The organism is Citrobacter sp. XY323 (assembly GCF_025106035.1).
GTDB lineage: Bacteria > Pseudomonadota > Gammaproteobacteria > Enterobacterales > Enterobacteriaceae > Citrobacter > Citrobacter braakii.
This window is the reverse complement of sequence record NZ_JANYUK010000004.1, coordinates 56,890-114,560: the sequence shown is the minus strand read 5'-3', so window position 1 is coordinate 114,560 and position 57,671 is coordinate 56,890. Positions and strand designations below refer to the sequence as shown.

Genomic DNA, 57,671 nt, shown 5'->3' with positions numbered 1-57,671 from the left:
GCACACCGTTTTCATCGACAATACCGGTTTGAGTTTGCCCATCGACACTAGCAAACGCGCCAAAGGGGACGGGACTGCCGCTTTCACGCCGCAAGGTGACCAGTACACGATAACCAACCCAGGTGCTGAAATGGGCGGTGACGGCTGCGTTGCGGGTGGGAACCACGGTGACGACGGTGGCATTGGTATCGACATCATCCGGCAATGTGGTGGTGTCCAGCACAATGCGATTTTCCTGATAGGCGGAAAGGGATGGAATGATCGCGTTGCCAAAGCTATCGCTCTGCACGCCACGCTGATTCTGAAAGCGCAAGCCGGAAGCCTCATCGGTATCGACGATGGCAAATTCGCTACTTAACGGCTGTGCCAGGGTGACGCCGTGAGGATGCGCCACTACGGCGCCGCTGACGCTGTAGCTGATTTGTCGGGAATCGTCAGACGCATAATAATAGCCGCCGCTTAAGTTGGCGTACTGCGAGCGGTAGGTGCTGTAAATGCTGCTGTTATCCGTGCCGTCATGGTTGGTGTGGCTCTGCTGTAGTGAATAACTCAAGCGCTGGTCGTCAAGTAATGTGCCACCCAGCCCAACATTCTGGTTGGTATCGCCGCGTTGGCTGTTGCTGATGTTATAGCTCGCCCAGCTATTCGGCAGCCAGCGGCTCAGCGGCACACTAAGGCTGAAGGAGACGATTCGATCGCTGTCGCGATCGTCATTTTTGCTGTAGGTATAGGCCAGATGGTAGCTGATGCCGTTGACGGTGGTGCTAAAGCCTGCGGATAAATTACGTTCTTTGCGTGAGGTTCCCCAGTAATCCTGTTGGTAGCCGTTAAGATACAGGCTGCTGGAGAAAATGCTTTGGCTGATGCTGGCCTGAATGCGGTTACGTTTATTGTACTGATAGCGCCAGTCATCATCGCCATTATCATCATCTATTCTCTGATTGGCATCAGCAAAGCTGTAATAGCCGCTGGTGGAATAACGATAACTGGCCAGTGTGATGTTGGTGTCGGTAGTTTCAATATTTTTGCTGTACAGCAAGCGGTAAGACTGCCCATCGTGCTGTTCACCGTTATCCAGCGTGGTTTTTGCCCAGGTGACATCTGCGGAAACAGATCCAATAGTGCCCAGCGCGACGCCGACGCCGCCAACGCCAGCCTGATAATCCTCCGCAGCCGTTAGCCCACCAAACAACGTGAAAATATTGTTCAGACCATAAATGGCGCTGCCCTGCACAAACATCGGCTCTTTGTCGCCGCTGTTGTTATTGGCACGATAACGGGCGGCAGTGACTTCATATTTTACCCGACCAGGGCGTAGCATGACCGCCACGCTGGAGTAGGGTTGGGTAAAGTGGCGCTCGCTGCCATCGGCTTCTTTAATCGTTACTTCCATGTCACCGCTGTTAGAGGTGGACGAGATATCGTTAATTTCAAACGCCCCTGGCGCGACGTTAGCCTGATAAATCAGGTAGCCATTTTGCCGCACGGAGACTTCAGCATTGCTGTTGGCAATACCGCGAATGGTTGGCGCGAAGCCTCGCTGGCTAAAGGGCAGCATATTCTCGTCGGAAGCGAGGTTAACGCCCTGATATTGCACGCTGTCGAACACCTCACCACGGGTGCTGTTTTCACCAGCGGTGAACTGAGACTTGAGAAATTGTACGTCATGCTGAATATAAGTTTGCAGCGACTGCCAGGACTGCTCATCGTCGTTTTTGTCCCAGGTGGCATAATTACGCAACCGCCAGCCGCCGAGATTTAGCCCACTTTGTAGGTTCAGGTATTGGTTTTTGTCAGTGCCGCCATTGCCGCTGTCATTTTGCGAGCCAGAAAATGCATAGTTGGCAAACAGAACCGGCACGCCGTTGTCCCAGCGCGAAGGATCTACCGAGCCGCGGCTGTGTTCATCCAGCGCCGCCTGCGGCATACTGATACGCAGCATCATGGCGTTAAAATCGAAGATCGCCGTGGCTGCCGTAATGTACTCCCCCAGTGCTTTGGGCAGTGGTTTATCAGTGGGCAGTGCGGCCAGTTCGCTAAAGGCCTCCACGCGTACGCCCCAGTCGCGCAGCATCGCGGGGGTAATCTGCGGCTGTAATTCGCCGCTGGCGTCGTTGAGGTAGTTGATATCCTGCTGTTTTGAACGCTGCTTGTTAATCACAATCGTTGATGAGTAAGTCCCGGGGAGCTGCGCTTTATTGTTGGAAAACAATGATAGATCAACATCCTCGTGCAGCGCCGCATCGCCTTCCAGCCCGGTGGGTGGAAAGTAGTATTCGCGGGCGTACGGCTGAGTTGAGAACAAAAGCAGAACCGCACCTAGCGCTTGTAATAGCGGGTTGAGCCGCCAGTGTGGCTGGGGCTGTGTCAACGTTTTTACCATTCGAATTATCCCTTTGACAGCGAGGTAGTAAAGGGAGGGGTCGCGTTGCCGTAATCGCTAATACAGCGCCAGGTGACCGATTGCCCGTTGGCATTGGCCGGTAGCGGGATCTCCGCGCTGCTTTTTGGTGTCACCATGTCGGCTTTTTTAAGCAGTGTGCCACCCAGCTTCACAGAGTCGAAGATGCTGTGGAAAGCTCCCTCGTTGACCACGCGCAGGACGTTGCCGTTACGGCTAAAACGCAGGTTTTTGCAGTTTTCGCCCGGCGAACCCGCCAGACCTTTGGGGCGAAAGAACAGTTTGAGTCGGGTTTTATAAATCAGCCGGAGGACGTTTTTGTCGATACTGCCATCTTCTTTGGCGACGGCGGGTATCGTACGGACGTTAATGTAAAATAGTGACTCTTTGTCCTGGGCGACGGCTGCGCCTGACCAGGCGATACGCAGGTTTTGCTCTTTTTGCGGGTCAAGGCGAAACAGCGGCGGGGTAATAATAAAGGGGCCACGGGTTTTCCCGTCGCCGGTGTCGGTCCATGACTGAACCAGCCACGGTAATTCGATATCCTCGTTAGCGAGCGATAATGCGACCTCTTTTTTATTGGCATCGTAAACGACACGGGTGCGACCAATACGAATACCTGCTGCATCGCAGGGAGCCACGGTGCTGATGATAAGAGGCAGCAGCAAAAAAGCAGATGAAATTATTTTACGCATCGCAAATCCCTGCGAAATAGCGAAAGAACCCGTTAAACAGAGCCAGTGGCGACTGGCTCTGTTTAATATTAAACAACGGTCTGTATTGCGGTGTGATTAACGATAGACAATATTCACGGTCATATCGGCGTCTGCCGCACCCGCGGTAGTGACCGCTGCGAAGGATTTATAGCGGGCATTAAACTCAGCAATAATGGCATCACCCGCTGTATCGGGCAGGTCGATATAGACCTGGCCTTCGGTGGCGTCCATCGTTAACAATGTCGTATCTGCACCCGCAGGTGAAACGGCAATACCCACACCGGTGGCAACTGGGTTACTACCGCCAGGGTTTTCAGCCGCGGCGGTAATCGCGCTGACATCCAGTAAGCTGGTGCTGCCTGTTAACGCGTGGGTGCCTTGAAAGGTGAGTTGCACTTGTGGCAGACCTGTGGTGGCAACCGGGCAGTTTTTCAGCACAATAGTAAACGGTTTCAACGGCGACTCGGTACCCTCGCCGCTGGCGTTAAACAACGACGTTGGATAAGTCCCTAAAGGAACGGTGCTATCGGTACCTGTATCGCCCTCAATGACACAACTTGGCTCTATCAGTTCACCGGTGAAATGAATCTCTCCGGCATTGGCTTCATCAGCGAATGCACTACTGGTGGTCGCCATCGTGAGAATGACTGCGGATATTAATTTATAACGTAACTTCATGTTAACAAACTCCATCTGTTAATAATATTATTAATCCATTCACTGTAATTCTACTTAAGAGATTGATAATCTTTTAGTGAATAGTGTAACCGGTGTATCAATCCCTGCTATTAGATATAAGCCTTGCTGATTTTTGCGGATTATAATTTGATTTCTTTTTTTATCAATAGCGCATAAGATCTATTTTTAATTGTTTGGTGATATTTATGTGTTAATGTTTATTAATTTGTTTTTAATATGATGTGGGGTGTGCGTTTATTATAAAATAATAAATGTAAATCCTATGGTGCGTAAACAGTTCGCGTAGAATGATTCACCTATATATATTCCCTTCACTAATAGCCTACGAGAACCGGTTGAATGCCTGGATGAAGTGGGTTCATCTGCGCGGCGTATATCCTCTTTTTTATGCCATAACTTGGCGGTTATTTGCCGAAATGATGCTGAGGTCACAGCAGGTTACGCCTGAGTGACAGTGCGATATATAGACTTGTCATAATAATTGCAGTTAAATGGTTATCGGTGCAAGGCAATATATTACGTCAGTAGGTTATTTATCGATATCCCGAGTGTTTTTACTCGAATAGCGGCGGGGGAGATATGCGAATTTTACGTGAGAATGATTTTTTTCATTCAGAGCAACATGCGTTTTGTCTTTTTTCGATGAATAACCAATTAATGGAAGGTGTGCACGGGCATGATTTTGATGAACTGGTGATTGTCCGTAGCGGTAGCGGGTTTCATATTATTAATGACTTGGTTCGTTTTATCTGTCAGGGTGACTTTTTTTTAGTGACTGCTAACGATACCCATAGTTATGTTTCAACTAATAATCTGTCGGTTATTAATATATTGATTCGTCGCCCGCGCAGTTTTCATTTTTTACAGCACATTGATAATTTGCTCGATTGTATAAAAGAAAAACTTCTACAGCCTACCGCGCTGGCGTTAACTCAGGGAGCGCTGGCGCGTATTGAGGTATTGAGCCAGGAGATAATCTCACGTAACGAGAGTAACTATGACGTGCTCTATTTTTCATTGTGTGAAGTCGCTTTGCTGAACATCATCAACACGCTTTGCCAGTGCGACCGCCAAACTGAGGCGCTTAGCCCTGATGAGCGAGGGCGAGCCAACCTGATCCGTATGCTCAAGACCAGTAGCTTGCGTCATTTGGACTGGAATATGTTGAGTGATGATAACGGTGTTGCCAGGCGCACGATGTATCGCTTAATTAAGCGAGTGACCGGTTATACTCCGGTTAAATTCCAGATGTTGTATCGTGTATTAAAAGCTCAAGAATTACTGCGCACTACGGATAAAACCATCAGTGAAATTGCGGCACGTTGTGGTTTTATGAATGCGATCAGGTTGACTGAATCGTACCGACGGTATTTTCATTATCCTCCAAGCCATGAACGTGAACTTCATTCACGAGTTTTAATAGCGATTTAATTGTTAGGTTAATAACAATAAAAAATTATTACTACCATCCATCGTGACGGGGGTAGGCCATACGCTTATTTCTCGCCTTACTGTCTGTAAATTTAAGGGAATCGTTATGTCAAAAAATAAAACACCTAACCCCTGGTATATTGGAGTGGTGTCTGGAATGGCATCATATATTGATTCGGCGGCTATTGTTTCCAGTGGTACAGCCTTAGTCATTTATCAAAAAACAATGGGTATTACTGCACTACAAATTGGCATTTTATCTGGATTATTAACGCTGAGTATTGCCGCTGGGGCTTTTGGTGGCGGTCGTCTTGGAGACCGTATTGGTCGTCGTAATGTTTTTATTATTACGATGGCGATGATTTTTATCGGCACGCTGGCGCTGGCCTTTGGTTTGAACTTCCCGTTCCTGGTGCTGGGCACACTCTTGGTGGGGCTGGCGACAGGGGCTGATTTACCCGTCTCTCTGGCGACTATCTCCGAAGCGGCGAACGATGAAAACCGCGGCAAGATTATAGGCTTGTCCAATTTACTCTGGCTGGTGGGAATTGGCGCCACGATGGGGATCTCCGCTATCGTCGGCGACTGGGGGGTGATTGGCGCGCAAATCATGTATATGCACGTTGGGCTGGTGGCGGTTGTGCTGATGATCCTGCGTTGGTCTATCCCTGAGTCGCCGCTGTGGTTGGCGGCAAAGGATGAACTGCGTCGTGGCATCGCCACCGTGCGGGCGCAGAAAACCGGCTGGCGCGATCTGCTCGAAGGCAAATACCTGTGGCCGTTTATCTCGCTGTGTATCTTTTATACCTTCACCAATCTGGCGGCCAATACCGGCGGGCAGTTTGGGGCTTATGTAGCGGTAAATGTGGTGGGCATTTCGGTCAGCACGCACTCGCTGTGGGGGCTGTTGATTCTGCCAGTGAGCGTGGCGTCTGGGTTGATGTTTATGCGCGTCGTTGATACCTCAAAACGGGTTCCATTCTTTATTTTTGGCGCGGTGATGATGTCCGGTGGTTATTTCGTGCCGGTGCTGTTTAATTTCTCGCCACTCTCCTGGTTCTGCTGCCTGCTGTTTACCAATATCGGCACAGGATTTGCCTTCGAAGGCATCATGAAAGTGTGGGCGCAAGAGTCATTCCCCACCATGCTACGCGCCACCGCGCAAGGAGTGATTGTCGGTGTCGCCCGTCTGACCTGCGGCTTGTTGGCGTTCGTCACTCCTGTGCTGTTGAGCGCGGGGCCGGTGGTTCTTTATTGCCTGCTGACGGCGATTGTGGCGATAGGCATGGTTATCGGCTGGCTGTGCTTCCACGGCAAGCAACGTAATGAATTTAATGCAGAAACAGAAATGGTGGCGACGCCTGATAACGGACAGGCGTCGCACGATACTTTGCGGGCCAAAGCCTGAATATGAGCCACTGAGGGAAAAATTATGTTGGCAGTAGAAAAGATTACGCTCAACTATGAAACCACGCTGACGGGCTGCGAAACGTTGCCGGTTTTCGGCTGGATAATCACCAGTACCTTGCGCGATGTACAGCAGCGTAGCTGGCGTTTGCAGCTGTCGGCGCAAGAAGATTTTGCCCAATGCCTGTTTGACAGCGGCGAAATGCACGATGACCGCTCCAGTAATATCGAATTGCCCGACGTCGCCTGCCAGCACTCGACGCGCTATTTTGTGCGGGTGCATATTACCGACAACCACGGTGAAGAGAGCGGCTGGAGCCCGGCGGCAACGTTTATTACCGGCCTGCCAGCGCAAGCGTGGCAAGGGGTGTTTATCTCGGCTGAAACGCCACAGGATAAAGACAACTCAAAAGGCACGTTGTTGCGCCATGCGTTCAGTTTGCCCGGCGGTGATGACATTGTTTCGGCGGTGGTACATGCCAGCGCGCTGGGGCTGTACCAACTGTGGATCAACGGCGAAAAAGTCGGGCGTGATGAGTTATCGCCCGGCTGGACGAGCTACCACCACCATCTGTTGTATCAAACCTGGGATGTGACCGAGCACCTGCGAGAAGGCGAAAACGCGATTGGCGCGATGGTGGGGGCGGGTTGGTATAAAGGGGATATGAGCTTCAACCGCTATCGCAACTATTACGGCCAGCAGACGGGGTTTATTTGCCATATGGTGGTGACGCTCCGCGATGGTAGCCAGCGGATAATCGCCACGGATGCACACTGGCAGGGCAGCGATGACGCGATTTTGTTTGCTGAAATTTATGATGGCGAAGTGTATGACGCACGTCGGGAGCAGCGCGGCTGGAGCGAGCCTGCGTTTAGCGCCGGGCATTGGCGTGCGGTGACGACGCTGGCGGCAGAGACTTCGGTGCTGCAACCGCAAACGGCCTGCCCGGTACAAGAAATAGAACGGCTTGCGCCGTGCTCAATCATCACGACGCCAAAAGGTGAGACGGTGCTTGATTTTGGCCAGAACCTCAGCGGCTGGGTGGAGTTTCGGGTGCGCGGTGCGGCAGGTGAGCGCGTGGTGCTGCGCCATTTTGAAGTGCTGGATGCCGAAGGCAATGTTTATCTGGCGAACCTGCGCACCGCCAAACAGTGCATTGATTACACCTTACGCGGCGATGGCGAAGAATGTTATCACCCGCATTTTACCTTTCAGGGTTTCCGTTATGTGCTGATTGAACGTTGGCCTGGCACGCCGACGCGGGATGATTTTGTCGCGGTCGTGCTGCATTCCGCGATGACGCCGACGGGTCACATTGAAACCTCAAACGCGGATCTCAACCAACTGCATCACAACATCATGTGGGGGCTTAAGGGCAATTTCGTCGATATCCCAACCGACTGCCCGCAGCGCGATGAACGTCTGGGATGGACGGGCGATGCGCAAATTTTCTGCCGCACCGCCAGTTATCTGATGCAGACGCGCACTTTTTTTGCCAAATGGCTGACCGATCTTCAGCATGACCAAACGCCGGAGGGCGGTGTGCCGCACGTCATCCCCGATATCCTCACCGGCAAATGCGACAACGACCGCTTTTTATCCCACGGGCGCACCCATTCCGCCGCCGCCTGGGCCGATGCGGCGGTGATTAACCCGTGGACGCTGTACCTGATGTACGGCGATAAACAGACGCTGGCCCGCCAGTACGACAGCATGAAAGCCTGGGTGGAGTTTATGCATGACAACGCTGTTGAGAACCAGTGGTCGTGGAAACTGCAGTTTGGCGATTGGGTTGCGCTGGATGCCAAAGAGGGTAGCTATTTTGGCGCAACGCCGAATGAACTGACCTGCATGGCCTACTATGCGTTGTCCACGCTGCTGCTGGCGAAATCAGCCAAAGCACTGGGAAATGACGTTGATCACACCCATTATCAGGCGCTGCATACCGCGATTGTCGAAAGCTTCCGCAATGAGTTTTTTACCGCCACCGGGCGGCTGGCGGCGCGCACGCAAACGGCGCATATTCTGGCGCTTTACTTCCAGTTAGTGCCGGACGCGCACCGCGAGCGCACCGTGCAAACGCTGCTGGAACTGCTGGCGGAAAATGACGGTCATCTGGTGACGGGGTTTGTCGGCACCCCCTATTTCTGTCACGCATTGAGCGAAAACGGACAGGCCGACGCGGCGTGGCAATTACTGATGAAAGAGGACTTCCCAAGCTGGTTGTATCAGGTAAAAGCCGGGGCGACGACGATTTGGGAACACTGGGATGGCGTGAAACCGGACGGCACAATGTGGAGCCCGGACATGAACTCCTTCAACCATTATGCCTACGGGGCGATCGGTGAATGGCTGTATCGCGTGGCGGCGGGAATAAATACCGAAGAACACGCGCCGGGCTTTAAATCTTCGGTACTGCGGCCTATTCCGGGCGGTGGCCTGACATGGCTGAAAGCGCGATACGGCTCGGTATATGGTGATATTGCCGTCCACTGGTCGCAGGAACCGGCGCGCGATGGCTTGCAGACCATCACTCTTGAGGTAGATATTCCGCCGAATACTCACTCAATGGTGATCCTCGATGGCGCACAAACGCTGCTCGATACCGATGGCCTCGGCTTCGCGCCAGTAGACGGTGGCTATGGCGCGCAGGTGGGATCGGGCCATTATCGCGTTATCTGGCAGCGCTAACCGCGTGATTGTCACGGCAGCGTTCGCGCTGTCGTGGCAAACGAACGCTCGAATTCCTCTGTTTTCGTTTCGCTATTCGACGCATTGGCAATGGTTGCGGTCGCGATAATACTCGTGACCGTGATGACGAGAGTAATGCCGTGGCAGAAGAAAGCGACGACGACAAAACAGAAGCCCCCACACCCCACCGACTTGAAAAAGCACGGGAAGAAGGGCAAGTCCCCCGATCCAAAGAACTGACCTCACTGCTTATTTTGCTGGTGGGCGTGTGCATTATCTGGATTGGCGGGGAGTCGCTTGCCCGCAGACTGGCCGGTATGCTGTCGGCCGGATTACGTTTTGACCACAGTATGGTCAATGACCCTAACCTGATCCTCAGCCAAATCATCCTGCTGATTAAAGACGCGATGATTGCGCTGTTACCGTTGATTACCGGCGTCGTTCTGGTGGCATTAATCTCCCCGGTGATGCTTGGCGGCTTGATTTTCAGCGGTAAATCTCTGCAGCCCAAGTTTTCTAAGCTGAATCCGTTGCCGGGCATTAAACGCATGTTTTCAGCGCAAACCGGGGCGGAACTGCTCAAAGCGATACTGAAGTCCACGCTGGTGGGGAGCGTGGCCGGATTTTATCTCTGGCATAACTGGCCGGCGATGATGCGTCTGATGGCGGAATCGCCGATTACGGCGATGGGCAACGCCCTGGATTTAGTTGGTATGTGCGCGCTGTTGGTGGTGCTTGGCGTTATTCCGATGGTGGGGTTCGACGTTTTTTTCCAGATTTACAGCCATCTGAAAAAGCTGCGCATGTCGCGTCAGGATATCCGTGACGAATTTAAGCAAAGCGAAGGCGACCCGCACGTTAAGGGCAAAATACGCCAAATGCAGCGCGCGGCCGCGCAGCGTCGCATGATGGCGGATGTGCCGAAAGCGGACGTGATTGTTACCAACCCCACGCACTATTCGGTGGCGTTGAAGTATGACGAGAACAAAATGAGCGCGCCGAAAGTTGTTGCCAAAGGCGCGGGGCTGGTGGCGCTGCGCATTCGTGAGATTGGCGCTGAACATCGAGTCCCTACGTTAGAAGCGCCACCGCTGGCGCGTGCGCTATACCGTCATGCTGAGATTGGTCAACAAATACCGGGTCAATTATATGCCGCCGTTGCCGAAGTGCTGGCATGGGTATGGCAGCTAAAACGCTGGCGTCTCGCCGGCGGCAAGCGTCCACCACAACCTGAAAACCTTCCGGTGCCTGAAGCACTGGATTTCATGAACGAGAAGAATACTGATGGCTAATCTGGTCGCGATGTTGCGTTTGCCCAGCAACCTGAAATCCACGCAACTGCAAATCCTTGCCGGACCGATCCTTATCCTGCTGATCCTGTCGATGATGGTGTTGCCGTTGCCGGCTTTCGTCCTCGATTTGCTGTTCACGTTTAACATTGCGCTGTCGATCATGGTGCTGCTGGTGGCGATGTTCACCCAGCGTACGCTGGAGTTTGCCGCATTCCCGACGATTTTGCTGTTTACCACATTATTACGCCTCGCCCTGAACGTTGCGTCGACGCGTATCATTTTAATGGAAGGGCATACCGGCGCGGCGGCGGCGGGAAAGGTGGTTGAAGCTTTTGGTCACTTCCTGGTGGGCGGTAACTTTGCGATCGGTATCGTGGTCTTCGTTATTCTCGTCATTATCAACTTTATGGTTATCACCAAAGGTGCCGGGCGTATCGCCGAGGTTGGCGCGCGCTTCGTGCTGGATGGTATGCCCGGCAAGCAGATGGCGATTGATGCGGATTTGAATGCGGGTCTGATTGGCGAAGATGAAGCCAAAAAACGACGCTCGGAGGTGACGCAGGAAGCGGATTTCTACGGCTCTATGGACGGTGCGAGTAAATTCGTACGTGGAGATGCCATCGCCGGTATTTTGATCATGGTGATCAACGTGGTCGGCGGTCTGTTAGTCGGGGTGTTGCAGCATGGTATGAGCATGGGTAGCGCAGCGGAAAGTTATACCCTGCTGACCATCGGTGACGGGCTGGTGGCGCAAATTCCTGCGCTGGTAATCTCCACCGCGGCGGGGGTTATCGTGACCCGCGTGAGTACCGACCAGGACGTAGGCGAACAGATGGTGACCCAACTGTTCAGTAATCCTAGTGTCATGCTGCTTAGTGCGGCGGTGCTTGGTCTTTTGGGTCTGGTTCCGGGCATGCCGAACCTGGTGTTTTTGATGTTTACCGCCGCGTTACTGGGTCTGGCCTGGTGGATGCGTGGTCGTGAGCAAAAAGCTCCCGATGAGCCGCAGCCGGTGAAAATGCCGGAAAACAACTCCGTGGTGGAAGCAACATGGAATGATGTACAGCTGGAGGATTCACTGGGGATGGAGGTAGGCTACCGCCTGATCCCAATGGTGGACTTTCAGCAAGATGGCGAGTTGCTGGGGCGAATTCGCAGTATTCGTAAGAAATTTGCCCAGGATATGGGTTTTCTGCCGCCGGTGGTACATATCCGCGACAATATGGATCTGCAGCCAGCCCGCTATCGTATTTTGATGAAAGGGGTGGAAATTGGCAGCGGTGACGCCTATCCGGGACGCTGGCTGGCCATTAACCCTGGTACCGCCGCCGGGTCGCTGCCGGGCGAGAAAACGGTCGATCCGGCTTTCGGTCTGGACGCTATCTGGATTGAAAGCGCATTGAAGGAACAGGCGCAGATTCAGGGCTTTACGGTTGTTGAAGCCAGTACCGTTGTCGCAACGCACCTTAATCATCTGATTGGGCAGTTCGCTGCTGAGCTGTTTGGCCGTCAGGAGGCGCAACAGCTACTGGACCGCGTCTCGCAGGAGATGCCAAAACTGACAGAAGACCTGGTCCCGGGCGTCGTGACGCTCACTACGCTGCATAAAGTACTGCAGAACTTACTGGATGAGAAAGTACCGATTCGCGATATGCGCACCATTCTCGAAACGCTGGCTGAACATGCACCGCTGCAAAACGATCCGCATGAGCTTACCGCGGTGGTACGTGTTGCGTTGGGACGCGCCATCACTCAGCAGTGGTTCCCGGGTAATGAAGAGGTTCAGGTTATCGGCCTTGATACTCCGCTCGAACGTTTGCTTCTGCAGGCGCTGCAGGGCGGCGGCGGTCTGGAGCCGGGTCTTGCAGACCGATTGCTGGCCCAGACTCAGGAAGCGCTGTCCCGTCAGGAAATGTTGGGTGCGCCGCCGGTCTTGCTGGTTAACCACGCGTTGCGTCCGTTACTGGCACGTTTTTTACGTCGCAGCATTCCGCAACTGGTGGTGTTATCGAACATGGAGCTGTCTGACAACCGCCATATCCGTATGACGGCGACTATTGGAGGTAAGTAATGTGTAAATTACTGTGGTTGTTGTTTTTTCCTCTGGTAGCGCAGGCTGCCGGAGAAGGCGCCTGGCAGGCCAGCGGCATGGGGATTACTTTAAATCACCGCGGCCAGTCAGCCTCGTCTGCACCTCTGACGCCCAGCCAGCCGGTCTCGGGGTTGATGACGCTGGTGGCCTGGCGCTATGAGCTCAATGGCCCAACGCCCGCGGGTTTACGGGTGCGTTTATGTTCTCAGTCCCGCTGTGTTGAGCTGGACGGGCAAAGCGGGACCACCAACGGATTCAATAATGTTCCCGCCATCGAACCGATGCATTTTGTCTGGGAAGTACCCGGTGGCGGTCGCCTGATCCCCGCCTTACAGGTTCAGAGCAATCAGGTGATTGTGAACTATCGTTAACGCCTCCCTTCATTCCGGCCAGCAGCAGAAACTGCTGGCTACTTCGCAATTCTAGTCCGCCTCTTTGATTAAATAGAAACGCTGTTTTATAAAATAGGTGACATACGTTGCCGGACTCTTTGTGCTGTTGCCATTTCACGAATACCCCTGGCAAAAATAGAAAGGTTTCACTTGCTGTTAGCTTTTACTGTGGCCCTGTAAGGAGGCCCAATGTCAAAGCGAGGATTGCGGGGCCTCCCAATAATGTGCAGGGGTAACGGCAATGAATACACGTAAAATTGGGTTGGTTAACTATTTCGCCTACGGTTCGGGGGATTTTTTAGGCGCAGGCACCACGGCGTTAACCGCGGCCTGGCTACTCTATTTTTACACGACGTTCTGTGGCCTGACGCCAATCGAAGCAACCTTTATCTTCGCTACCGCCAGGGTGTTGGATGCTGTTGTTAGCCCATTAATGGGTTTTTTAACCGATAACTTTGGCTCCACCTGGCTCGGCAAACGCTTTGGGCGACGTAAGTTTTTTATTTTGTTGGGGATCCCCTGTGTCTTTAGCTACTCACTAATGTGGGTGGGTGATATGGGGTTCTGGTACTACCTGCTTACCTATCTGATTTTTGACGTGGTCTACACCATGATTCTGGTGCCTTACGAAACGCTGGTACCCGAAATGACCGATGACTTTAAACAGAAAACCAAATTCTCCGGCGCGCGCATTTCGATGGCGCAAATGTCTGCCATTCTGGCCTCATTCTTACCTGGCGTTCTGCTGACGCTGTTTGGCAAGGATAACCCCGTCTCTTTTTTCTACGCCAGCCTGGTGTTTTCTGTGCTGTGTGCACTGATGCTGACCTTCGTCTGGTTCTTTACCTGGGAACGCCCACGGGAAGAGTGGACTGAGGCGGCGCTGCGAGCCGAAGAAGAGAAGAAAAGCCTGACCTTGAGTCAGAGTATGAACCGTTTATTTGTGGAACTGAGTTCAACACTGCGCATCAGTATCTTTCGCCAGCATTTAGGAATGTATCTTGGCGGCTATATTGCCCAGGACGTCTTTAACGCCGTCTTTACTTACTATGTGGTGTTTGTGCTGATGCAGGAAGCATCAATGGCGTCAAACCTGCTGGGTACGATGGCTATCTTCCAGTTTATTGCTGTTATCGCCATGATCCCATTGTGCATCCGTTTCGGACCTGCGCCGTCTTATCGCATGGTGGTCGTCCTGTTTGGCCTCAGTTCACTCTCCTATGCGGGGCTGTATTACGCCGGATTAAGCGATGTTTATTCTCTGTTGCTATTGGTTTCCGCCGTTGCGGGTTTAGGACGCGGTGGTATCAACTACGTTCCCTGGAATATCTACACCTATATTGCCGACGTTGACGAAGTGATCACCGGTCAGCGTCGGGAAGGGATCTTCGCCGGCATTATGACGTTAACGCGTAAAGCGTCGCAGGCGGGAGCGGTGATGCTGGTGGGGATTGTGATGCAGTTGTCTGGTTTTGTCTCCGGTCAGAGCGCACAGCCCGTGGCGGTCAGCCATACCATCCTGTTAATTCTGAGCTGCGGAACGCTGATTGTTCTGGCGCTGGGTTTCCTGGTTTCCTTGCGCTTCAAACTGAACCTGCAAACGCACAGCACCCTGCGTGAAGAGACCGCAAAAATGCGTGAGTCCGGGCAACCCGTGCTGGAAGGACTATCCGCTAAAGGACGCGCGACCGTAGAGATGCTATCGGGCATGCCTTATGAATCACTTTGGGGTAACAACAATATTGGTTACCTGAATCGTAATAAACCAGCGGCACCGAAACTGGAAAAGGGTGCTGTATTGAATTCGACATTGACAGAGGTTAAGTAAATGATTGTTTATCCGGTTAAACACAGTCCATTGTTGCGCCAGTCAGAACATTTTATTGCCAGGGATGAATTAAAAGCGTTGATCAAAAAGGTGACGCATAACCTGGTCAATATTCATGACGACACCGGTGAGTTCTTGCTACGTCTGGATGACGGACGCGTTATTGATACCAAAGGCTGGGCGGGATGGGAGTGGACGCACGGCATCGGCTTGTACGGGATGTATCAGTATTATCAGCAAACCGGCGATGCCACGATGCGCGATATTATCGACAACTGGTTTGCCGATCGCTTTGCGGAAGGTGCAACGACTAAAAACGTTAACACCATGGCGCCGTTTTTAACGCTGGCATATCGCTATGAAGAGACGCGTAATCCCGCGTATCTGCCGTGGCTCGACAGCTGGGCTGAGTGGGCAATGCATGATATGCCGCGTACCCAATTCGGCGGTATGCAGCACATTACGCTGGCGGAAGAAAATCACCAGCAGATGTGGGATGACACGTTGATGATGACGGTCTTACCGCTGGCGAAGATTGGCAAGTTGCTCAACCGTCCCGAGTATATTGAAGAGGCAACCTATCAGTTCCTGCTGCACGTGCAAAACCTGATGGATAAAGAAACGGGGCTGTGGTTCCACGGCTGGAGCTATGAAGGACAGCATAACTTCGCCAACGCTCGCTGGGCGCGTGGCAACAGCTGGTTAACTATAGTCATCCCGGATTTCCTCGAATTAGTTGATTTGCCGGAAAACAATGCAGTGCACCGCTATCTGGTGCAAGTTTTGAACGCGCAAATCGCGGCGCTGGCGAAGTGCCAGGATGAAAGCGGACTGTGGCACACCTTGCTGGACGACCCGCAGTCGTATCTTGAAGCCTCGGCAACCGCCGGATTTGCCTATGGGATCCTCAAAGCGGTACGTAAACGCTATGTCGGACAAGACTATGCGGCTGTAGCCGAAAAAGCGATCAGAGGCATTGTGCAACATATTTCGCCGGAAGGTGAATTGCTGCATACCTCGTTTGGTACCGGGATGGGCCACAATCTCGATTTCTACCGCAACATCCCCCGGACCTCCATGCCTTACGGTCAGGCGATGGCGATGCTGTGCCTTACCGAATACTTGCGTAAGTATTTTTGATACCGGTGTCCGATGGCGTTGCGGCTATCGGACCCGCTTGTGCGTCGTCGTCCTGCGCAGCAAACAGATGATCCATGATTTGACGCATGACTGGTGCGGCGGTGACGCCATCGCTGCCGCCGTTTTCCAGAATTAACGCTATGGCGACTTTTGGGTTCTTATATGGCGCAAATGCGGTATAGAACACGTGGTCGCGCAGACGTACGGGGATCATTTTCGCATCGTAGGTCTGGTTTTCTTTCAGGCTAAAGACCTGTGATGTGCCACTTTTAGCTGCAATGCCGTAAGGCGCGGTGTGAAAGAACTTATAACCGGTACCGTTTGGCTCATTCGCCATGCCGAACATCGCTTGACGCACCAGCCCCCAGTAGGGGGACGAAGCAGAGGCAATTTGTGACGGTGTTTCGGGAGCCTGATACGGCGTGATGACTTTTCCGCTCTCTTCATCACGTAGAAGGTGAGGGGCGATAACCTTGCCATTGTTAATCAGCGCGACCATGGCTTTAACCATCTGGATCGGCGTGGCAATCCAGTAGCCCTGGCCGATGCCAACCGAAATGGTATCTCCCTGATACCAGGCTTTTTTATGCACTTTCTGCTTCCATTCGCGGCTCGGGAGCAGGCCGTTATACTCCTCACCAAGATCGATGCCGGTCGGCTTGCCATAGCCAAACTGGCTGAGCATGCTGTTAATACGGTCGATCCCCATCATATATGCCACCTGATAAAAGAACGTGTCGGCGGATTCTTCAATTGCTTTGGTGACATCCAGCATACCGTGGCCCGTTTTTTTCCAGTCACGGTAATGTCGCTCCGTGCCGGGGAGCGTCCAGGTGGGGGCGCCGAAGAAACGGGTCTGCGGCGTGATCACGCCGTCCAGTAATGCTGACATCGCCATATACGGTTTGACCGTGGAGGCGGGAGGATACAACCCTTGCGTGACGCGGTTGATTAACGGCAGATCCTTATCCTGAAGCAGCTTGTTATAGTCCTGATAGCTAATACCTTTGACAAACGGGTTGGGGTCATAGCTGGGGTTCGAAACCATTGCCAGCACGGAACCGTCATGCGGATCCTCAACCAAAACGGCGGCCCGCTGGCCCACCAACAGACTCTCAATATATTGCTGTAAATGGAGGTCCAGCGTCAGATGGATATCTTTTCCGGCAACGGGCGGCACATCTTTGATCAGGCGTACGATGCGTCCGTGGTTATCAACTTCGACCTCCTGATAACCGGTTTTCCCATGCAGTTCATTTTCATAGTAGTGCTCAATACCCTGCTTACCGATGTTGTGATCGGCGGCGTAGTTCTCTGTCAGGCCTTTTTGATCCAGCGCTTTCAGGTCGTTGTCATTGATTTTTGACACATAGCCAAGGACATGCGCCAGCGCTGCGCCATAAGGGTACTGGCGGTCTTCATAGCTATTGATATTGACGCCGCTGAAATGAAACTGGTTAACCGAGAAGCGGGCGATTTCCACATCGGTCAGCGCATTTTTTAGCACGACCGGGCGATAGCGGCTGCTGGCTTTCAGCGCATGGCGAAACTGGTCAATGTCATCAGGAGTGAGGTCAATGATAGGCGTGAGCTGCCTGATCAGGGCATTCATATCACTGATTTTATAAGGCGTAACGGAAATGTCGTACCAGGTTACGTTGCGCACCAGCGGGATGCCGTTGCGATCGTAAATCATGCCACGCGTCGGGGCCACGGGAAGCATTTTGATGTCGTTTGCATTCGAGCGGGTGGTGTAATACTGGTGCTGACAGATTTGTAAGTTGTAGAGATTGTAAATCAGGATGCCAAAGCAGATGACCACCAGGCCAAAGGCCACCAATACACGCCGCTGGAAGAGTTTTTCCTCCGCCTCAAAATCTCTGAATGTCATTGACCCGTACCCGTTTAATTCGCCGCCTCATGATACGGAGGCTTAAACGGGATGACAGGCAAAAAATGTTCCATATCTCTACGGAAATGTGTCATTCCTTGTGAGTTGTTACAGATGGCCTGTTACAGAAATAAAAAAGGCCTGAGTCCGAATTTCGGAGTCAGGCCTGATAGGTGAGCTGATTTACATACGTTCTACGGTTTCGATACCCAGCGTATCCAGACCCAGCTTCAGGGTTTTCGCCGTCAACTGTGCCAGTTTCAGGCGGCTGTTACGAATCTCTTCGTTTTCAGCGCTAAGGATTGGGCAGTGCTCGTAGAAACCGGAGAACAGACCGGCAACGTCGTACAGGTACGCACACATCACGTGCGGCGTACCTTCACGTGCAACAACGGTCAACGTTTCTTCAAACTGCAGCAGACGCGCTGCCAGCTGAGCCTCGCGATCTTCACTCATAATCACCTGCGCATTTGCCAGCGCGCTTTCGTCGATATCCGCTTTACGGAACACGGACAGTACGCGGGTGTAAGCGTACTGCATATACGGCGCAGTATTCCCTTCGAACGCCAGCATATTGTCCCAGTCGAAGATGTAGTCGGTGGTACGGTTTTTGGACAGATCGGCATATTTCACCGCGCCGATACCGACCGCATTCGCCAGTTTTTCCAGCTCGTCGGCAGGCATGTCCGGGTTCTTTTCCGCTACCAGACGGCGTGCGCGTTCCAGCGCTTCATCCAGCAGATCGGCCAGTTTAACCGTGCCACCCGCACGGGTTTTGAACGGCTTGCCGTCTTTACCCAGCATCATACCGAACATGTGATGTTCCAGCGGCACAGAGTCCGGCACATAACCGGCTTTACGCACGATGGTCCAGGCCTGCATTAAGTGCTGATGCTGACGGGAGTCGATGTAATAAAGTACGCGGTCGGCATGCAGCGTTTCATAACGGTACTTGGCGCAGGCGATATCGGTCGTGGTGTAGAGATAGCCGCCATCTTTCTTCTGAATGATTACGCCCATCGGTTCACCTTCCTTGTTCTTATACTCATCAAGGAATACGACGGTAGCGCCTTCGCTTTCAACAGCCAGGCCTTTAGCTTTGAGATCGGCCACGATGCCAGGCAGCATCGGGTTGTACAGGCTTTCACCCATGACGTCTTCACGGGTCAGGGTGACGTTCAGGCGATCGTAGGTTAACTGGTTTTGCGACATGGTGATGTCGACCAGTTTGCGCCACATCTCACGGAAGTACTCGTCGCCGCCTTGCAGTTTCACGACATAACTCCGGGCACGTTCCGCGAAGGCTTCATCTTCGTCGTAATGTTTTTTCGCATCACGGTAGAAACCTTCAAGGTCAGCCAGCGCCATCTCGCCAGCATTTTCCTGCTGCTGTTTTTCCAGCCATGCGATGAGCATACCGAACTGAGTACCCCAGTCGCCGACGTGGTTGGCGCGGATAACATTGTGGCCGAGGAACTCCAGCGTACGCACCGCAGCGTCACCGATGATGGTGGAACGCAGGTGACCAACGTGCATCTCTTTCGCTACGTTAGGTGCGGAGTAATCAACCACAACGGTTTGTTTAGCCGGTTGGGTGACGCCCAGACGATCGGAAGCCAGCGCCTGCTGAACGTGCTGCGCCAGAAATGCCGGATCGAGAAAAATATTGATAAAGCCCGGGCCTGCAATTTCAACTTTGCTGGCGATCCCGTTGAGATCCAAATGAGTCAGCACCTGCTCAGCCAGTTGTCGCGGCGCCATACCCAGTTTTTTAGCGACAGCCATCATGCCGTTAGCCTGATAGTCGCCGAACTGTACTTTTGCTGACTGACGAACCTGCGGTTCGCAATCTGCAGGCGCGCCTGCAGCAATCATGGCCTGACTGACTTTTTCTGAGAGAAGAGCCTGAATATTCACCGGAATACCTTACATTTATGAAGCGGCTTAAAATGCACCGCACCAGTTTAAGAATTAAGGGCGGGAGTATACTGCAAATGCCCGTTGCCGTCAGCATTGCGAGTATCGCCAGCAGCCTGAAATATAAACATTGTCATTACGTATAATTATTCATATTGCGCTTAAGAAAATCAGCAGTTGGTTGGGGCTGCGCAACAGGGTAAATTAGCGGCTTTGAATATGGATATGAGCTTTCATTATGGCGAACTGGCAAACAGTTGCAGAACTGCATGATATTTCCGCAGATTTACCGCATTTCATTCAGGCGTTAACGGATCTTTCCACTCGCCTTGGGCTGGATGTCTCATCGCTTGAAGCCGATCACATTTCTCTGCGTTGTCATCAAAATACCACCGCAGAGCGCTGGCGTCGTGGGTTTGAACAGTGCGGCGAATTGCTGTCAGAAAATATCATCAATGGCCGACCGATTTGCTTGTTCAAGCTCGATGAGCCAGTTTGTGTGCAACACTGGCAATTTACTATCGTAGAACTGCCGTGGCCGGGCGAAAAGCGTTATCCGCATGAAGGCTGGGAGCATGTTGAAATTGTTCTGCCGGGTGAGGTGGAGACGCTGAATGCACGAGCGCTGGCGCTGCTTTCAGATCACGGGCTGAGCCAGCCGGGTATATTTGTAAAAACCAGTTCGCCAAAAGGCGAGCGCGAACGTTTACCGAATCCAACGCTGGCGGTCAGCGATGGTAGTGTGACGATAAAATTCCATCCGTGGTCGATTGAAGCCATTGTGGCAAGCGAACGTCAGGAGTGAGTATGGCATTACTGGAAATCTGCTGTTACAGCATGGAGTGCGCGCACACGGCGCAGCAAAACGGCGCGGATCGCATTGAGCTTTGCTCGGCACCCAAAGAGGGGGGCTTAACGCCGTCCCTGGGCGTCTTGCGTTCGGTTCGCCAGCATATCTCGATTCCGGTCAATCCCATTATTCGCCCGCGCGGGGGGGACTTTTGTTACACCGACGGTGAATTCGCTGCAATGCTGGGTGATATTGCGCTGGTAAGAGATCTGGGGTTCTCAGGGTTGGTAACCGGCATTTTAGATGCAGAAGGTGATGTCGATATGCCGCGCATGGAGAAAATAATGATCGCGGCGGGACCGCTGCACGTCACTTTTCATCGGGCCTTTGACATGTGCGCTAACCCATTCAATGCGCTAAAAAAATTAGCTGATTTGGGCATCGCCAGAGTGCTGACTTCCGGGCAAAAATCAGATGCGGCGCAAGGTTTAACAAAAATTATGGAACTTATTGCGCAGGTGAATGCTCCAATCATTATGGCCGGAGCGGGGGTTCGCGCCTCGAATTTGTCCCTGTTCCTTGATGCTGGAGTGCAGGAAGTCCACAGTTCTGCCGGAGTATGGTTGGCTTCCCCCATGCGTTATCGCAATTCGGGGTTGTCGATGTCTTCGGATGCACAGGCGGATGAGTATTCACGCTATGCGGTAGACGGGGCGGCGGTTGCGGAAATGAAAGCAATCATTGCACACCACCAGGCCAGTTGATTTTTACCGTTGCATCATGTCGCCCAATATGATGCTTGCTCGTACCAGGCCCCTGCAATTTCAACAGGGGCCTTTTTTTATCCTGCATATTTCAAGCCGCAGCGGAGTTGTCTGCCTTGCTGCAAGTTGAACTATTTTGCAGAAAGAGTGCTATCTGGCAAAAATGATTACGGCTTACGTGCAATCAATACCGCGCGTAATGGGGCCGGGTAGCCTTCCACCGTTTTGCTGTGATCGTTCGGGTCGAGGAAGTCGGCCAGTGATTCGGTTATCATCCACTCGGTGCGGCGCTGCTCTTCGGTGGTGGTGACGCAGACATCAGCAATGCGCACATCAACAAACCCACATTTTTCCAGCCAGTTTTTTAACGCCAACGCAGAAGGAATAAAGTAAACGTTACGCATCTGCGCGTAGCGATCGCCCGGTACCAGTACGGTATTTTCATCACCTTCGACGACCAGCGTTTCCAGTACCAGTTCGCCATCTTTCACCAACTGATCCTTCAACTGCCACAGGTGTTCCAGCGGTGAACGGCGGTGATAAAGCACTCCCATGGAGAATACGGTATCAAAGGCGTTGAGCGCCGGAAGCTGCTCAATACCCAGCGGCAGCAGGTGAGCGCGCTGGTCATTGCCCAGCAGTTTACGTACTGCCTCAAACTGGCACAGAAACAGCTGGGTAGGATCGATGCCAACCGCCAGATGCGCCCCCGCGCCAATCATGCGCCACATGTGATATCCACTCCCGCAGCCGACATCAAGAATGGTGCGCCCGGTGAGGTCAGACAAGTGCGGCAGAACGCGATCCCATTTCCAGTCCGAGCGCCACTCGGTATCTATATTGACGCCGTACAACGAGTACGGCCCTTTACGCCATGGCATCAGGTTACGCATCAGGGTGTCGATACGTTTGAGCTGACCGTCGCTGAGCGGCTCATCGCTTTCGGCGGTAACGCTATGCAGTAAGTCCAGGCGATGCGGCGTCAGCTCGGGCAGAAACTCGACCGCATTTGACCACTGCTTAAACAAGCCGTGCTGATCGCGCTGCCAGGTCGCGATTTGCGCCGGGAGCGTTTCCAGCCAATGGGAAAGGTGATTTTTGGCAATCAGTTGATAAAAGTTACCAAAGTCGATCATGCGCTAACCTCAGCTTTCAGTGCCACCAGAGAACCAAAGTTAAAGCACTGGAACCACAATTCGCTGTGTTCAAAGCCCGCCTGATGCAGTCTCGCTTTGTGCGTTTCGACCGAGTCGGTCAGCATCACGTTCTCCAGCATGCTGCGCTTTTGACTGATTTCCAGCTCGCTATAGCCATTTGCCCGTTTGAAATCGTGGTGCATGTTGAACAGCAGCTCGCCAACGTTAGCGTCTTCGAAACTGAATTTTTCAGACAGTACCAGCGCGCCGCCGGGGTTCAGCCCCTGATAAATCTTATCCAACAATGCCTGGCGCTCAGGTGGCTCAAGGAATTGCAGGGTAAAATTCAGCACCACCATCGAGGCGTTTTCGATAGTAATGTTGCGAATATCGCCTTCGACAACGTCAACCGGTGTCGGCGCTTTATAGGCGTCAATATGACGGCGGCAGCGCTCAACCATAGCCGGGGAGTTATCAACGGCAATAATTTTGCAATTCTCGTGATGAATATTGCGACGCACCGAGAGCGTCGCAGCGCCCAGAGAACAGCCCAGATCGTAGACCTGTGTGTTGGGTTGTACGAAACGTTCGGCCAACATCCCAATCATAGAAATGATATTGGAATAGCCAGGAACGGATCGCTGGATCATATCCGGGAAGACTTCAGCTACCCGTTCATCAAAGGTCCAGTCACCCAGACTGGCGATAGGCGCAGAAAAAAGCGTGTCGCGGTGAGACATAACGTAAAAATCCGGGAAAAATAAAGTGGCGTATTGTGCGCTAATGCAGGGAGAAAACCAACTCCCAGGGCATATACCAAAGATTCGCCAGCACCATTAGCAACAGCGAACACCAGGTCGCGCTCATGCCTGAACGGCGCCAGCGGAAAAGCCGGTGATGGAATCCGTAATAATGCATCAGCCGTCCGGCAATCAAAATCAGCCCGCAAATATGCACCATCCACGTTTCTGCGCCGTTCATTTCCATAAATAACAGCAGCACCAATGCGACGGGAATATATTCCACCGCATTACCGTGAATGCGGATAGCGCTTTGTAGTTCGCTAAAACCTCCGTCACCATATGCAACGCGGTATTGCATGCGCAGGCGAACGACGTCAAAGGAGAACTTAATTAACAATAACGCACCCAATACGGCATAAAGCGCGCTTACCATACAAACTCCCTTTTAAAATGGCTGATGGCATTGACTATGATAGGTGGCATTTTCAGAAAAGAGAAGATTGCTGTGGAATAGACGGCGCTGATCCGATCTCTGGCAGGGCGCTGCGTAAATTTGCCCATAGCGTATCGACAAGCTCCGGGGCCTGCGCGATATCCGGGGTATGTAAAAACAGATACGGCGTTGTGGTTTGTTGCCATTGCGACAGCTTGGTCAGCCAGACGGCAAAAAGCGCGCGGTTTTGTGCCATATTATCGCTGCCGATAAAGCGTACCATCGGATGGTTTGCCGTCACCACCGCATGCACCGGAACCTTTGGCTTCTTGCGCTGGGCGTCGCGTATCGCTTCAGTATGTGGTATGGCGGCATGTACCGGTCGACTGTCCAGAATCACCCGATTTACCCCGCGCTCATGTAGGCCTCGATTGAATCGTTGCTCTGTTTCGCCTTTGGCAAAGAAGTCCGGATGGCGAACTTCCACACCGTAGGTAAAGGATTTGGGGAGCGCATCAAGAAACTGCCACAAGGCAGGCAGGTCGTGCGGGCCAAAAGTTGCGGGTAATTGCAGCCAGTATTGCCCAATGCGTGATTCAAGTGGCGACATGCGCGTGAAAAACTCTTGTACCAGGTCATCGCAATTACGCAGCGCGGCCTGATGCGAAATGGTGGCCGGAAACTTAAAACAAAATCGAAACGCATCGGTAGTCTGCGCATGCCAGCGGGCCACAATGTCGGCTTTTGGCAGCGCGTACAGCGTGGTATTGCCCTCCACACAGTTAAAGTGGCGGGCATACTCTTCAAGGCTGGTGATCCCCAGACGCACCCATTTGGGATGCGCCCACTGGGGTAAACCGATATAAATCATAGCGCTTGCAGGATCTCATCCACGCTGCGTACGCGTGCGATACGCGGGAAAATATGCGTCATGCTGCCCTGATGTTGCTCAGCGCTGGCGGCACTACAGGCGTTTTCTGCAACGATCAGATTAAAACCCAGCTCCCACGCATTTCGCGCCGTCGACTCCACGCCAATATTTGTGGAAATGCCGCACAGGACGATGGTCTCGATGCCCCGACGACGCAGTTGTAATTCCAGATCGGTGCCGTAGAAAGCTCCCCACTGGCGTTTGGTCACTTCGAGGTCGCTGGCGCATTTACCCAGAGCGCTCGGGTAATTCCACCAGTTTTCGGGTAACGCTTTGGCCGGAACGTGAGCATCAACTGGCTGTTTCAGCGCTTCGGCATAATCGTCAGACCAACCGACGCGCACCATTACCACCGGGGAACCGTGGGCACGGAATTTTTCCGCCAACTGCGCGGCGCGGGCAACCACGTCGTTTGCCGAGTATGGGCCGCCAGCGAAAGGCAGGATACCTTCCTGTAGATCAATAACAACAAGAGCGGTTGTTTTTGCGTTCAGTTCCAGCATGATCACTCCAGTAAAAAAAGAATTCCGTTACACCTTAATCGCGAATCAGTGTGAAAGGGACGACAATTTTTGTTATTTTTTGTGAGATTACGCAATGCCCGTCCAGGAAACAGGCGTACAGTCAGTACCGGACTTATCGTGCGGCAGAATTTCCAGTATAATAGCCGCCTTTTTTCATTCAGTTGTGACATTCAGCTAAAGCTGCGACTTCGTCACCTGCGAGACAGGTGACAATCCGCCTGCGGCAAAGTTAAGGGATATCTCATGCGTACAGAATATTGCGGACAGCTACGTCTGTCCCACGAGGGGCAGCAGGTGACTCTGTGTGGTTGGGTCAACCGTCGTCGTGATCTTGGTAGCCTGATCTTTATCGATATGCGCGACCGCGAAGGTATCGTGCAGGTATTTTTCGATCCGGACCGTGCGGATGCGTTAAAGCTGGCCTCCGAACTGCGTAATGAGTTCTGTATCCAGGTTACGGGCACCGTGCGTGCGCGTGACGCGAAAAACGTCAACGCCGATATGGCGACTGGCGAAATTGAAGTGCTGGCCTCCGATCTGACCATCATCAACCGTTCAGACTCGCTGCCGCTGGACTCTAACCACGTAAACACCGAAGAAGCGCGACTGAAGTATCGCTACCTGGATCTGCGTCGCCCTGAAATGGCGCAGCGCCTGAAAACGCGTGCCAAAATTACCAGTCTGGTGCGTCGTTTTATGGACGATCACGGCTTCCTCGACATCGAAACTCCGATGCTGACCAAAGCTACGCCGGAAGGCGCGCGCGATTACTTGGTTCCTTCTCGTGTTCATAAAGGTAAGTTCTACGCGCTGCCGCAGTCTCCTCAGCTGTTTAAACAGCTGCTGATGATGTCCGGTTTTGACCGCTACTATCAGATCGTAAAATGCTTCCGTGATGAAGACTTACGTGCTGACCGTCAGCCTGAATTTACTCAGATCGACGTTGAGACTTCCTTCATGACCGCGCCGCAGGTGCGTGAAGTGATGGAAGCGCTGGTGCGTAACCTGTGGCTGGAAGTTAAAGGTGTGGATCTGGGTGATTTCCCGATCATGACCTTTGCCGAAGCCGAGCGTCGTTACGGTTCTGATAAACCAGACCTGCGTAACCCGATGGAACTGGTTGACGTTGCCGATCTGGTAAAAGGCGTTGAGTTCGCCGTGTTCTCTGGTCCGGCGAATGATGCGAAAGGCCGTGTGGCTGCCCTGCGTGTACCGGGCGGTGCGAGCTTAAGCCGTAAGCAGATCGACGATTACGGTAACTTTATTAAGATTTACGGCGCGAAAGGTCTGGCTTACATCAAAGTCACCGAGCGTGCGAAAGGCCTGGAAGGCATCACCAGCCCGGTTGCTAAGTTCCTGAACGCAGAAATCGTAGACGCGATTCTGGAGCGTACCGGTGCGCAAGACGGCGACATGATTTTCTTCGGTGCCGACAACAAGAAAGTGGTGGCCGACGCGATGGGCGCGCTGCGTCTGAAACTGGGCAAAGACCTGAACATTACCGACGAAGCCAAATGGGCGCCGCTGTGGGTTATCGACTTCCCGATGTTTGAAGACGATGGTGAAGGCGGTCTGACCGCGATGCACCACCCGTTCACCGCGCCAAAAGACATGACTGCCGCTGAGCTGAAAGCTGCGCCGGAAGACGCGGTTGCCAACGCTTACGATATGGTCATCAACGGCTATGAAGTGGGCGGTGGTTCCGTGCGTATTCACAACGGTGATATGCAGCAGACCGTATTCGGCATTCTGGGCATTAACGAGCAAGAACAGCGCGAGAAGTTCGGCTTCCTGCTGGATGCGCTAAAATACGGTACACCGCCGCATGCGGGCCTGGCGTTTGGTCTGGATCGTTTGACGATGCTGCTGACCGGTACTGACAACATTCGTGACGTTATTGCCTTCCCGAAAACCACCGCTGCAGCGTGTCTGATGACTGAAGCGCCAAGCTTTGCCAACGAAGCTGCGCTGGCGGAACTGAGCATTCAGGTTGTTAAGAAGGCCGAGAATAACTGATATGAGATACAAACAGCCTGTCTCGGTGTTAGTCGTGATTTATGCAAAGGACACCGGGAGAGTGCTGATGTTACAGCGACGCGACGATCCTGATTTCTGGCAGTCGGTCACCGGCAGCCTTGAAGAGGGTGAAACCGCGTCGCAAGCCGCGATGCGCGAAGTAAAGGAAGAGGTCGCCATTGATGTTGCGACTGAGCAACTGACCTTAATTGACTGTCAGCGCACGGTGGAATTTGAGATTTTTAGCCATTTACGTCATCGCTATGCGCCGGGAATTGAGCGTAATACTGAATCCTGGTTTTGCCTGGCACTTCCCTCTGAACGAGAGATCGTGTTCACCGAACATCTGACCTACCGTTGGGTTAATGCGCACGAAGCCGCGCAGTTAACCAAGTCGTGGAGTAACCGGCAGGCGATTGAAGAGTTTGTAATTAACGTCGCCTGAGAAGGCGCGCTTTTTGGAGAGATTATTTATGGCAGGTCATAGTAAATGGGCCAACACCAGACATCGTAAAGCAGCGCAGGATGCTAAACGCGGTAAAATTTTCACCAAAATCATTCGTGAGCTGGTGACGGCAGCCAAACTGGGCGGCGGCGATCCGGATGCTAACCCACGTCTGCGCGCCGCGGTTGATAAAGCGCTGGCAAATAACATGACCCGTGACACCCTGAACCGTGCAATCGCGCGTGGTGTTGGTGGCGACGATGATGCGAACATGGAAACCATCATCTATGAAGGTTACGGTCCTGGCGGAACAGCCGTTATGATTGAGTGTCTGTCTGACAACCGTAACCGTACCGTTGCAGAAGTGCGTCACGCATTCACTAAAACGGGCGGCAACCTCGGTACCGACGGTTCCGTAGCTTACCTGTTCAGCAAAAAAGGCGTGATCTCTTTTGAACAAGGCGACGAAGACGCCATTATGGAAGCGGCACTGGAAGCGGGCGCTGAAGACGTTGTGACCTTCGACGACGGCGCGATTGACGTTTACACCGCGTGGGAAGAGATGGGCAAAGTGCGTGATGCGCTGGAAGCGGCTGGTCTGAAAGCGGACGCGGCTGAAGTGTCTATGATCCCCTCCACCAAAGCGGATATGGATGCAGAAACGGCGCCGAAGCTGATGCGTCTGATCGATATGCTGGAAGACTGCGACGACGTGCAGGAAGTTTACCACAACGGCGAAATCTCCGATGAGGTTGCTGCAACGCTCGAATGATGTGGTTAAGCCATAAACTAACAGGAGATGCGTGATGTCTATCATTCTCGGCATTGACCCGGGGTCGCGCATCACCGGTTATGGCGTAATCCGTCAGGTCGGCAGACAGCTGACCTACCTCGGTAGCGGCTGCATTCGCACCAAAGTCGACGATCTTCCTTCACGTCTGAAGTTGATTTATGCAGGCGTGACGGAAATCATCACCCAGTTCCAGCCCGACTATTTTGCCATTGAGCAGGTCTTTATGGCGAAGAATGCCGACTCGGCGCTAAAGCTGGGGCAGGCGCGCGGCGTGGCGATCGTTGCGGCTACCAATCAGGATCTTCCGGTCTTTGAATATGCGGCCCGCCAGGTAAAACAGACCGTGGTAGGTATCGGCAGCGCGGAAAAAAGCCAGGTTCAGCATATGGTGCGCACGCTGCTAAAACTCCCGGCAAATCCGCAGGCGGATGCCGCGGATGCGCTGGCGATTGCTATTACCCATTGCCACGTCAGCCAGAACGCCATGCAAATGAGTGAGTCGCGGCTGAATCTGGCGCGAGGTCGGTTACGTTAGTGACAAATGAGGCTGGATATCTATCCAGCCTTTTTTTATGATAGCGCATTACCTTTTAGCCCTTAACGCAGGAGCGTCACGTGATAGGCAGACTCAGAGGCATCATTCTTGAAAAACAACCCCCGCTGGTCCTTCTGGAAACCGGCGGAGTAGGCTATGAAGTCCATATGCCGATGACCTGTTTCTACGAGTTGCCGGAAGCCGGGCAGGAAGCGATTATCTTCACCCATTTTGTGGTGCGTGAAGACGCTCAACTGCTATATGGTTTTAACAACAAACAAGAACGCACGCTGTTTAAAGAGTTAATCAAAACCAATGGCGTGGGGCCGAAGCTGGCGCTGGCGATCCTCTCCGGTATGTCTGCACAGCAGTTCGTTAATGCCGTTGAGCGCGAAGAACTTGGCGCGCTGGTGAAATTACCGGGTATAGGTAAGAAAACCGCAGAGCGCTTAATTGTGGAAATGAAAGACCGCTTTAAAGGCCTGCATGGCGATCTCTTCACGCCTGCGGCGGATCTGGTCCTGACCTCTCCGGCCAGTCCTGCAACAGATGACGCCGAGCAGGAAGCGGTTGCTGCGCTGGTGGCGTTAGGCTATAAACCACAGGAAGCCAGCCGCATGGTGAGCAAAATTGCTCGCCCTGATGCCAGCAGTGAAACCCTGATTCGTGAAGCGCTTCGCGCGGCATTGTGAGGTAAAGGATGATTGAAGCAGATCGCCTGATTTCGGCTGTCAGCACGACCCCTGAAGATCTGGTGGATCGCGCGATCCGCCCCAAATTGCTGGAAGAGTATATTGGCCAGCCTCAGGTGCGTTCGCAAATGGAGATTTTTATCCAGGCGGCGAAGCTGCGCGGTGAAGCCCTCGATCACCTGCTGATTTTCGGTCCTCCAGGTCTCGGTAAAACCACGCTTGCCAATATTGTTGCCAATGAAATGGGCGTTAATCTGCGCACCACTTCCGGTCCGGTACTGGAAAAAGCGGGCGATCTGGCGGCAATGCTCACCAACCTTGAACCGCACGATGTGCTGTTTATCGATGAAATCCATCGCCTGTCACCGGTGGTGGAAGAGGTGCTGTATCCGGCGATGGAAGATTATCAGCTGGATATTATGATTGGCGAAGGACCAGCCGCACGTTCGATTAAGATCGATCTGCCGCCGTTTACCCTGATCGGGGCGACGACGCGCGCCGGTTCGTTAACGTCTCCGCTGCGTGACCGCTTCGGTATTGTACAGCGCCTGGAATTCTATCAGGTGGCAGACCTGCAGCACATTGTTGGACGCAGCGCCCGCTTTATGGGACTGGAAATGAGCGATGAAGGCGCATTGGAAGTGGCACGCCGCGCCCGTGGTACGCCGCGTATCGCCAACCGTTTATTACGCCGGGTACGCGACTTCTCCGAAGTGAAGCATGACGGCACAATTTCAGCAGATATCGCCGCTCAGGCACTGGATATGCTCAATGTGGATGCGGAAGGATTCGATTATATGGACCGTAAGCTGCTGCTGGCGGTTATCGATAAGTTCTTCGGCGGACCGGTAGGACTGGATAACCTGGCGGCGGCGATTGGGGAAGAGCGTGAAACCATTGAGGACGTGCTGGAGCCGTATCTGATTCAGCAAGGTTTTCTGCAGCGAACTCCGCGCGGACGAATGGCAACGGTGCGGGCGTGGAACCACTTTGGTATTACACCGCCGGAAATGCCATAAGATTCAATAATCCCTGATGGCGCTACGCCTGGCAGGCCTACGATATGATGCAGGCCTGACAGGCGTAAAACAGATTACTTCAGTTCATCAACCATGGTGACGGCGCGACCAATGTAATTGGCCGGCGTCATTGCTTTCAGGCGAGTTTTCTCGTCTTCAGGCAGCGCAAGACCGTCGATAAACTGCTTCATACCTTCGGCGTCAACGCGTTTGCCGCGGGTCAGTTCCTTCAGCTTCTCGTATGGTTTTTCAATGCCATAGCGACGCATCACGGTCTGGATCGGCTCTGCCAGCACTTCCCAGTTATGATCCAGTTCATCCAGCAGATGATCGCGGTTCACTTCCAGTTTGCTCACACCTTTCAGCGTGGACTGATAAGCGATCAGCGCATAGCCAATCCCCACGCCCAGGTTACGCAGAACGGTAGAGTCCGTCAGATCGCGCTGCCAGCGGGAGACCGGCAGTTTGCTCGCCAGATGCTGCAGAACCGCGTTAGACAGGCCCAGGTTACCCTCGGAGTTTTCGAAATCGATTGGGTTCACCTTGTGCGGCATGGTGGAGGAGCCAATTTCACCCGCGATGGTTTTCTGTTTGAAATGGTTCAGCGCCACGTAACCCCAGACATCGCGGTCGAAGTCGATCAGGATAGTGTTGAAACGGGCGATGCAATCAAACAGCTCGGCAATGTAGTCGTGCGGCTCAATCTGCGTGGTGTACGGGTTCCACTGGATGCCCAGCGAGGTGACAAATTCTTCGCTGAACTGATGCCAGTCCACTTCCGGATAAGCGGCGATGTGGGCGTTATAGTTACCGACTGCACCGTTGATTTTGCCGAGGATTTCGACCTGATTGAGCTGGCGGTACTGACGCTCCATACGGTAAGCCACGTTTGCCATTTCTTTGCCCAGCGTAGACGGGGTGGCTGGCTGACCGTGGGTACGGGAGAGCAGAGGAATATCGCGATACTGGACGGAAAGATCTTTCACCGCGTCGATAAGCTTGCGCCAGTACGGCAGAACCACTTCGTCACGGGCGGTTTTCAGCATCAGCGCGTGAGACAGGTTGTTGATGTCTTCTGAGGTACACGCGAAGTGGATGAACTCGGAAACAGCGTGCAGTTCCGGGATATCCGCCACTTTCTCTTTCAGGAAATACTCAACTGCCTTCACGTCATGGTTGGTCGTACGCTCAATGGTTTTGATACGCGCAGCATCTTCTTCATTGAAGTTAGCGACAATCGCATCAAGGAAACCGATTGCGTCGGCAGCAAAAGCAGGAACTTCCTTGATCGCTGCGTGCGCGGCCAGTTTTTGCAGCCAGCGTACTTCAACTTGTACACGGAATTTCAGCAAACCGTATTCGCTGAAAATCCCGCGCAGCGCGCTGACTTTATCGCCGTAGCGTCCATCGACAGGGGAAACGGCGGTCAGTGAGGATAATTCCATAGATCACAACTCCGGGGTTAAATGAGCAAGAATTTGTTTAGCCTGAGTCGTCAGGCGATTACGAGAAAACATGAGTTGCAGACGGCCTCCACCAACCTGATGCCAGAGCACGGCAGCGCGAATGCCAGCCAGCAGGGAAGCGCGTACTTTAGCCTGAACCTGTGGGCTCTGAAGGATGGCCGGGGAGCCCGTAACCTGAATACGTGGGCCGAGTGGGCTGATGACGTCAACATAAATGCCTGCCATCGCACTCATCAACGTTTCTGACTGCAAATCAAAATGGTCCAGTTGGCGCTGCAAGCCGTTGATGCGGTCTCCCAGCGTGTCCATAGCGCCTTTAGCGGCTGACAGCTTACGCTCCAGCACCATCAGGCTTAACGTGTAGCGGGTGAGTTCCGCGTTCAGCCCCTGACGACTGCTGGCGTTGAGCACGCCGAGCATCGTTTCCAGACCTAAACGCAGGTTGGCCTCGCTACCGCCAAACACGCCCAGCGTAGAGCTGGGATTCATGTCGATGACACTGTTCAGTGAAACGTGCAATGCATCGGCATCACAATGCCCCTGGTGCGCCAGTTCCTGCACCAGGCGTGCCGACTGACAAATGCCTGCCAGAGCGAGGGTGATGTCATAATAATTCTTTGCCACGTTCACTGCTTCCTTGTATTAGATGTGTAAGTAATTATACCGGCAGAGGCAATCGTTGTTCGATAATGCCGCCGCCGAGGCACACTTCGCCATTGTAAAAGACAGCCGACTGACCCGGCGTTACCGCCGCGACTGGCTCGTCGAAAATGACTTCAATACGCTCAGCATCCAGCGCCTTAACGGTGCACGGAATGTCGGTCTGACGATAGCGGGTTTTCACTGTGCAGCGCATTGTGCCGGTGAACGGTTCGCGATCGACCCAGTGCAGCTGTTGCGCCACCAGGCCAACGGACATCAGACGCGGGTGTTCATGACCCTGAGCAACAACCAGAATGTTGTTCTCGACGTCTTTATCCACCACGTACCACGGATCTTCCGTGCCTTCTTTCGTCCCGCCAATGCCCAGACCTTTACGCTGACCCAGCGTGTGGTACATCAGCCCCTGATGTTGGCCAATCTCTTCGCCATCAACGGTGATGATTTTGCCAGGCTGAGCCGGCAGGTAACGACCGAGAAACTCGCGGAACTTACGTTCGCCGATGAAGCAGATACCGGTTGAGTCTTTTTTCTTGGCCGTAATCAGACCGAGATCTTCGGCAATTTTACGCACCTGCGGTTTTTCCAGTTCGCCGACCGGGAACAGGCTTTGCGCGATTTGTTCATGACCGAGCGTGTAGAGGAAATAGCTCTGGTCTTTATTGCCATCGAGTCCACGCAGCAGGCGGCTTTTGCCGTCGACGTCGGCGCGGCGCACGTAGTGACCGGTGGCGATATAATCGGCACCTAAATCTTCGGCGGCAAACTCGAGGAAGGCTTTAAACTTGATTTCTTTATTGCAGAGAATATCGGGGTTTGGCGTACGGCCCGCTTTGTACTCTTCAAGGAACAGTTCAAAGACGTTGTCCCAGTATTCTGCGGCAAAGTTGACGGTATGCAGTTCAATGCCGAGTTTGTCACAGACAGCCTGCGCATCCGCAAGATCGGCGGCCGCTGTGCAATATTCCTCGCCATCGTCCTCTTCCCAGTTCTTCATGAACAGGCCTTCTACCTGATAACCCTGTTGTTGCAACAGCCAGGCAGAAACGGAGGAATCGACACCGCCGGACATGCCGACGATCACTTTTTTTGGGCTTTCAGACATAGGAATACTCACGACATTGAACTTCAAGGCGGCATATTCTAGCACGCAGCCCCTTACTTGACACCCTCTGTAAACGGCCAGTTAAATTCGCCGATCATCGCCAGCGGGTAGCGCTGTCCGCTCTGATAGCAACGAATACTCTCCGCAACCAACGGCGAACGCAGATTTGGCGCTGAGAGAACCTCTTCTGCGCTGACCCAGCGACAGCAATCTATATCGCTGTCATGAGGTTCAGTAGCGCACATATTGGCAAGCTCGATAGAAAACAGAAAACGTAAAAAGGGCGTTTTGTCCGGCGCAATCCATTGATGCATCCGGATGAAGTGCTGCGGCTGCGCTTTGATGCCCGTCTCTTCCCACAGTTCGCGAGCGGCGGCTTGCACCAGGGTTTCATCCGCTTCCAGATGTCCTGCAGGTTGATTCCACAGGGCTTTGCCATTGATTGTTTCCTCAACGACTAAGAACTTATCTTCTGCATGCACAATGCAGGCGACCGTGACGTGCGGTTTGAACATACCTGTTCCTTATTCAGTTAGTTGCATCCCGCCATTGACCGTTGGCGAGATTTTCCAGCGTGTAATCTCCCATGGCATAGCGGATGAGGCGCAGCGTCGGGAATCCAACATGCGCTGTCATACGACGAACCTGGCGGTTACGGCCTTCATATAAAGTAACTTTCAGCCAACTGGTGGGGATATTTTTCCGTTCCCGAATAGGCGGATTTCTCGGCCACAGCCAGGTGGGTTCCTCTACTATTTGAATACCTGCGGGCAGCGTGGGACCATCATTGAGCGTCACCCCGGTACGCAGCGCATCCAGCGCTTCTGCTGTCGGCTCGCCTTCGACCTGGACGTAATAGATTTTCCCCGTACGCTTGCCGGGTTGCGTTAACCGCGCCTGCAGCGCGCCGTCATTGGTCAGCACCAAAAGTCCTTCGCTGTCCCTGTCGAGTCGGCCCGCAGCATAAATTCCCGGCACGGGAATAAAATCTTTTAACGTGCTTCTGCCCGCCTCGTCAGTAAATTGTGGCAAAACATCGTAGGGTTTATTGAACAAAACCACGCGTTTTGGCTGGTTTTCTTTACGCTGCCTGGTGACTTGTCGTGAGCTGAATCGCTCAACCCGGTGATTTCTAAAAGAAGTTTTTTGCATGGTATTTTCAGATTATATCAATTGCCGCATTATAGCCTAAGAACGAGTGTCTTTCATGGCGACGAACATTAGGGTAGTATTGACATGCTCATTACAAAACATTAACAAAAAATTGCTCTAACGCATTCGTGCAGCAGGACGCAAACGCACATGCAGCGCGATGACAGACGAGCAGAACCAGAAGCGCTCGAAGGAGAGGTGAATGGAAAGCAAAGTAGTTGTTCCGGCGGAAGGTAAGAAGATCACCCTGCAAAACGGCAAACTCAACGTTCCTGAAAATCCGATTATCCCGTTCATTGAAGGCGACGGTATCGGCGTTGATGTAACCCCACCGATGATCAAAGTTGTCGATGCTGCTGTCGAGAAAGCCTATAAAGGCGAGCGTAAAATCTCCTGGATGGAAATCTACACCGGCGAGAAATCCACTCAGGTTTATGGCCAGGACGTCTGGCTGCCTGCTGAAACCCTTGATCTGATTCGTGAATATCGTGTTGCCATCAAAGGCCCACTGACCACCCCAGTTGGCGGCGGTATTCGCTCTCTGAACGTTGCCCTGCGTCAGGAACTTGACCTGTATGTCTGCCTGCGCCCGGTGCGTTATTACCAGGGCACGCCTAGCCCGGTTAAGCACCCTGAACTGACCGACATGGTCATCTTCCGTGAAAACTCCGAAGATATCTACGCAGGTATCGAATGGAAAGCGGACTCTGCAGATGCCGAGAAAGTGATTAAATTCCTGCGCGAAGAGATGGGCGTGAAGAAAATCCGCTTCCCGGAGCATTGCGGTATTGGTATCAAACCGTGTTCTGAAGAAGGGACTAAACGTCTGGTTCGTGCGGCGATCGAATACGCCATCGCTAACGATCGTGATTCTGTTACCCTGGTACACAAAGGTAACATCATGAAATTCACCGAAGGCGCGTTCAAAGACTGGGGTTACCAGTTAGCGCGTGAAGAATTCGGTGGTGAACTGATCGACGGCGGTCCGTGGGTGAAAATCAAGAACCCGAAAACCGGTAAAGAGATCGTGGTTAAGGATGTTATCGCCGATGCGTTCCTGCAACAGATCCTGCTGCGTCCGGCTGAATATGATGTGATTGCCTGTATGAACCTGAACGGCGACTACATCTCCGATGCGCTGGCCGCACAGGTTGGTGGTATTGGTATCGCGCCGGGCGCGAACATCGGTGACGAATGTGCGCTGTTCGAAGCAACCCACGGTACTGCACCGAAGTATGCAGGTCAGGATAAAGTGAACCCAGGTTCCATTATTCTGTCCGCTGAAATGATGCTGCGCCACATGGGTTGGACCGAAGCGGCTGACTTAATTGTTAAAGGTATGGAAGGCGCAATCAACGCCAAGACCGTAACCTATGACTTCGAACGTCTGATGGATGGCGCTAAGCTGCTGAAATGTTCAGAGTTTGGTGACGCAATCATCGAAAACATGTAATCCAGATACTGGGTTGTGTGAAAACGGGAACCGAGAGGTTCCCGTTTTTTTTATGCCTGAACTCGTGGTTGCGTAATGCGTAAACCACTCACAATTGCTGCCAGCGAGGCCAGAATGCCTGCGGCTATCAGCGAGACGTGCGTTCCACTGTCGCCAAACTGGTTTAGCATCAGCGCGACCAGTGCGGCCCCGGTACTCTGACCCAGCAAGCGCGCCGTCCCCAGCATACCGCTCGCCCCACCGCTGCGTTCACGCGGTGCGGAGGTGATGATGGTGTGATTATTTGGGGACTGGAACAAGCCAAAGCCTGCGCCGCACAGAATCATCGGCCAGATGATATTAAAATCGGAGGGGGAAACGGGCAGCAGCACCAGCGAAAACAACCCGCTGGCCATCAACGCCATGCCCAGTGCGCCCAACAGCCCGGCGTGAACGCGTTCAATCAGATATCCCGCCAGCGGCGCCATCACCATGGTTGCCAGCGGCCATGGCGTCAACAGCAGGCCTGTTTCGACCTCGCTGCGTCCGAGCACCGTTTGCATAAAGAAGGGCAGGGAAACCAATGCCAGCATTTGTGCGCAGAATGAACATATCGAGGTACAAATCGAGAGTGAAAACAGTGGAATGCGTAACAGGTCAACCGGCAGTAACGGCACCTCCAGCGCGAGCTGGCGTCGGATAAAGAAAAAACCTACCACCATAAGCGCCACAAGCTCGGCACCAATCAGTTTTAGCGACTGTCCTTGTGCAAAGCCGCTGAGCGCCGTAATTAACAAGCCAAACGTTAAGGCATTCATTACCGCACTGGGCAGGTCAAAGCGTGGTTTAGTGCCGCGGGACGCATTGGGCGGCAAAAAGCGCATCGCCAGCAACAGGGCGACTATTCCCAGCGGGACGTTAATCAGAAACAGCCATTTCCAGGAGGCAATAGAAAGAATTGCTGCGGCAATGGTCGGACCCGCAGCCGAGGAGACTGCGACGATAAAGGAGTTAATCCCCATCCCCCGCCCAAGCTGACGCTGGGGATAAATAAGTCGGATCAATGCCGTATTCACGCTCATTAGCGCCGCACCGCCAAAACCCTGGGCGACGCGAGCCAGCGTCAGCATGTGCAACGAATCTGACAAGGCACAAAATAGCGATGCAAGCAGGAACACGACCAGGCCACACTTATAAATGCGGCGGTAACCGAACATATCGCCTAAAAAAGAGAGGGACAGGAGCGAAACGACGATCGCGATTTGATAGGCGTTCACAATCCAGATTGAGCTGGCAGGTGAGGCCTGAAGATCGGCGGCGATAGTTGGCAGGGCCACGTTCGCTATTGCACCGTCGAGTACTGCCATAGAAATGCCAATAACAATGGTTAAAATTGCGCCATATCGCTGGGGCAATGGCAGACCATCGGCCTGAATTTTTTCCATAGAAAGTCGATATTTGTGGAATTTATGATGAGAGTATTAATTTTAGCATTGATATTCAGGTGTTAGGTCGCAGATTTGTAACTAAGTGAGCAAAGAGCGATTGCGAGGGTTGGTACGTGAAATTATAATAAAAACCGGTTCTGATTTTTATAAAACACTCGAAAGGGGTGATAAATGGCAATCGCAGATCTGGATAAGCAACCCGATTCTGTATCTTCCGTGCTGAAAGTTTTTGGCATTCTGCAGGCGCTGGGTGAAGAGCGCGAAATTGGTATTACCGAGTTGTCGCAACGCGTCATGATGTCGAAAAGCACCGTTTATCGCTTTTTGCAGACCATGAAAACGCTGGGTTATGTGGCACAGGAAGGGGAGTCAGAGAAATACTCACTGACCCTGAAATTATTCGAGCTGGGCGCGCGCGCGTTGCAAAACGTCGATCTTATCCGTAGCGCTGACATTCAGATGCGCGAACTTTCGCGCCTGACCAAAGAGACAGTACACCTCGGTGCGCTGGATGAAGACAGCATCGTCTACATTCACAAAATCGACTCTATGTACAATCTGCGCATGTATTCCCGCGTTGGTCGTCGTAATCCGCTGTACAGTACGGCTATCGGTAAAGTTCTGCTGGCATGGCGTGACCGCGATGAAGTGAAGCAGATTCTGGATGGCATTGAGTACAAACGCAGCACCGATCGTACCATTACGAATACTGATGAATTACTGGTACTGCTGGATAAAGTACGTGAGCAGGGTTACGGCGAAGATAACGAAGAACAGGAAGAAGGCCTGCGCTGCATCGGCGTACCGGTGTTTGACCGTTTCGGCGTGGTTATTGCGGGGTTGAGTATTTCATTCCCAACGCTGCGTTTCTCAGAAGAGCGTTTACACGAGTATGTGGCAATGCTGCATACGGCAGCGCGCAAGATTTCAGAACAAATGGGCTATAACGACTATCCGTTCTAATCTGACGTAATCGCGAATGTTAAAAACCCCCAGGTATTTTGTACCTGGGGGTTTTTATGAACAGTCATAACGTTACCTGGCGTAAATAACGTATCGAATGTAATGTTGCATTATTAGCCGTTATCGATAATGACCGTGCTTTTCCTTAACAGGGGACAATCCGACAGGCCAATGATACCGCTACTGGTGTGGACGTACTGTGCCGTGCTGGTTCCACGGGCAGTCAGATATTGGCATTGCAGACCCAGACCGGCAGCATTCTCCTTACTTCCAATCAAAATTCCATAGCCGCTCAATAATAAACCGATCCAAACCAGAGCTAACAACACAATAGCGCGGATAATCAGACGCATTACAACCTCTTATCTTTTCTCATTGTTATTAGATTAGCCTGTACACGGTATGAAACAAGTCAATCATTCCTAAAAAGATTGAATGCCTATACAGTTAACGCTGGGTTTAGGTAACGCATGATAATTTATAGACATAAGATGTGGAGTTGAAGAGTGGAGCTGGAGTGAAAAAAATTCGCTGGGTAGTGCTGATTGTTGTTGTACTGGTATGCATACTGATGTGGGCGCAGGTGTTCAACATCATGTGCGATCAGGACGTACAATTTTTCAGCGGTATTTGTGCCTTCAATAAATTTATTCCCTGGTAAGCGCATTTTCGCAACAGTTGATTACCTTCTTGTGCGGCAGTGGTAAACTACACTGTCTACATTGAGGTGGTAAAATGAACGAAGTTTTGAATTCTGGCGCGTTGAGTTTTGCGTCTTTAGCGGTATCGGTGGTGGTTCTGATTGTTGGGCTTGTTCTTTGGTTTTTTATCAATCGGGCAAGTTCGCGTACTAACGAGCAGATTGAGCTGCTTGAGGCATTGTTAGATCAGCAAAAAAGACAGAACGCTTTGTTACGTCGCCTTTGCGAAGCTAACGAACCCGAGAAAGCAGCAGAGCCTACTGCACTGCCCATTAAGGATGAAGACGATGACATCATCCGCCTGGTAGCTGAGCGGTAAAAAAGGTATGGCAGGATGAGGAAAGGCTGTTGTTGTTCTCAGTTGCTTCATCCTGTCGTCAGCGTGTCAGATTATTTTCTTCTGTCCCCGTCGTGTAATTGGCGGCCGGGCAGTCATCTATTCTCAGTATTTTCAGATGCTCCGACTAATTAATATCTTATCCCCAGTCTGATATAAATATAATCTTCCATACGTAAAAAATATGATTATGTCATTTTTGTGATAACGATCGTTTTATTAACAGCGAAACGTTTCTCTTACTTTTTTTGTGCCTTGTCATCATTCTTTCATTATTTTGGTGCAAAACCAGAAGGCGGATCTCATTTTTACGCTTGTGACATTTTATGCATTACTAAGCATAAAAAATGATATCTGGCAGAACCCGTAACAGATAACCTGGAACAACTGAAGCTATTGAGCTATGGTAGAAATATCCCAGCTATGGCGCAAGTCAGGCGGGGATAGGGGAGAGAGGTGAGAATATAATTCTACTCGACCTGGCGCATAACTGTGCAGTTGCTGTTTGATGGACGATGGGATTTGTGCGACCGATCGAGACACGTTTAAAAATGGCTTGCCATTATTAACGTTGTATGTGATAACACGTTTTGGGTTAAACGAGGTACAGTTCTGTTTATGTGTGGCATTTTCAGTAAAGAAGTCCTGAGTAAACACGTTGACGTTGAATACCGCTTCTCTGCCGAACCTTATATTAGTGCCTCAAGCAGTAATGTCTCAGTTTTATCTATGTTATGCCCGCGGGCGAAGAAAATACTCTAAGGAATTTTGCAAATGGCAAAGATTAAAGGTCAAGTTAAGTGGTTCAACGAGTCTAAAGGTTTTGGTTTCATTACTCCGGCTGATGGCAGCAAAGACGTGTTCGTACACTTCTCCGCTATCCAGGGTAACGGCTTCAAAACTCTGGCTGAAGGCCAGAACGTTGAGTTCGAAATTCAGGACGGCCAGAAAGGTCCGGCTGCTGTTAACGTAACAGCTATCTGATCGACACCACTGATTTGAAGCGCTTTTGCGCATCCATCTCAGATATAAAGCCTCGCTTATGCGGGGCTTTTTAATTCAAATTACGTCAAAATATTACTGAATGCCCATCCATTAGCGCTTTGTTGCAAAGGCGTGATGTTCGTAGCATAGTTTTCCCCGCTTTCTTGCGGCATTTCCCGTTAAATCAGACACCTGAAAAACTATCTTGTTGGAGATCGGGTGAAAAAGAAAAACGACGGCGATGCGCGCAATTTTACTCCCGTACGTTTTGCCCTGCTTTGTGTGGCAATATTATTGAGCCTTGGATTGCTGCTGGGGCGGGTTGCGTGGTTGCAAATTGTCACGCCGACGAATCTGGTAAAACAGGAAGACATGCGTTCCTTACGCGAGGTGTCCATCGCTTCGCCACGCGGAATGATAACCGACAGAGAAGGGCGACCGCTGGCGGTAAGCGTTCCGGTTAACGCCGTCTGGGCCGATCCGAAGACGATTATCAGCAAGGGTGGCGTTGGCTATAACGAACGTTGGCAGGCGTTAGCGAAGACGCTGCATATTTCTCTCAGCACGCTGGCTGAACGCGTTAACAGCAATCCAGCCGGGCGGTTTATCTATCTGGCGCGCCAGATCTCTCCTCAGCAGGCAGAATGGGTCGACAAACTGGATCTGCCGGGAATCAACCTGCGTGAAGAGTCCCGCCGCTTTTATCCTGCCGGACATGTTGCGGCCAATCTGATTGGTTTCACCAACATTGACGGTCAGGGGATTGAAGGGCTGGAGAAAAGCTTCAATAGCCAGTTGATGGGCAAACCTGGCTCCCGCCTGGTACGGAAAGACAAATTTGGCCATGTCATCGAAAATATTACGGAAGTGATGCCGGTGCCTGCGCATGAATTACAGCTCAGCATTGATGAGCGCTTGCAGACGGTTACTGAAGACGCGCTGGACAATGCCGTGACATGGAATAAAGCGGAATCAGGGGCCGCAGTGCTGGTCAACATTGCCACCGGCGAAATACTCTCCATGGCAAGCTTTCCCGATTTCAATCCCAATAACCGTGATGGCGCGGTACTGGATGATTTTCGTAATCGTGCAATTAGCGATACCTTTGAACCCGGTTCAACCGTAAAACCCCTGGTGATTATGACCGCTCTGCAGCAGGGGATAGTACAGCCTGACAGCGTGATTGATACTCATCCTTTTATTGTTGATGGACATCGCATCCGCGACGTCGGATTTTACCCGGAGCTATCGCTGACCGGGATTTTGCAGAAATCGAGCGATACCGGCGTGTCACACCTTTCGCTGGCGATGCCGGTACAGAAATTACTGAATACCTATAAAAGCTTTGGCTTTGGCGATCCAACCGGACTGGGTTTAACCGGGGAAAGTCGCGGATTAATGCCTCAACGCCGCTACTGGAGCGATCTGGACCGGGCGACCTTCGCATTTGGCTATGGATTAATGGTGACGCCGCTCCAACTGGCGCATGTCTATGCCACCATCGGCAGTTTTGGTATCTATCGACCCCTTTCTATTACGCGTATCGATCCGCCGGTAATCGGTACGCGAGTGATGCCGGAGGCGTTGGTTCACCAGGTTGAACATATGATGGAAAGCGTCGCGCTACCCGGCGGCGGGGGAACCAAGGCCGCGGTCAGAGATTATCGCGTCGCGGTTAAGACCGGAACGGCAAAGAAAATTGGCGATGACGGCAAATATGTCGATAAATATGTGGCCTATACGGCGGGCGTTGCGCCAGCAAGCGCCCCAAAGTTCGCGCTGGTTGTGGTTATAAATAACCCGCAAAACGGTGCTTATTATGGGGGGGCAGTCTCCGCGCCGGTATTCAGCCAGATAATGGGCGATGTCCTGCGTCTTGAAAACGTAAAGCCGGACGGTATGCCTCCCGGCTCCGATCATCTGCTGGTATTGCACGGCAGCAACGTATCCTCGCCGTCGCTGTAAGTTATTTTCCCAGGGCGCAATTCGCGTTACACTTGCGCCCTTAAGTCACCTGCCGGAGTTGTCATGTCGTTTTCCTGTCCTCTTTGCCACCAGCCTCTTACTCAAGCGAATAACAGTTTTGTCTGCCCTGGGCGGCACCAGTTTGACGTGGCGAAAGAAGGGTATGTCAACTTACTGCCGGTTCAGCACAAACGCTCGCGCGATCCGGGTGATAGCGCGGAGATGATGCAGGCGCGCCGGGCATTTCTCGATGCCGGACACTATCAGCCGCTGCGCGATGCAATTGTGGATGCGCTCACCCAGAGGTTGAGTTCAGAAGATGCGGCGATCCTGGATATTGGCTGTGGGGAAGGGTATTACACCCATGCGTTTGCCGATGCGCTGACGGGCTGTACAACCTTTGGTCTTGACGTTTCTAAAGTGGCGATTAAGGCCGCAGCCCGACGTTATCCGCAGGTGATCTTTTGCGTTGCCTCCAGCCATCGTCTGCCGTTTGCCGACGAGTCAATGGATGCCATCATCCGGATCTATGCGCCCTGTAAAGCGCCGGAGCTGGCTCGCGTGGTCAAACTGGGTGGCTGGGTTATTACCGCCACGCCGGGTCCGCGTCATTTAATGGAGCTGAAAGGGCTGATTTATGATGAGGTGCGTTTGCATGCGCCACACACTGAGCAACTGGACGGTTTTGTTCTGCAAGAGAGTCTTGCGCTGGGGTATCAGATGCAGCTCAAAGGTAGCGAGGCCGTTGCGTTACTGCAAATGACGCCGTTCGCCTGGCGGGCAAAGCCGGAAGTGTGGGAAACGTTAGCCGGAAAAACGACGTTTGACTGCCAGACAGACTTTAGTATTCATATCTGGCAGCGCCTGAATTAACCGTGGAAGTGTGCCCAGAGGATCTGGGCGCCAATACCTATCAGTACCACCCCGCCCAAAATTTCAGCTCGCTTGCCCAGCATCGGGCCAATGAAACGACCGATCATCATGCCGAGCGTAGACATAATCAACGTGGCGCAGCCGATGGCCAGCGCTGTGGCAATAATGTTGACCTGCAGGAAAGCCAGACCCACCCCGACGGCCATTGCGTCGAGACTGGTTGCAATGGCGGTGGTGACCAGCAGCCAGAAGCCATGGCGGCGCTGTGGCTCTTCATCTTCATCCCCGTCGTCGCGAAAGCCTTCTATTATCATTCGTCCGCCTAAAAAGATCAGCAGAATGAAGGCGATCCAATGGTTCCACTCCAGTACAAATTTGCTGGCAAGCATACCCATGCCCCAGCCAATGAGCGGCGTAAGCGTTTCAACGGCGCCGAAAATAAGGCCGGTGCGCAGTGCTTCAGAAAATTTGGGTTTATGCAGGGTGGCGCCTTTGCCAATTGATGCAGCGAAAGCATCCATCGACATGCCGAAAGCAAGAAGAACAGTAGCGGTGAGATTCATAACAGCGTCCTGACCGGGGTATCCATAACACACATCACTGCCCCCAGTAACCATGCATACAGGCTGGAATCACTGTAAATACAGCGCCATTCAGGTATGCATTGCAGTTGATGTGCCTATGGTCTCGCCTGACTGAACCTGTAAGATCAGTCCGTACGCGCCACGTTTTTCAACGAGTATGTTGACACGTACATTTCCGGAGTCTGGAAATCGGCTACTCCCCAACGACGGGTGCAACCTTAACATATTTTGAGAATATAAAACAAGAAACGCAGAAATAATATTTGGCCTCTAATTGAAAACGATTTTCATTTAGATTTATTTATAAATAAAACGTTAAAATAAATAACATTATGAGCAGTGGGATATAGCCTTAGCTATGTTTATTTTTGAATGGATATATAAAAAACATAGTTCAGGCTATATTTGTAACTTACTGATTTGAAATTAAAAGTTTATATATGTTTTCGAGATCGTCTATATTCCGTACGCGAATCAGTAATCTTCGATGTTCTAATTGCATCACCAGGACACCGTCTTCAGATAAATTCATCTCTTTAATCCGGTTATATTCAATCCAGACATTGGCGAAAAAAAAGCCTTTCTGTTTGAAGATGATTTTTGGCGTACGGATCCAGAACAGATACAGTCCCATCAATACCAGTGCACATAATAACCATGTGGTAAATTGCGCGCCGTGGCTGGTGATGTTGTTGTAGATAAGAATAGCAATCAAGCCAAGGAAAATAACGCTGTCGACTCTGCTACGAGGAAGCAGGGCGACAGACAGCAGAGTAGGGCCATTACGGCGGGGCATGATGAACTGATCGTAAATGGCATACGCCAGCAGCGAAAAGATAAAAAGAACCAGCACCAGGTCCGTGATAGTCATGAATCCTCAACCCTCTAAATAGAAAAACCGGGGGCAAGCCCCCGGCGGTGTACAACAGTCTTACAGGCCGAGCAGTCCGACAGCGTAGCCCGCGATACCGATGACGAAGAAGCCAACGATGATCCACAGCGGGTTCACTTTTTTACGCAGCAGCCACATACAGGCGAAAGTCAACAGCAGAGGAACCAGACCCGGCATCAGCTGGTCAAGGATAGTCTGCACAGTGGTGACACGAGTCTGACCATCCTGACCGGTGATGGTGGAAACCACCAACGGGATGTTTACGTGCGTCCACTTATTAACCAATGCCCCCATGACAAACAGGCCGAGGATTGACGCCCCCTCAGTCAGTTTCTGCAGGAAGCCGCCGCCCATATCTTTAACGATATCGATACCTTTACGGTAGCCGTATGCCACACCGTAGTAACGGGTTGCCAGGCGAACCAGGTTAAACAGGATGAAGAACAGCAGTGGTCCAAGCAGACTGCCGCTCATCGCGATACCTGCGCCAAGTGCGGCGAATACCGGACGTACGGTACCCCAGAAGATCGGGTCGCCCACGCCTGCAAGCGGTCCCATCAGACCAACTTTGATACCGTTGATGGCACCATCGTCAATCTCTGCGCCGTTTGCACGCTGCTCTTCCATCGCCAGCGTAACGCCCAATACGGGGGCCGCTACGTACGGATGGGTATTAAAGAATTCCAGGTGACGCTTAATAGCCTGCTTACGAGCGTCGTTGTTTTCCGGGTACAAGCGGCGGATAGCCGGCACCATGGAGAAACAGAAACCCAGCGCCTGCATACGTTCGAAGTTCCAGGAACCCTGAAACAGGTTAGAACGAAGGAACACGCCACGAATGTCACTCGGAGTGAGTTTTTTCTCGGTGGTAGTTTTAGTCATATCAACCATTTCGCTCACCTGCTAGTCCAGTTCGTTATCGAGATCGTTATTGCCAGCCGCAGCAGCAGGTGCACCGGCTACGCGGTTATATTTCGGGCTCAGCTGAATGTAGAGGATAGCCATTACTGCGCCAATCACACCCAGAGCAACCAGGTTGAAGTTAGTAAATGCCGCGGTGACGAAGCCGAGGTAGAAGAATGGCATCAGGTAGCCTGCGCGCATCATGTTGATGACCATCGCATAACCAACCACTACGATCATACCCCCTGCGATGTTCAGACCGCCGGTCACAACTTCCGGAATGGCATTAAGCATGCTCTGAACTTCACTGGTACCAACAGAAATCGCCACGATTACCGCCGGGATAGCGATACGCATAGCCTGCAGGAACAGGGAGGATACGTGCAGCCAGGAGATCGCCGTCAGGTTACCGTTTTCTGCCGCCTTATCCGCTGCGTGCTGGAATGCTACGGTGATAGTACGGACGATGATGGTCAGTACCTGGCCTGCTGCTGCCAGTGGGATAGCCAGCGCGATACCTGCACCAATGCTTTGGTGACCCGCGATAACCAGAACGGTAGAGATAATTGAGGCCAGTGCGGCATCAGGTGCAACCGCAGCACCGATGTTCATCCAGCCCAGGGCGATCATTTCCAGGGTACCACCGATGATGATACCGGTTTTCATATCACCGAGAACGGCACCAATCAGCGTACAGGCCACCAACGGACGGTGGAACTGAAATTCATCGAGTACCGACTCCATACCCGCGATACATGCGACGATGAACACCAGCACAATCTGAAGAGTGGTAATCTCCATTGTACTTCTCCTATTGCTATACAGACTTAAGTGTGAAAACTAAGTAAATGCCAGGGCGTTATTTCACCTTGGCAATCAAATCCATCATTTTCAGTTTCTGATCGGTAGAAACCTTACGAGCCTCGAGCTCAATACCGCGTTCGTTGAGTTTCTTGAAGGCTTCGATGTCTTTTTCATCGACAGAAATTGCGTTGTTTACCTGCGTTTTACCCTGACGGAAAGCCATACCGCCAATGTTTACAGAGGTAATTTTCACACCACCTTCAACGATACGTTCTACGTCGGTCGGGTTGGTAAACAACAGCATCACACGCTCACCTGCATATTTCGGGTTGTTGTAGACGCGGATCATTTTCGCGACATCAACCACATGCGCCGTCACACCCGGAGGTGCAACCTGGGTCAGCAGCGTTTTACGCACGGTATCGGCGGCAACTTCATCACTGACGACGATAATGCGTGTTACGTTGGTTTCTTTGGTCCAGCGAGTTGCTACCTGACCATGGATTAAGCGGTCATCAATACGCGCCAGGCCGATCTGCATATAATCGTTCGGACCCATCGGTTTGGCGGGAACTGCTGCTTTTGGCGCCGCGACTGGGGCTGGAGCGGCTTTCTCCACCGGTTTTGCTTTCAGCGCTTTCACGCCTTCGCTACCGGTTTCAACGGCCAGTGCTACTAATTCATCGAAGCTGGGGTTGTCATCACGCGCCATGAAGGTTTCAACCAGCATGGGAATGTTCACACCGGCGATGACTTCGTAATGCTCTTTATCGACGACAATGCGGCTCGCAGCGTTAAACGGGCTGCCTCCCCATGTGTCAACGAGAAACAGCACGCCTTTACTGGTATCGAGTTTTGCCAACTGAGCGTTGTACTTTTCAATCAGCGTTTCGGCATTTTCGCCTGGAACGAAATCGATCCAGCCGACGTTTTCCTGCTCGCCTAACAGCATTTCTGCTGTCTTAAGTAACTGCTCTGCAGCCCAACCATGTGTGCCTATTACAATAGCAATGGTCACTTGCTACCTCCTTTATTATCGTTAACACATCAACGTGAAGATGTATTTGAATCGTCGTCCGCAATCGAATCGATTCAGATAAGGGTTACAAAGAAAAACCTATTATTTTCGTGAATTATTTTAGATATCGAAAAAAATATTTTATGTGATGAAGATCCGTAATTTAACTTCCGATAAAAAGAAATTTCGAAGGGTAAAATATCTCCGAAACAACTTATTGCAAAGGAAGGTAAATCTTTGCTAAAAAACGGTTGTCTCTGTTATGTTTAGCATCGGTTTAATTACTCAGGAGTATAGGGCAGTAGCTCACCATATGGATCGTCACCGACGTCATTTCACTATCAGGCCGTATCAAGCCTGTCAGATTGGCACTTTTTGCCACAAATTTTCTCTGCATATCGCTTCAACGCCTGAGATCCTCAGCGCGCAGTTTGGTCATTCCTTAAGCAGGAGCTTGTCATGGAATTATTAATGGACCCGCAGATTTGGGTGGGTTTGCTCACGCTTGTCGTTCTCGAAATTGTTCTGGGTATTGATAACCTGGTCTTCATTGCGATCCTGGCTGATAAGCTGCCGCCAAAACAGCGAGATAAAGCGCGTTTAATCGGTTTGTCACTGGCACTGGTTATGCGCCTGGGCTTGTTGTCCGTGATTTCGTGGATGGTGACGCTTACTAAGCCGCTATTTACGGTAATGGACTACTCGTTCTCGGGGCGCGATCTGATCATGCTGCTGGGGGGGATTTTCCTCTTGTTCAAGGCCACGACAGAGCTGCATGAGCGGCTGGAAAACCGTGAACATGATACCGGCCAGGCAAAAGGGTATGCGAGTTTTTGGGTTGTTGTGACGCAGATTGTCATCCTCGACGCGGTGTTCTCGCTGGATGCCGTTATTACGGCGGTCGGTATGGTCAACCATCTGCCGGTGATGATGGCGGCGGTCGTGATTGCTATGGCCGTGATGCTGCTGGCTTCTAAGCCGCTGACACGATTTGTGAACCAACATCCGACGGTGGTGGTGCTGTGTCTGAGCTTCCTGTTAATGATCGGTCTGAGTCTGGTTGCCGAAGGGTTTGGCTTCCATATTCCGAAAGGCTATCTGTATGCGGCGATTGGCTTCTCAATCATCATTGAGTTGTTTAACCAGATTGCCCGTCGGAACTTTATTCGCCACCAGTCGACGCTGCCGCTGCGTGCGCGCACTGCCGATGCAATCCTGCGTCTGATGGGGGGTAAAAGTCAGGCCAGCGCGCAGATGGAATCCGACAACCCGGTGCCGGTTCCCGTCCCGGAAGGCGCATTTGTGGAAGAAGAACGCTATATGATCAACGGCGTCCTTTCTCTGGCGTCGCGTTCATTACGCGGCATTATGACGCCTCGTGGCGAAATTAGCTGGGTTGATGCAGACCTGAGCGTGGAGGAAATTCGCGAGCAATTGCTCTCGTCACCACACAGCCTGTTCCCGGTGTGTCGTGGCGAACTGGATGAAATCATCGGTATTGTGCGTGCTAAAGAGCTGCTGGTCGCGCTGGAAGACGGTGTGGATGTGGCGGCCATTGCCTCTGCGTCTCCGGCTATTATTGTCCCGGAAACGCTGGATCCTATCAATCTGTTAGGTGTTCTGCGACGCGCCCGCGGCAGCTTTGTTATCGTCACTAACGAGTTTGGTGTAGTCCAGGGTCTGGTCACGCCGTTGGACGTATTAGAAGCTATTGCCGGTGAATTCCCGGATGCCGATGAAACGCCTGAAATTATTGCTGATGCAGGCGGTTGGTTGGTGAAAGGTGGTACCGATCTGCATGCGTTGCAACAGGCGCTGGACGTGGATACGTTAGTGAATGAAGATGAAGACATCGCCACGGTGGCAGGTTTAGTCATTGCTGCTAACGGCCATATTCCACGCGTAGGTGATGTTATCGATGTTGCACCGTTGAGCATTACGATTGTCGAAGCCAATGACTATCGTGTGGATTTAGTTCGCATTGTTAAAGAACAACCCGCTCACGACGAAGACGAGTAAGCGGGGTTAGCGAAACGGCATAACGTGCATACTGTGTCGCCCGTTATGCCGGGCGGGCGGCGGCGTGCTGCCCGCCAGCCATTTGGGAAAATCGCGCAGCGGCATCGGCTTTGCATACAAAAAGCCTTGCAATAAATGTACGCCGTGTCGGCGTAAATGCTGTGCCTGCGCCTGTGTTTCAACGCCTTCCGCCACCAGTTCGATATTCAGTTTTTTCCCCAAAGCGATAATGATGTCTGTGACGGTTGAGTTCACGGCGTCTGTCCCGATTGCCGAGGTAAATGATTTATCTATCTTCAGCACATCCGGGCGAAGCTTTTCCAGCCAGGAGAGCGAGCTGTTGCCGGTGCCGAAATCGTCAATTGCCAGCTTTACGCCAAGCCGATTTAACTCGCGCACGACCCGATAATCCACATCCAGTAACGCATCGCGCTCGGTGAGTTCGATAACCAACTGCTGAATAGGGTGCTGGCTGAACCAGTACTGGTTGAGATCTTTTAGCAGCGTACCGTTACGAAAATGGCTGGCGGCAACATTTATCCCAATATGAAACTGGCTGCTCATCGGGAATACGTGCCGTTGCTGAATGGTTTCTGCGATGACATGACGGGTAAGCGGCACAATCAGGTTGTGCTCCTCTGCGATGGGAATAAACACTTCGGGAGAGATCCAACCCTGGCGCGGGTTATTCCAGCGTAAAAGGATTTCCACTCCCATACATTGCTGGGTTTGCGCATTAAGTAGCGGCTGGCAAAACAGCTCGAATTCCCGTGCAGCAAGGGCCAGATTTATCTCCCAGGAGAAGCTCATTCTGCTGGCGGTCGCCAGCCATGCCAGGTAGCCCACTAAAAAACTTAGGATCACCGCCAGCGGCAGTTGTGTTGGTAGATGTTTTATAGCCAGTTCGCTGGCACCCGGACCGGTGACGCTGATAGTAAAGGGGAAATGTTGCGATGAGAGCTGGTAGCGTTTTTCATTATCCAGTTCAGGTAGCGTATCGACAACACCCTGTCCATATAGCAAATGGCGATTACCGACGGTTAAGCTGGCATGGGTAATTTGCGGTGGCTGGGGTTCAAGCAACATGGACGATAATAAATCAATATTCACGATTTCCAGCACGCCATCTGAACCATCGGCAGATGCTGGATACCATTGCGTCAGGATCGGACTGCCCTTAATCAACGAATGGTCGGTAGACAGCAGCAATTGCGGCTCCCGACTGGGTAATTCAGGCTCCAGTTGGCGAATAGGCACATTGCGATAGCCAAAAATGCTGGAACAATAAAGGACCCCGCTCTGAATCAGGCTGATAGAACGTACCGTTTGCAGTCTGGCTGCATGCTTACTCAGAGGTAAACGCGCGACTGAGCAGGGAAGCCCAATCAGCGGTAGCAGTACATCGCGTCCGGTCTGTAGGGGCAAAAGCACGTCATCCAACTCTTCAACGGCGTGGTTGGCAAAGGTAACGGTATTGCGATGATTTAAATTACGCTCCGAAATAAATCGGACAGTTAATGTGAGAATGAGCGTCAGTAGTGCACATAGTGTGCAGACGATTAAGCGATTCCGGCGATAGTTCTTGATGATCCTTTGCGCTGTTTGCATGCGGGCCGCCCGATAAGCCGTTGGTCACAGTAGCCAACAGCAACAGAGCAAGTGTAGTGGGGAAAATTACGCCAGACGAGGGAGAGGGGGCAAATTCGCCCATCCGTCGCAGATGGGCGAAAAATAAGTATTAGTCACATTGAACTTTGATTGCCAGGCCACCGCGTGACGTTTCACGGTATTTGGCGTTCATGTCTTTACCTGTTTCGTACATGGTCTCAATGACTTTATCCAGCGAGACGCGCGGAGCGCTGGTACGGCGCATTGCCATACGCGCAGCGTTGATCGCCTTCACTGACGCAATGGCATTACGTTCGATGCACGGAACCTGTACCTGTCCCGCCACCGGATCGCAGGTTAAGCCGAGGTTATGTTCCATGCCGATTTCAGCAGCAACACACACCTGCTCAGGGCTCGCGCCTAACAGTTCAGCCAGACCCGCGGCAGCCATGGAACAGGCTACGCCCACTTCACCCTGACAACCCACTTCTGCACCAGAGATAGACGCGTTCATTTTATACAACGCGCCAATCGCGCCGGCCGCCAGGAAATAACGGGTATAGATATCCGGGCTAACGGACTCGATGAAATGATCGTAATAGGCCAGTACCGCAGGCACGATACCGCAGGCACCGTTGGTTGGCGCAGTAACTACGCGACCACCCGCGGCGTTTTCTTCGTTAACGGCCAGCGCGAACATGTTCACCCAGTCGATCACGTTCATCGGATCGTTGGACAGCTTATCGCTGGAAACCAGCATACGACGCAGGGCTGAAGCACGACGAGGAACGCGCAGCGGACCCGGCAGCACGCCTTCGGTGTTCATACCACGATCGATACAAGCCTGCATGGTTTGCCAGACGTTACCAAAGTACTCTTCAATCTCTTTTTTACTGTGCAGAGCAAGTTCGTTCTGCATCGCCATGCCAGAGAGAGACAGGCCGGTGCTGTTGCAGTATTCCAGCATTTCAGTGGCGGATTTGAACGGATAAGGCACACTGACCTCGCCCGCGGCATCCTGACCAAAATGTTCTTCATCAACGATGAATCCACCGCCGATAGAGTAGTAGGTTTTGCTGTAAATGACGGTTTCGCCACTGTACGCGTGGATCTGCATTCCGTTTTCATGCAGCGGCAGGTTGCCGTTGTGAAAACGCATTCCGTCATTCTGCGGGAAATCCACTTCGTGTTGGCCCTGCGCAAGCAGCAGGCGTCCACGCGTTTCAACGTCGCGGATAAATCCGGGGATGCTGTCAATATCTACGGTAGCAGGCTCATTGCCCGCCAGACCCATAATAATGGCGATATCGGTATGGTGACCTTTACCCGTGAGCGACAGTGAACCATACACGTCGACGGCGACACGAGTAACGCTGTCCAGTAATCCTTTTTCGACCAGGTCATCGACGAACTGTTTACCCGCCTTCATAGGCCCTACGGTATGGGAAGATGAGGGACCAATCCCCACCTTAAACATGTCGAATAGACTAATCACGATAATACTCCTACAGGGCGACTGGGGTTTCCAGTAACGATGTTATAACTGCGCATAGTGTAAGAGGGAACGCGGCGATCGGCTTAACTATTCACATGAATTAAACTAATAGATAACCGCGGTTTTACTAATGTTGTGACCTGAGTTTCAAGTTGTCTATGGTGTGCGTAAAGATAAGTATAGTCAGGGCTTGACGCCAATTTGCAGCGCCAGCTCACGAATTATTCCGGCGGTCATTCCCCAGACGAAATATTGCTCATACCAGGAAAGCCATACACGATGTGAATCGCCGCGACGGTAGATATCCAGCGGATGATAACGACCTAAATGCAGGGCTTGTGCCAGCGGCATTTCAAACACGGCGGAAACTTCATCAACACTTGCGCGATATGGCAAATTTGGCGGGATAATGCCTACCACCGGCGTGACCTGGAAACCGGTCACGCTGTCCACCGGCGGCAGAACGCCAATCACCTCCACGCAGGATGGTGGGATCGCCACTTCTTCCTGCGCTTCGCGAAGGGCGGCGGCAATTAACGAGGCATCGCTGCTATCCACCGCGCCGCCGGGAAAGGCGACCTGTCCGGCGTGCTTGCGCAGATGAACGGAACGCTGAGTTAACAGTAACCCCGGCTGTGCACGACGCACGACGGGGATCAGTACGGCGGCCTGACGCTGGTTTAACGCAGTATGATTAACCTGCGGGCGCAGGAGTTGAAAGCGCGATAAAAAATCATCAAGCGTCAGGCTGCTGTATTCCACGTGTCAGTTCTCCAGTTGGTGCAAAATACGATTCACTTTATCAAATGTTTCCTGATACTCCGCATCTTCCTGGCTGTCCGCCACAATGCCACCGCCAGCGGAACAATAAATGCGTCCGTTGGTGGCTGTCAGCGTGCGAATGGTGATGCTGGTATCCATATTGCCGCAAAAGCTCAGATAGCCAATGCTACCGCACCAGGCGTTGCGTCTTTGCGGTTCCAGTTCGTCAATAATTTCCATTGCCCGCACTTTTGGCGCACCGGTAATAGAGCCGCCGGGGAAGGCGGCGCGCAGCAGGTCAGTGGCGTGCAATGATTCTGGCAGACGCGCAGTAATGGTGCTGACCAAATGATGAACGGCAGGGAACGGTTCGACAACGAACAGTTCCGGAACCTGTACCGAACCGGGTTCGGCAACGCGGCCGATATCATTACGCATTAAATCGACGATCATCAGGTTTTCCGCCTGATCCTTTGGGGAGTTCGCCAGTGATTGAGCCTGCAGACGATCGGCATCGGCATCTTCAAGTCTGGGCAGCGTGCCTTTAATCGGGCGCGTCTGGATGTGCTGGTTTTCCAGCAGAATAAAACGTTCAGGTGAAAGGCTGAGAATCGCCCCTTCCTCAAGACGTATAAACGCACTGAACGGGGCGCGGTTCGCATGGTTGAGACGTACAAACGCCAACCACTCATCTCCTTGATAATGCGCCTGAAAACGCTGGGCAAGATTGACCTGATAGCAATCGCCGCTGTGCAGATAACGCTGCACCTGACGGAACTTTTCACCATACTGCGCGCGGGTCATGTTGGACTGCCACGAGGATGTTAACGAAAACGGTTCGCGCACGGGTATCTGTTGATTTTCCAGCCAACGGCGTCGTGCCTGTACATCGGAGTGGCTAAGTAGCGACACCCTTTGCAACTGATGATCGACAATCAGCGCCCAATCGTAAATGCCAACCGCCATGTCCGGTAGCGTGATATCCTGTTCGGCTTCCGTTGGCAGAGATTCAAAACGACGGCCTAAGTCATAACCGAACAGACCCAATGCGCCTCCCTGGAAGGGAAAATCGGGATTATAATCGGGCTGAATAGTCAGCGATGTCAGCGCCGAACGTAAAACCGTCATAGGATCATCAACCGTTTGCATAGTGCCGTGATGGTCATGCACAACGGTCTCTTCTGCATGTGTGACCAGCGTGGTAATGGGGTCGGCGACCAGAATATCAAAGCGATTATGCGGATGGTCGGCGTGGCCTGAATGCAAAAGCATTGCCCAGGGCTGGTGGCTTAATGTGGCAAAATAGTGCTCAGCGGCGTCCAGACGCCAGGGGAGTGTGATTACAGCGGGAGATAACGTCTTCATCAGTCCTGACTCGTTGCTACTTCACTGGCTATGTGCCGGGTAGCATGAAATAATTAGCGCTAATAATTTAGCAGGAGTTCACCATGATTGCAGGTTTACCTTCACTCACGCACGATCAGCAGCAACAGGCGGTTGAACGCATTCATGAACTGATATCCCAGGGGATGAGCAGTGGCGAGGCGATTACGAAAGTGGCTGCTGAATTACGCGCCAGCCATACCGGCGAGCGGATCGTGGCGCGTTTTGAAGATGAAGACGAATAACGCCGCTTATACCGCAGCGATAATCTTAATTTCAACTTTGTATTTCGGGTTCATTAACCCGGCCTGAACGGTACAACGTACCGGCGCGTGACCAGCAACAACCCATGCGTCCCAGGCTTTGTTCATGGCGGCAAAATCATTTTTGTCCGCCAGGAACAGGGTGGCATCAAGAATACGTGACTTGCTGCTGCCCTGTTTTTCCAGCACCGCATCAATTTGCGCCAGCGTATTTGCCGTTTGCTCAAAGGCGTCGGCATCCAGATTTTCCGGTACGCCGGTGTAATACAACGTGTTGTTGTGGATAACCACGTCGGACCAACGCGCTTCGGCATCAATGCGCACAATCGTCATAAATCATTCCTCATTTACGTTTTTTCATAATGGCTTCGGGTTGCGCCAAGACTGCCATAATGTTGTGTCCACGTCACCTCTTCAACTGGCGAAAGAGCCGCTGGCCTGACATAATCCCTGTTCAAATGAACAGGGGGCAGTGTGACGGACGATTTTGCAGCAGACGGTCAGTTGGCTAAAGCGATACCCGGTTTTAAACCGCGTGAACCACAGCGGCAGATGGCCTTCGCCGTCAGCCATGCTATCGAAAAATCACAGCCGCTTGTTGTCGAAGCCGGAACAGGAACAGGTAAAACCTACGCTTATCTTGCCCCCGCGCTGCGTGCCGGAAAGAAAGTGATCGTCTCCACGGGCTCGAAGGCGTTGCAGGATCAGCTATACAGCCGCGATTTACCCACAGTAGCGAAGGCTCTGGAATTCACGGGTAAACTGGCGCTACTGAAAGGGCGTTCAAACTATCTGTGTCTTGAGCGTCTCGAACAACAGGCGCTGGCGGGCGGTGACCTGCCGGTACAGACTTTAAGTGACGTCATTCTGCTACGCTCCTGGTCAAATCAAACCCTTGATGGAGACATCAGCACCTGCGTCAGCGTGGCGGAAGACTCTCAGGCCTGGCCGCTGGTGACGAGCACAAATGATAATTGCCTTGGGAGCGACTGCCCGCTGTACAAAGAGTGCTTTGTCGTTAAAGCGCGCAAGAAGGCGATGGATGCGGATGTCGTCGTGGTAAACCACCATCTGTTTCTCGCTGATATGGTGGTGAAAGAGAGTGGGTTTGGCGAGCTGATCCCGGAAGCTGAAGTGATGATCTTCGATGAAGCGCATCAGTTACCGGATATCGCCAGCCAGTATTTTGGTCAATCGCTCTCCAGTCGCCAACTGCTGGATCTGGCGAAAGACATCACCATTGCCTATCGCACCGAGCTGAAAGACACTCAGCAGCTTCAAAAATGCGCCGACCGACTGGCGCAAAGCGCGCAGGACTTCCGCCTGCAGCTGGGCGAGCCGGGCTATCGAGGAAACTTGCGGGAACTGCTGGCCGACCCGCGCGTTCAGCGCGCGTTTTTGTTGCTCGATGACACGCTGGAGCTGTGTTACGACGTGGCGAAACTGTCTCTCGGACGTTCCGCTTTGCTGGATGCCGCGTTTGAACGTGCCACGCTTTACCGTACTCGTCTGAAGCGCCTGAAAGAGATCAACCAGCCAGGTTTCAGCTACTGGTATGAATGCACCTCGCGCCATTTCACCCTTGCGCTGACGCCGCTCACGGTGGCGGATAAATTCAAAGAAGTGATGGACCAGAAGCCGGGCTGCTGGATTTTTACCTCCGCGACGCTGTCGGTAAACGATGATCTTCATCATTTCACCGCGCGGCTGGGTATTGAAGATGCCGAGTCGATGCTGCTGCCAAGCCCATTTGATTACACCCGCCAGGCGCTGCTGTGCGTGCCGCGTAATCTCCCGCAAACCAACCAACCGGGAGCGGCGCGTCAGCTGGCATCCATGCTGCGTCCCATTATCGAAGCGAACAACGGTCGCTGCTTTATGCTGTGTACCTCGCACGCGATGATGCGCGATCTGGCGGAACAATTCCGCGCCACCATGACCCTTCCCGTGCTGCTGCAGGGCGAAACCAGTAAAGGGCAACTGTTACAGCAGTTTGTCAGCGCAGGTAATGCGTTACTGGTTGCCACCAGCAGCTTCTGGGAAGGGGTGGACGTGCGTGGCGATACGTTGTCGCTGGTGATTATTGATAAACTGCCGTTCACCTCGCCGGACGATCCGCTGTTAAAAGCGAGGAT

Annotated in this window: 55 protein-coding genes and 1 riboswitch (2 of these 56 only partly in view); of the genes, 28 read left to right on the top strand and 27 right to left on the bottom strand. The window is 52.4% G+C overall.

Annotation, left to right across the window (positions count from 1 at the left end; genetic code table 11):
• The 3 genes from N0B36_RS06930 to N0B36_RS06920 all read right to left on the bottom strand — a co-directional run.
• Positions 1 to 2,383, bottom strand: the 5' portion of a protein-coding gene (locus N0B36_RS06930; protein WP_259686231.1) for a fimbria/pilus outer membrane usher protein. 176 nt of this gene lie to the left of the window's left edge; the window shows 2,383 of its 2,559 coding nt (coding positions 1-2,383); its start codon is at positions 2,381 to 2,383; its stop codon lies beyond the left edge, outside the window.
• 5 nt (positions 2,384 to 2,388) lie between these two features.
• Complete coding sequence (locus tag N0B36_RS06925) at positions 2,389 to 3,096, bottom strand: molecular chaperone (protein ID WP_259686230.1); 708 nt, start codon at positions 3,094 to 3,096, stop codon at positions 2,389 to 2,391.
• A gap of 96 nt (positions 3,097 to 3,192) precedes the next feature.
• A complete protein-coding gene (locus N0B36_RS06920; RefSeq protein ID WP_047502124.1) occupies positions 3,193 to 3,795 on the bottom strand; it encodes a fimbrial protein in 603 nt (200 codons plus the stop codon).
• A 600-nt stretch (positions 3,796 to 4,395) separates the two neighbouring features.
• On the opposite strand from N0B36_RS06920, the gene N0B36_RS06915 reads away from it, so the two are divergent.
• The 8 genes from N0B36_RS06915 to N0B36_RS06880 all read left to right on the top strand — a co-directional run bounded on the left by N0B36_RS06915 (position 4,396) and on the right by N0B36_RS06880 (position 16,090).
• Complete coding sequence (locus tag N0B36_RS06915) at positions 4,396 to 5,247, top strand: helix-turn-helix domain-containing protein (protein WP_047502126.1); 852 nt, start codon at positions 4,396 to 4,398, stop codon at positions 5,245 to 5,247.
• 106 nt (positions 5,248 to 5,353) lie between these two features.
• Positions 5,354 to 6,655, top strand: a complete 1,302-nt coding sequence (locus N0B36_RS06910; RefSeq protein WP_047502128.1) for an MFS transporter — start codon at positions 5,354 to 5,356, stop codon at positions 6,653 to 6,655.
• A 24-nt stretch (positions 6,656 to 6,679) separates the two neighbouring features.
• Positions 6,680 to 9,346, top strand: a complete 2,667-nt coding sequence (locus N0B36_RS06905; RefSeq protein ID WP_047502130.1) for an alpha-L-rhamnosidase — start codon at positions 6,680 to 6,682, stop codon at positions 9,344 to 9,346.
• A gap of 140 nt (positions 9,347 to 9,486) precedes the next feature.
• Complete coding sequence (gene flhB, locus N0B36_RS06900; protein ID WP_016153429.1) at positions 9,487 to 10,638, top strand: flagellar biosynthesis protein FlhB; 1,152 nt, start codon at positions 9,487 to 9,489, stop codon at positions 10,636 to 10,638.
• A complete protein-coding gene (gene flhA / locus N0B36_RS06895; RefSeq protein ID WP_016153428.1) occupies positions 10,631 to 12,709 on the top strand; it encodes a flagellar biosynthesis protein FlhA in 2,079 nt (692 codons plus the stop codon). Before flhB ends, flhA begins: the two co-directional genes overlap by 8 nt.
• Positions 12,709 to 13,101, top strand: a complete 393-nt coding sequence (gene flhe, locus N0B36_RS06890; RefSeq protein WP_259686229.1) for a flagellar protein FlhE — start codon at positions 12,709 to 12,711, stop codon at positions 13,099 to 13,101. Before flhA ends, flhe begins: the two co-directional genes overlap by 1 nt.
• A gap of 262 nt (positions 13,102 to 13,363) precedes the next feature.
• Positions 13,364 to 14,950, top strand: coding sequence for an MFS transporter (locus tag N0B36_RS06885; protein ID WP_259686228.1), 1,587 nt, complete (start codon positions 13,364 to 13,366; stop codon positions 14,948 to 14,950).
• Entirely contained in the window at positions 14,951 to 16,090 is a 1,140-nt protein-coding gene (locus N0B36_RS06880; RefSeq protein ID WP_259686227.1) for a glycoside hydrolase family 105 protein, read from the top strand. It begins immediately after the preceding gene.
• On the opposite strand, the gene mrdA is transcribed toward N0B36_RS06880, so the two are convergent.
• Both mrdA and argS read right to left on the bottom strand, forming a co-directional pair.
• Positions 16,062 to 17,981, bottom strand: a complete 1,920-nt coding sequence (gene mrdA / locus N0B36_RS06875; RefSeq protein ID WP_259686226.1) for a penicillin-binding protein 2 — start codon at positions 17,979 to 17,981, stop codon at positions 16,062 to 16,064. The genes N0B36_RS06880 and mrdA overlap by 29 nt on opposite strands.
• A gap of 183 nt (positions 17,982 to 18,164) precedes the next feature.
• On the bottom strand, positions 18,165 to 19,898 hold the full coding sequence (argS, locus tag N0B36_RS06870; protein ID WP_259686225.1) for an arginine--tRNA ligase: 1,734 nt from the start codon (positions 19,896 to 19,898) through the stop codon (positions 18,165 to 18,167).
• Positions 19,899 to 20,136: 238 nt separating this feature from the next.
• Here argS and N0B36_RS06865 point away from each other — a divergent pair, with 238 nt between their 5' ends.
• Both N0B36_RS06865 and cutC read left to right on the top strand, forming a co-directional pair.
• Positions 20,137 to 20,703 carry a VOC family protein gene (locus N0B36_RS06865; protein WP_047502136.1) on the top strand — a complete coding sequence of 189 codons (567 nt, stop codon included), beginning with the start codon at positions 20,137 to 20,139 and terminating at the stop codon, positions 20,701 to 20,703.
• Positions 20,704 to 20,705: 2 nt separating this feature from the next.
• Entirely contained in the window at positions 20,706 to 21,452 is a 747-nt protein-coding gene (cutC, locus tag N0B36_RS06860; protein WP_200047014.1) for a copper homeostasis protein CutC, read from the top strand.
• Between the two features lie 167 nt (positions 21,453 to 21,619).
• Here the strand turns inward: cutC and cmoB are convergent, their stop codons facing one another.
• From cmoB to N0B36_RS06835, 5 genes are read right to left on the bottom strand one after another with little or no spacing between them, the layout of a single operon-like run.
• Positions 21,620 to 22,588, bottom strand: coding sequence for a tRNA 5-methoxyuridine(34)/uridine 5-oxyacetic acid(34) synthase CmoB (gene cmoB, locus N0B36_RS06855; protein ID WP_016153420.1), 969 nt, complete (start codon positions 22,586 to 22,588; stop codon positions 21,620 to 21,622).
• On the bottom strand, positions 22,585 to 23,328 hold the full coding sequence (gene cmoA, locus N0B36_RS06850) for a carboxy-S-adenosyl-L-methionine synthase CmoA (RefSeq protein ID WP_016153419.1): 744 nt from the start codon (positions 23,326 to 23,328) through the stop codon (positions 22,585 to 22,587). Before cmoA ends, cmoB begins: the two co-directional genes overlap by 4 nt.
• Before the next feature lie 40 nt (positions 23,329 to 23,368).
• The gene (locus tag N0B36_RS06845; protein ID WP_016153418.1) at positions 23,369 to 23,764 is read right to left on the bottom strand and encodes an MAPEG family protein; all 396 of its coding nucleotides are present in this window, start codon (positions 23,762 to 23,764) and stop codon (positions 23,369 to 23,371) included.
• Between the two features lie 52 nt (positions 23,765 to 23,816).
• Entirely contained in the window at positions 23,817 to 24,635 is an 819-nt protein-coding gene (locus tag N0B36_RS06840; RefSeq protein WP_259686223.1) for a DUF72 domain-containing protein, read from the bottom strand.
• Positions 24,632 to 25,198: a hydrolase gene (locus N0B36_RS06835; RefSeq protein WP_259686222.1), complete on the bottom strand. Its 567-nt coding sequence runs from the start codon at positions 25,196 to 25,198 to the stop codon at positions 24,632 to 24,634. The genes N0B36_RS06840 and N0B36_RS06835 overlap by 4 nt, the downstream gene beginning before the upstream one ends.
• A gap of 264 nt (positions 25,199 to 25,462) precedes the next feature.
• On the opposite strand from N0B36_RS06835, the gene aspS reads away from it, so the two are divergent.
• The 6 genes from aspS (at position 25,463) to ruvB (ending at position 30,719) form a co-directional block, all read left to right on the top strand.
• A complete protein-coding gene (gene aspS, locus N0B36_RS06830; protein WP_016153415.1) occupies positions 25,463 to 27,235 on the top strand; it encodes an aspartate--tRNA ligase in 1,773 nt (590 codons plus the stop codon).
• 1 nt (position 27,236) lies between these two features.
• Positions 27,237 to 27,680: a dihydroneopterin triphosphate diphosphatase gene (gene nudB, locus N0B36_RS06825; protein WP_016153414.1), complete on the top strand. Its 444-nt coding sequence runs from the start codon at positions 27,237 to 27,239 to the stop codon at positions 27,678 to 27,680.
• Positions 27,681 to 27,708: 28 nt separating this feature from the next.
• Positions 27,709 to 28,452 carry a YebC/PmpR family DNA-binding transcriptional regulator gene (locus N0B36_RS06820; protein ID WP_016153413.1) on the top strand — a complete coding sequence of 248 codons (744 nt, stop codon included), beginning with the start codon at positions 27,709 to 27,711 and terminating at the stop codon, positions 28,450 to 28,452.
• A 34-nt stretch (positions 28,453 to 28,486) separates the two neighbouring features.
• Entirely contained in the window at positions 28,487 to 29,008 is a 522-nt protein-coding gene (gene ruvC / locus N0B36_RS06815) for a crossover junction endodeoxyribonuclease RuvC (protein ID WP_003034867.1), read from the top strand.
• Positions 29,009 to 29,088: 80 nt separating this feature from the next.
• The gene (gene ruvA / locus N0B36_RS06810; RefSeq protein ID WP_016153412.1) at positions 29,089 to 29,700 is read left to right on the top strand and encodes a Holliday junction branch migration protein RuvA; all 612 of its coding nucleotides are present in this window, start codon (positions 29,089 to 29,091) and stop codon (positions 29,698 to 29,700) included.
• 8 nt (positions 29,701 to 29,708) lie between these two features.
• Entirely contained in the window at positions 29,709 to 30,719 is a 1,011-nt protein-coding gene (gene ruvB / locus N0B36_RS06805; protein WP_016153411.1) for a Holliday junction branch migration DNA helicase RuvB, read from the top strand.
• Positions 30,720 to 30,793: 74 nt separating this feature from the next.
• Here the strand turns inward: ruvB and purB are convergent, their stop codons facing one another.
• From purB to rluE, 5 genes are read right to left on the bottom strand one after another with little or no spacing between them, the layout of a single operon-like run.
• Positions 30,794 to 32,164: an adenylosuccinate lyase gene (gene purB / locus N0B36_RS06800; protein ID WP_016153410.1), complete on the bottom strand. Its 1,371-nt coding sequence runs from the start codon at positions 32,162 to 32,164 to the stop codon at positions 30,794 to 30,796.
• Between the two features lie 3 nt (positions 32,165 to 32,167).
• On the bottom strand, positions 32,168 to 32,809 hold the full coding sequence (gene hflD, locus N0B36_RS06795) for a high frequency lysogenization protein HflD (protein ID WP_016153409.1): 642 nt from the start codon (positions 32,807 to 32,809) through the stop codon (positions 32,168 to 32,170).
• A gap of 34 nt (positions 32,810 to 32,843) precedes the next feature.
• Positions 32,844 to 33,950, bottom strand: a complete 1,107-nt coding sequence (gene mnmA, locus N0B36_RS06790) for a tRNA 2-thiouridine(34) synthase MnmA (protein ID WP_003832402.1) — start codon at positions 33,948 to 33,950, stop codon at positions 32,844 to 32,846.
• 53 nt (positions 33,951 to 34,003) lie between these two features.
• On the bottom strand, positions 34,004 to 34,465 hold the full coding sequence (locus tag N0B36_RS06785; RefSeq protein ID WP_016153407.1) for an NUDIX hydrolase: 462 nt from the start codon (positions 34,463 to 34,465) through the stop codon (positions 34,004 to 34,006).
• A 13-nt stretch (positions 34,466 to 34,478) separates the two neighbouring features.
• Complete coding sequence (rluE, locus tag N0B36_RS06780; protein WP_259686221.1) at positions 34,479 to 35,102, bottom strand: 23S rRNA pseudouridine(2457) synthase RluE; 624 nt, start codon at positions 35,100 to 35,102, stop codon at positions 34,479 to 34,481.
• Positions 35,103 to 35,304: 202 nt separating this feature from the next.
• Between rluE and icd the strand changes: the two genes are divergently transcribed.
• Positions 35,305 to 36,555 carry an NADP-dependent isocitrate dehydrogenase gene (gene icd, locus N0B36_RS06775; protein WP_003841892.1) on the top strand — a complete coding sequence of 417 codons (1,251 nt, stop codon included), beginning with the start codon at positions 35,305 to 35,307 and terminating at the stop codon, positions 36,553 to 36,555.
• A 50-nt stretch (positions 36,556 to 36,605) separates the two neighbouring features.
• On the opposite strand, the gene N0B36_RS06770 is transcribed toward icd, so the two are convergent.
• Positions 36,606 to 37,979 (bottom strand): MFS transporter, encoded by a 1,374-nt coding sequence (locus N0B36_RS06770; protein ID WP_047500603.1) that lies wholly within the window; start codon positions 37,977 to 37,979, stop codon positions 36,606 to 36,608.
• A gap of 174 nt (positions 37,980 to 38,153) precedes the next feature.
• Here N0B36_RS06770 and kdgR point away from each other — a divergent pair, with 174 nt between their 5' ends.
• The gene (gene kdgR, locus N0B36_RS06765; RefSeq protein WP_003833778.1) at positions 38,154 to 38,945 is read left to right on the top strand and encodes a DNA-binding transcriptional regulator KdgR; all 792 of its coding nucleotides are present in this window, start codon (positions 38,154 to 38,156) and stop codon (positions 38,943 to 38,945) included.
• 113 nt (positions 38,946 to 39,058) lie between these two features.
• On the opposite strand, the gene N0B36_RS06760 is transcribed toward kdgR, so the two are convergent.
• Complete coding sequence (locus N0B36_RS06760; protein WP_016153403.1) at positions 39,059 to 39,298, bottom strand: YobH family protein; 240 nt, start codon at positions 39,296 to 39,298, stop codon at positions 39,059 to 39,061.
• A 164-nt stretch (positions 39,299 to 39,462) separates the two neighbouring features.
• On the opposite strand from N0B36_RS06760, the gene mgrB reads away from it, so the two are divergent.
• The 6 genes from mgrB to rlmA all read left to right on the top strand — a co-directional run bounded on the left by mgrB (position 39,463) and on the right by rlmA (position 43,805).
• Positions 39,463 to 39,606 carry a PhoP/PhoQ regulator MgrB gene (gene mgrB, locus N0B36_RS06755; protein ID WP_016153402.1) on the top strand — a complete coding sequence of 48 codons (144 nt, stop codon included), beginning with the start codon at positions 39,463 to 39,465 and terminating at the stop codon, positions 39,604 to 39,606.
• Positions 39,607 to 39,680: 74 nt separating this feature from the next.
• Positions 39,681 to 39,965, top strand: coding sequence for a YebO family protein (locus N0B36_RS06750; protein WP_016156797.1), 285 nt, complete (start codon positions 39,681 to 39,683; stop codon positions 39,963 to 39,965).
• Between the two features lie 636 nt (positions 39,966 to 40,601).
• Entirely contained in the window at positions 40,602 to 40,745 is a 144-nt protein-coding gene (locus tag N0B36_RS06745) for a DUF2627 domain-containing protein (protein WP_006684179.1), read from the top strand.
• A 12-nt stretch (positions 40,746 to 40,757) separates the two neighbouring features.
• Positions 40,758 to 40,967 carry a transcription antiterminator/RNA stability regulator CspE gene (gene cspE, locus N0B36_RS06740; RefSeq protein ID WP_001062678.1) on the top strand — a complete coding sequence of 70 codons (210 nt, stop codon included), beginning with the start codon at positions 40,758 to 40,760 and terminating at the stop codon, positions 40,965 to 40,967.
• 219 nt (positions 40,968 to 41,186) lie between these two features.
• On the top strand, positions 41,187 to 42,932 hold the full coding sequence (gene ftsI, locus N0B36_RS06735) for a peptidoglycan glycosyltransferase FtsI (protein ID WP_259686219.1): 1,746 nt from the start codon (positions 41,187 to 41,189) through the stop codon (positions 42,930 to 42,932).
• Between the two features lie 63 nt (positions 42,933 to 42,995).
• Complete coding sequence (gene rlmA / locus N0B36_RS06730; protein WP_259686218.1) at positions 42,996 to 43,805, top strand: 23S rRNA (guanine(745)-N(1))-methyltransferase; 810 nt, start codon at positions 42,996 to 42,998, stop codon at positions 43,803 to 43,805.
• On the opposite strand, the gene mntP is transcribed toward rlmA, so the two are convergent.
• The 5 genes from mntP to manX form a co-directional block, all read right to left on the bottom strand.
• On the bottom strand, positions 43,802 to 44,368 hold the full coding sequence (mntP, locus tag N0B36_RS06725; RefSeq protein WP_016153398.1) for a manganese efflux pump MntP: 567 nt from the start codon (positions 44,366 to 44,368) through the stop codon (positions 43,802 to 43,804). The two genes, rlmA and mntP, sit on opposite strands and share 4 nt — an antisense overlap.
• 130 nt (positions 44,369 to 44,498) lie before the next feature.
• A riboswitch (yybP-ykoY riboswitch) is annotated at positions 44,499 to 44,603 on the bottom strand.
• A gap of 198 nt (positions 44,604 to 44,801) precedes the next feature.
• Positions 44,802 to 45,260 (bottom strand): DUF986 family protein, encoded by a 459-nt coding sequence (locus N0B36_RS06720; RefSeq protein WP_016153397.1) that lies wholly within the window; start codon positions 45,258 to 45,260, stop codon positions 44,802 to 44,804.
• Between the two features lie 60 nt (positions 45,261 to 45,320).
• Positions 45,321 to 46,172 (bottom strand): PTS mannose transporter subunit IID, encoded by an 852-nt coding sequence (locus N0B36_RS06715; RefSeq protein ID WP_016153396.1) that lies wholly within the window; start codon positions 46,170 to 46,172, stop codon positions 45,321 to 45,323.
• Between the two features lie 12 nt (positions 46,173 to 46,184).
• Positions 46,185 to 46,985 carry a PTS mannose transporter subunit IIC gene (gene manY / locus N0B36_RS06710; RefSeq protein WP_016153395.1) on the bottom strand — a complete coding sequence of 267 codons (801 nt, stop codon included), beginning with the start codon at positions 46,983 to 46,985 and terminating at the stop codon, positions 46,185 to 46,187.
• A 58-nt stretch (positions 46,986 to 47,043) separates the two neighbouring features.
• Positions 47,044 to 48,006 (bottom strand): PTS mannose transporter subunit IIAB, encoded by a 963-nt coding sequence (gene manX / locus N0B36_RS06705; RefSeq protein WP_047416602.1) that lies wholly within the window; start codon positions 48,004 to 48,006, stop codon positions 47,044 to 47,046.
• Between the two features lie 262 nt (positions 48,007 to 48,268).
• Between manX and N0B36_RS24430 the strand changes: the two genes are divergently transcribed.
• Positions 48,269 to 48,478 (top strand): protein YoaL, encoded by a 210-nt coding sequence (locus N0B36_RS24430; RefSeq protein ID WP_049040522.1) that lies wholly within the window; start codon positions 48,269 to 48,271, stop codon positions 48,476 to 48,478.
• Complete coding sequence (gene yoaE / locus N0B36_RS06700; protein ID WP_016153393.1) at positions 48,466 to 50,025, top strand: CNNM family cation transport protein YoaE; 1,560 nt, start codon at positions 48,466 to 48,468, stop codon at positions 50,023 to 50,025. Before N0B36_RS24430 ends, yoaE begins: the two co-directional genes overlap by 13 nt.
• A 6-nt stretch (positions 50,026 to 50,031) precedes the next feature.
• On the opposite strand, the gene N0B36_RS06695 is transcribed toward yoaE, so the two are convergent.
• The 4 genes from N0B36_RS06695 to pabB form a co-directional block, all read right to left on the bottom strand.
• Entirely contained in the window at positions 50,032 to 51,633 is a 1,602-nt protein-coding gene (locus N0B36_RS06695; RefSeq protein ID WP_019076975.1) for an EAL domain-containing protein, read from the bottom strand.
• A 130-nt stretch (positions 51,634 to 51,763) separates the two neighbouring features.
• Positions 51,764 to 53,128, bottom strand: a complete 1,365-nt coding sequence (gene sdaA / locus N0B36_RS06690) for an L-serine ammonia-lyase (protein WP_016153391.1) — start codon at positions 53,126 to 53,128, stop codon at positions 51,764 to 51,766.
• A gap of 183 nt (positions 53,129 to 53,311) precedes the next feature.
• The gene (locus N0B36_RS06685; RefSeq protein ID WP_016153390.1) at positions 53,312 to 53,890 is read right to left on the bottom strand and encodes a CoA pyrophosphatase; all 579 of its coding nucleotides are present in this window, start codon (positions 53,888 to 53,890) and stop codon (positions 53,312 to 53,314) included.
• 3 nt (positions 53,891 to 53,893) lie between these two features.
• Positions 53,894 to 55,255, bottom strand: coding sequence for an aminodeoxychorismate synthase component 1 (pabB, locus tag N0B36_RS06680; protein ID WP_186336862.1), 1,362 nt, complete (start codon positions 55,253 to 55,255; stop codon positions 53,894 to 53,896).
• Positions 55,256 to 55,338: 83 nt separating this feature from the next.
• Here pabB and N0B36_RS06675 point away from each other — a divergent pair, with 83 nt between their 5' ends.
• On the top strand, positions 55,339 to 55,518 hold the full coding sequence (locus N0B36_RS06675) for a YoaH family protein (RefSeq protein WP_016153388.1): 180 nt from the start codon (positions 55,339 to 55,341) through the stop codon (positions 55,516 to 55,518).
• 6 nt (positions 55,519 to 55,524) lie between these two features.
• Here N0B36_RS06675 and N0B36_RS06670 read toward each other — a convergent pair whose 3' ends face one another.
• Complete coding sequence (locus N0B36_RS06670) at positions 55,525 to 55,869, bottom strand: RidA family protein (RefSeq protein WP_016153387.1); 345 nt, start codon at positions 55,867 to 55,869, stop codon at positions 55,525 to 55,527.
• Positions 55,870 to 56,010: 141 nt separating this feature from the next.
• Between N0B36_RS06670 and N0B36_RS06665 the strand changes: the two genes are divergently transcribed.
• Positions 56,011 to 57,671: the 5' portion of an ATP-dependent DNA helicase gene (locus tag N0B36_RS06665; protein ID WP_047500616.1), read on the top strand. It continues 250 nt past the right edge of the window; only the first 1,661 of its 1,911 coding nucleotides appear in the window; it begins with the start codon at positions 56,011 to 56,013; its stop codon lies beyond the right edge, outside the window.

Excerpts from the sequence above, each read along its gene's own strand:
- N0B36_RS06750 (WP_016156797.1), top strand. The coding sequence starts at position 39,681 with ATGAACGAAGTTTTGAATTCTGGCGCGTTGAGTTTTGCGTCTTTAGCG.
- kdgR (WP_003833778.1), top strand. The coding sequence starts at position 38,154 with ATGGCAATCGCAGATCTGGATAAGCAACCCGATTCTGTATCTTCCGTG.
- nudB (WP_016153414.1), top strand. The coding sequence starts at position 27,237 with ATGAGATACAAACAGCCTGTCTCGGTGTTAGTCGTGATTTATGCAAAG.
- N0B36_RS06915 (WP_047502126.1), top strand. The coding sequence starts at position 4,396 with ATGCGAATTTTACGTGAGAATGATTTTTTTCATTCAGAGCAACATGCG.
- rlmA (WP_259686218.1), top strand. The coding sequence starts at position 42,996 with ATGTCGTTTTCCTGTCCTCTTTGCCACCAGCCTCTTACTCAAGCGAAT.
- N0B36_RS06745 (WP_006684179.1), top strand. The coding sequence starts at position 40,602 with ATGTGTGGCATTTTCAGTAAAGAAGTCCTGAGTAAACACGTTGACGTT.
- N0B36_RS06925 (WP_259686230.1), bottom strand. The coding sequence starts at position 3,096 with ATGCGTAAAATAATTTCATCTGCTTTTTTGCTGCTGCCTCTTATCATC.
- mntP (WP_016153398.1), bottom strand. The coding sequence starts at position 44,368 with ATGAATCTCACCGCTACTGTTCTTCTTGCTTTCGGCATGTCGATGGAT.
- N0B36_RS06670 (WP_016153387.1), bottom strand. The coding sequence starts at position 55,869 with ATGACGATTGTGCGCATTGATGCCGAAGCGCGTTGGTCCGACGTGGTT.
- N0B36_RS06865 (WP_047502136.1), top strand. The coding sequence starts at position 20,137 with ATGGCGAACTGGCAAACAGTTGCAGAACTGCATGATATTTCCGCAGAT.
- manY (WP_016153395.1), bottom strand. The coding sequence starts at position 46,985 with ATGGAGATTACCACTCTTCAGATTGTGCTGGTGTTCATCGTCGCATGT.
- N0B36_RS06905 (WP_047502130.1), top strand. The coding sequence starts at position 6,680 with ATGTTGGCAGTAGAAAAGATTACGCTCAACTATGAAACCACGCTGACG.
- cmoA (WP_016153419.1), bottom strand. The coding sequence starts at position 23,328 with ATGTCTCACCGCGACACGCTTTTTTCTGCGCCTATCGCCAGTCTGGGT.
- purB (WP_016153410.1), bottom strand. The coding sequence starts at position 32,164 with ATGGAATTATCCTCACTGACCGCCGTTTCCCCTGTCGATGGACGCTAC.
- N0B36_RS06760 (WP_016153403.1), bottom strand. The coding sequence starts at position 39,298 with ATGCGTCTGATTATCCGCGCTATTGTGTTGTTAGCTCTGGTTTGGATC.
- N0B36_RS06770 (WP_047500603.1), bottom strand. The coding sequence starts at position 37,979 with ATGGAAAAAATTCAGGCCGATGGTCTGCCATTGCCCCAGCGATATGGC.
- cspE (WP_001062678.1), top strand. The coding sequence starts at position 40,758 with ATGGCAAAGATTAAAGGTCAAGTTAAGTGGTTCAACGAGTCTAAAGGT.
- N0B36_RS06920 (WP_047502124.1), bottom strand. The coding sequence starts at position 3,795 with ATGAAGTTACGTTATAAATTAATATCCGCAGTCATTCTCACGATGGCG.
- N0B36_RS06845 (WP_016153418.1), bottom strand. The coding sequence starts at position 23,764 with ATGGTAAGCGCGCTTTATGCCGTATTGGGTGCGTTATTGTTAATTAAG.
- pabB (WP_186336862.1), bottom strand. The coding sequence starts at position 55,255 with ATGAAGACGTTATCTCCCGCTGTAATCACACTCCCCTGGCGTCTGGAC.
- ruvB (WP_016153411.1), top strand. The coding sequence starts at position 29,709 with ATGATTGAAGCAGATCGCCTGATTTCGGCTGTCAGCACGACCCCTGAA.
- N0B36_RS06695 (WP_019076975.1), bottom strand. The coding sequence starts at position 51,633 with ATGCAAACAGCGCAAAGGATCATCAAGAACTATCGCCGGAATCGCTTA.
- ruvC (WP_003034867.1), top strand. The coding sequence starts at position 28,487 with ATGTCTATCATTCTCGGCATTGACCCGGGGTCGCGCATCACCGGTTAT.
- mnmA (WP_003832402.1), bottom strand. The coding sequence starts at position 33,950 with ATGTCTGAAAGCCCAAAAAAAGTGATCGTCGGCATGTCCGGCGGTGTC.
- N0B36_RS06910 (WP_047502128.1), top strand. The coding sequence starts at position 5,354 with ATGTCAAAAAATAAAACACCTAACCCCTGGTATATTGGAGTGGTGTCT.
- N0B36_RS06880 (WP_259686227.1), top strand. The coding sequence starts at position 14,951 with ATGATTGTTTATCCGGTTAAACACAGTCCATTGTTGCGCCAGTCAGAA.
- flhA (WP_016153428.1), top strand. The coding sequence starts at position 10,631 with ATGGCTAATCTGGTCGCGATGTTGCGTTTGCCCAGCAACCTGAAATCC.
- flhe (WP_259686229.1), top strand. The coding sequence starts at position 12,709 with ATGTGTAAATTACTGTGGTTGTTGTTTTTTCCTCTGGTAGCGCAGGCT.
- N0B36_RS06820 (WP_016153413.1), top strand. The coding sequence starts at position 27,709 with ATGGCAGGTCATAGTAAATGGGCCAACACCAGACATCGTAAAGCAGCG.
- mrdA (WP_259686226.1), bottom strand. The coding sequence starts at position 17,981 with ATGACATTCAGAGATTTTGAGGCGGAGGAAAAACTCTTCCAGCGGCGT.
- rluE (WP_259686221.1), bottom strand. The coding sequence starts at position 35,102 with ATGCAAAAAACTTCTTTTAGAAATCACCGGGTTGAGCGATTCAGCTCA.
- N0B36_RS06785 (WP_016153407.1), bottom strand. The coding sequence starts at position 34,465 with ATGTTCAAACCGCACGTCACGGTCGCCTGCATTGTGCATGCAGAAGAT.
- N0B36_RS06675 (WP_016153388.1), top strand. The coding sequence starts at position 55,339 with ATGATTGCAGGTTTACCTTCACTCACGCACGATCAGCAGCAACAGGCG.
- cutC (WP_200047014.1), top strand. The coding sequence starts at position 20,706 with ATGGCATTACTGGAAATCTGCTGTTACAGCATGGAGTGCGCGCACACG.
- cmoB (WP_016153420.1), bottom strand. The coding sequence starts at position 22,588 with ATGATCGACTTTGGTAACTTTTATCAACTGATTGCCAAAAATCACCTT.
- N0B36_RS06835 (WP_259686222.1), bottom strand. The coding sequence starts at position 25,198 with ATGCTGGAACTGAACGCAAAAACAACCGCTCTTGTTGTTATTGATCTA.
- N0B36_RS06715 (WP_016153396.1), bottom strand. The coding sequence starts at position 46,172 with ATGGTTGATATGACTAAAACTACCACCGAGAAAAAACTCACTCCGAGT.
- aspS (WP_016153415.1), top strand. The coding sequence starts at position 25,463 with ATGCGTACAGAATATTGCGGACAGCTACGTCTGTCCCACGAGGGGCAG.
- N0B36_RS24430 (WP_049040522.1), top strand. The coding sequence starts at position 48,269 with ATGTTTAGCATCGGTTTAATTACTCAGGAGTATAGGGCAGTAGCTCAC.
- N0B36_RS06885 (WP_259686228.1), top strand. The coding sequence starts at position 13,364 with ATGAATACACGTAAAATTGGGTTGGTTAACTATTTCGCCTACGGTTCG.
- icd (WP_003841892.1), top strand. The coding sequence starts at position 35,305 with ATGGAAAGCAAAGTAGTTGTTCCGGCGGAAGGTAAGAAGATCACCCTG.
- N0B36_RS06720 (WP_016153397.1), bottom strand. The coding sequence starts at position 45,260 with ATGACTATCACGGACCTGGTGCTGGTTCTTTTTATCTTTTCGCTGCTG.
- yoaE (WP_016153393.1), top strand. The coding sequence starts at position 48,466 with ATGGAATTATTAATGGACCCGCAGATTTGGGTGGGTTTGCTCACGCTT.
- N0B36_RS06840 (WP_259686223.1), bottom strand. The coding sequence starts at position 24,635 with ATGATTTATATCGGTTTACCCCAGTGGGCGCATCCCAAATGGGTGCGT.